This is a genomic window from Micromonospora sp. NPDC048898 (assembly GCF_043198035.1).
GTDB lineage: Bacteria > Actinomycetota > Actinomycetes > Mycobacteriales > Micromonosporaceae > Micromonospora.
Genome location: NZ_JBICUF010000003.1, coordinates 56,046 through 108,896, shown reverse-complemented (window position 1 = coordinate 108,896; position 52,851 = coordinate 56,046). Strand labels below are relative to the sequence as shown.

At 71.7% G+C, this 52,851-nt stretch carries 55 protein-coding genes (1 of these 55 cut by a window edge); 31 read left to right on the top strand and 24 right to left on the bottom strand.

Going from position 1 to position 52,851, the window contains the following annotated elements; all coding sequences use genetic code 11:
* Positions 1-107: 107 nt before the first annotated feature.
* Both ACGFIQ_RS10790 and ACGFIQ_RS10785 read right to left on the bottom strand, forming a co-directional pair.
* A complete protein-coding gene (locus ACGFIQ_RS10790) occupies positions 108-1,046 on the bottom strand; it encodes a hypothetical protein (RefSeq protein ID WP_393242465.1) in 939 nt (312 codons plus the stop codon).
* Between the two features lie 11 nt (positions 1,047-1,057).
* A complete protein-coding gene (locus tag ACGFIQ_RS10785) occupies positions 1,058-1,651 on the bottom strand; it encodes a hypothetical protein (RefSeq protein ID WP_357066973.1) in 594 nt (197 codons plus the stop codon).
* A 370-nt stretch (positions 1,652-2,021) separates the two neighbouring features.
* Here ACGFIQ_RS10785 and ACGFIQ_RS10780 point away from each other — a divergent pair, with 370 nt between their 5' ends.
* From ACGFIQ_RS10780 to ACGFIQ_RS10750, 7 genes are all read left to right on the top strand, one after another.
* On the top strand, positions 2,022-4,367 hold the full coding sequence (locus ACGFIQ_RS10780; protein WP_393242462.1) for a nitrate- and nitrite sensing domain-containing protein: 2,346 nt from the start codon (positions 2,022-2,024) through the stop codon (positions 4,365-4,367).
* Positions 4,367-4,789: a roadblock/LC7 domain-containing protein gene (locus tag ACGFIQ_RS10775; RefSeq protein WP_393242459.1), complete on the top strand. Its 423-nt coding sequence runs from the start codon at positions 4,367-4,369 to the stop codon at positions 4,787-4,789. The genes ACGFIQ_RS10780 and ACGFIQ_RS10775 overlap by 1 nt, the downstream gene beginning before the upstream one ends.
* Positions 4,779-5,168 carry a DUF742 domain-containing protein gene (locus ACGFIQ_RS10770; RefSeq protein WP_393242456.1) on the top strand — a complete coding sequence of 130 codons (390 nt, stop codon included), beginning with the start codon at positions 4,779-4,781 and terminating at the stop codon, positions 5,166-5,168. The genes ACGFIQ_RS10775 and ACGFIQ_RS10770 overlap by 11 nt, the downstream gene beginning before the upstream one ends.
* Positions 5,149-5,751 carry an ATP/GTP-binding protein gene (locus ACGFIQ_RS10765; RefSeq protein ID WP_393242453.1) on the top strand — a complete coding sequence of 201 codons (603 nt, stop codon included), beginning with the start codon at positions 5,149-5,151 and terminating at the stop codon, positions 5,749-5,751. The genes ACGFIQ_RS10770 and ACGFIQ_RS10765 overlap by 20 nt, the downstream gene beginning before the upstream one ends.
* 87 nt (positions 5,752-5,838) lie before the next feature.
* Entirely contained in the window at positions 5,839-6,876 is a 1,038-nt protein-coding gene (locus tag ACGFIQ_RS10760; RefSeq protein WP_393242451.1) for a lactonase family protein, read from the top strand.
* 128 nt (positions 6,877-7,004) lie between these two features.
* Positions 7,005-8,762 (top strand): substrate-binding domain-containing protein, encoded by a 1,758-nt coding sequence (locus ACGFIQ_RS10755; protein ID WP_393242448.1) that lies wholly within the window; start codon positions 7,005-7,007, stop codon positions 8,760-8,762.
* 209 nt (positions 8,763-8,971) lie between these two features.
* Positions 8,972-10,453 carry a sugar transferase gene (locus tag ACGFIQ_RS10750; protein WP_393242446.1) on the top strand — a complete coding sequence of 494 codons (1,482 nt, stop codon included), beginning with the start codon at positions 8,972-8,974 and terminating at the stop codon, positions 10,451-10,453.
* 10 nt (positions 10,454-10,463) lie between these two features.
* Here the strand turns inward: ACGFIQ_RS10750 and ACGFIQ_RS10745 are convergent, their stop codons facing one another.
* Positions 10,464-11,594 (bottom strand): PP2C family protein-serine/threonine phosphatase, encoded by a 1,131-nt coding sequence (locus ACGFIQ_RS10745; RefSeq protein WP_393242443.1) that lies wholly within the window; start codon positions 11,592-11,594, stop codon positions 10,464-10,466.
* 58 nt (positions 11,595-11,652) lie between these two features.
* On the opposite strand from ACGFIQ_RS10745, the gene ACGFIQ_RS10740 reads away from it, so the two are divergent.
* Positions 11,653-12,318, top strand: coding sequence for a MarR family transcriptional regulator (locus tag ACGFIQ_RS10740; RefSeq protein WP_393242440.1), 666 nt, complete (start codon positions 11,653-11,655; stop codon positions 12,316-12,318).
* Between the two features lie 92 nt (positions 12,319-12,410).
* Here the strand turns inward: ACGFIQ_RS10740 and ACGFIQ_RS10735 are convergent, their stop codons facing one another.
* Positions 12,411-14,021: a SpoIIE family protein phosphatase gene (locus ACGFIQ_RS10735; protein WP_393242437.1), complete on the bottom strand. Its 1,611-nt coding sequence runs from the start codon at positions 14,019-14,021 to the stop codon at positions 12,411-12,413.
* A gap of 274 nt (positions 14,022-14,295) precedes the next feature.
* Positions 14,296-15,534 carry an ROK family protein gene (locus ACGFIQ_RS10730; RefSeq protein WP_393242434.1) on the bottom strand — a complete coding sequence of 413 codons (1,239 nt, stop codon included), beginning with the start codon at positions 15,532-15,534 and terminating at the stop codon, positions 14,296-14,298.
* Between the two features lie 78 nt (positions 15,535-15,612).
* Between ACGFIQ_RS10730 and xylA the strand changes: the two genes are divergently transcribed.
* From xylA to ACGFIQ_RS10715, 3 genes are all read left to right on the top strand, one after another.
* The gene (xylA, locus tag ACGFIQ_RS10725) at positions 15,613-16,800 is read left to right on the top strand and encodes a xylose isomerase (RefSeq protein WP_357066997.1); all 1,188 of its coding nucleotides are present in this window, start codon (positions 15,613-15,615) and stop codon (positions 16,798-16,800) included.
* A 9-nt stretch (positions 16,801-16,809) separates the two neighbouring features.
* Positions 16,810-18,237, top strand: coding sequence for a xylulokinase (gene xylB, locus ACGFIQ_RS10720; RefSeq protein WP_393242429.1), 1,428 nt, complete (start codon positions 16,810-16,812; stop codon positions 18,235-18,237).
* Positions 18,238-18,365: 128 nt separating this feature from the next.
* Entirely contained in the window at positions 18,366-19,799 is a 1,434-nt protein-coding gene (locus ACGFIQ_RS10715) for an MFS transporter (RefSeq protein ID WP_393242426.1), read from the top strand.
* A 109-nt stretch (positions 19,800-19,908) separates the two neighbouring features.
* Here ACGFIQ_RS10715 and ACGFIQ_RS10710 read toward each other — a convergent pair whose 3' ends face one another.
* From ACGFIQ_RS10710 to ACGFIQ_RS10690, 5 genes are all read right to left on the bottom strand, one after another.
* Positions 19,909-21,582, bottom strand: coding sequence for a glycoside hydrolase family 13 protein (locus ACGFIQ_RS10710; protein ID WP_393243172.1), 1,674 nt, complete (start codon positions 21,580-21,582; stop codon positions 19,909-19,911).
* Positions 21,583-21,614: 32 nt separating this feature from the next.
* Positions 21,615-22,661: a LacI family DNA-binding transcriptional regulator gene (locus tag ACGFIQ_RS10705; protein WP_393242423.1), complete on the bottom strand. Its 1,047-nt coding sequence runs from the start codon at positions 22,659-22,661 to the stop codon at positions 21,615-21,617.
* 67 nt (positions 22,662-22,728) lie between these two features.
* Complete coding sequence (locus ACGFIQ_RS10700; RefSeq protein ID WP_393242420.1) at positions 22,729-23,697, bottom strand: carbohydrate ABC transporter permease; 969 nt, start codon at positions 23,695-23,697, stop codon at positions 22,729-22,731.
* Between the two features lies 1 nt (position 23,698).
* Positions 23,699-24,745, bottom strand: coding sequence for a carbohydrate ABC transporter permease (locus tag ACGFIQ_RS10695; protein WP_393242418.1), 1,047 nt, complete (start codon positions 24,743-24,745; stop codon positions 23,699-23,701).
* 70 nt (positions 24,746-24,815) lie between these two features.
* Positions 24,816-26,162 carry an ABC transporter substrate-binding protein gene (locus tag ACGFIQ_RS10690; RefSeq protein WP_393242415.1) on the bottom strand — a complete coding sequence of 449 codons (1,347 nt, stop codon included), beginning with the start codon at positions 26,160-26,162 and terminating at the stop codon, positions 24,816-24,818.
* A gap of 247 nt (positions 26,163-26,409) precedes the next feature.
* Here ACGFIQ_RS10690 and ACGFIQ_RS10685 point away from each other — a divergent pair, with 247 nt between their 5' ends.
* Entirely contained in the window at positions 26,410-27,183 is a 774-nt protein-coding gene (locus tag ACGFIQ_RS10685; protein ID WP_393242412.1) for a peptidoglycan DD-metalloendopeptidase family protein, read from the top strand.
* Positions 27,184-27,232: 49 nt separating this feature from the next.
* Here ACGFIQ_RS10685 and ACGFIQ_RS10680 read toward each other — a convergent pair whose 3' ends face one another.
* The 5 genes from ACGFIQ_RS10680 to ACGFIQ_RS10660 all read right to left on the bottom strand — a co-directional run bounded on the left by ACGFIQ_RS10680 (position 27,233) and on the right by ACGFIQ_RS10660 (position 29,642).
* Positions 27,233-27,727 carry a TspO/MBR family protein gene (locus tag ACGFIQ_RS10680; protein WP_393242409.1) on the bottom strand — a complete coding sequence of 165 codons (495 nt, stop codon included), beginning with the start codon at positions 27,725-27,727 and terminating at the stop codon, positions 27,233-27,235.
* Positions 27,728-27,864: 137 nt separating this feature from the next.
* Positions 27,865-28,008, bottom strand: coding sequence for a GPGG-motif small membrane protein (locus ACGFIQ_RS10675; protein ID WP_007464364.1), 144 nt, complete (start codon positions 28,006-28,008; stop codon positions 27,865-27,867).
* Positions 27,999-28,775, bottom strand: a complete 777-nt coding sequence (locus tag ACGFIQ_RS10670; RefSeq protein WP_393242406.1) for a metallophosphoesterase — start codon at positions 28,773-28,775, stop codon at positions 27,999-28,001. Before ACGFIQ_RS10670 ends, ACGFIQ_RS10675 begins: the two co-directional genes overlap by 10 nt.
* 10 nt (positions 28,776-28,785) lie before the next feature.
* Positions 28,786-29,061: a hypothetical protein gene (locus tag ACGFIQ_RS10665; protein WP_393242403.1), complete on the bottom strand. Its 276-nt coding sequence runs from the start codon at positions 29,059-29,061 to the stop codon at positions 28,786-28,788.
* Positions 29,058-29,642 carry a nucleotidyltransferase gene (locus ACGFIQ_RS10660; protein ID WP_357067020.1) on the bottom strand — a complete coding sequence of 195 codons (585 nt, stop codon included), beginning with the start codon at positions 29,640-29,642 and terminating at the stop codon, positions 29,058-29,060. The genes ACGFIQ_RS10665 and ACGFIQ_RS10660 overlap by 4 nt, the downstream gene beginning before the upstream one ends.
* 182 nt (positions 29,643-29,824) lie before the next feature.
* On the opposite strand from ACGFIQ_RS10660, the gene ACGFIQ_RS10655 reads away from it, so the two are divergent.
* Positions 29,825-30,496: a thymidylate kinase gene (locus ACGFIQ_RS10655; RefSeq protein WP_393243170.1), complete on the top strand. Its 672-nt coding sequence runs from the start codon at positions 29,825-29,827 to the stop codon at positions 30,494-30,496.
* On the opposite strand, the gene ACGFIQ_RS10650 is transcribed toward ACGFIQ_RS10655, so the two are convergent.
* On the bottom strand, positions 30,481-31,176 hold the full coding sequence (locus ACGFIQ_RS10650; protein ID WP_393242400.1) for an SDR family NAD(P)-dependent oxidoreductase: 696 nt from the start codon (positions 31,174-31,176) through the stop codon (positions 30,481-30,483). The genes ACGFIQ_RS10655 and ACGFIQ_RS10650 overlap by 16 nt on opposite strands.
* A 174-nt stretch (positions 31,177-31,350) precedes the next feature.
* Between ACGFIQ_RS10650 and ACGFIQ_RS10645 the strand changes: the two genes are divergently transcribed.
* The 4 genes from ACGFIQ_RS10645 to ACGFIQ_RS10630 all read left to right on the top strand — a co-directional run bounded on the left by ACGFIQ_RS10645 (position 31,351) and on the right by ACGFIQ_RS10630 (position 35,662).
* The gene (locus ACGFIQ_RS10645; RefSeq protein WP_393242397.1) at positions 31,351-32,367 is read left to right on the top strand and encodes an NAD-dependent epimerase/dehydratase family protein; all 1,017 of its coding nucleotides are present in this window, start codon (positions 31,351-31,353) and stop codon (positions 32,365-32,367) included.
* A 75-nt stretch (positions 32,368-32,442) separates the two neighbouring features.
* Positions 32,443-33,357: a MurR/RpiR family transcriptional regulator gene (locus ACGFIQ_RS10640; protein WP_357067027.1), complete on the top strand. Its 915-nt coding sequence runs from the start codon at positions 32,443-32,445 to the stop codon at positions 33,355-33,357.
* Positions 33,354-34,295, top strand: coding sequence for an N-acetylmuramic acid 6-phosphate etherase (gene murQ / locus ACGFIQ_RS10635; RefSeq protein ID WP_393242393.1), 942 nt, complete (start codon positions 33,354-33,356; stop codon positions 34,293-34,295). The genes ACGFIQ_RS10640 and murQ overlap by 4 nt, the downstream gene beginning before the upstream one ends.
* Before the next feature lie 377 nt (positions 34,296-34,672).
* Positions 34,673-35,662: a sigma-70 family RNA polymerase sigma factor gene (locus ACGFIQ_RS10630; RefSeq protein WP_357067031.1), complete on the top strand. Its 990-nt coding sequence runs from the start codon at positions 34,673-34,675 to the stop codon at positions 35,660-35,662.
* A gap of 74 nt (positions 35,663-35,736) precedes the next feature.
* Here ACGFIQ_RS10630 and ACGFIQ_RS10625 read toward each other — a convergent pair whose 3' ends face one another.
* Positions 35,737-36,714 carry an NlpC/P60 family protein gene (locus ACGFIQ_RS10625; protein ID WP_393242390.1) on the bottom strand — a complete coding sequence of 326 codons (978 nt, stop codon included), beginning with the start codon at positions 36,712-36,714 and terminating at the stop codon, positions 35,737-35,739.
* A gap of 509 nt (positions 36,715-37,223) precedes the next feature.
* On the opposite strand from ACGFIQ_RS10625, the gene ACGFIQ_RS10620 reads away from it, so the two are divergent.
* On the top strand, positions 37,224-37,724 hold the full coding sequence (locus ACGFIQ_RS10620) for a DUF6232 family protein (protein WP_393242388.1): 501 nt from the start codon (positions 37,224-37,226) through the stop codon (positions 37,722-37,724).
* 49 nt (positions 37,725-37,773) lie between these two features.
* On the opposite strand, the gene ACGFIQ_RS10615 is transcribed toward ACGFIQ_RS10620, so the two are convergent.
* Positions 37,774-38,103, bottom strand: coding sequence for a DUF3817 domain-containing protein (locus ACGFIQ_RS10615; RefSeq protein ID WP_393242385.1), 330 nt, complete (start codon positions 38,101-38,103; stop codon positions 37,774-37,776).
* A 25-nt stretch (positions 38,104-38,128) separates the two neighbouring features.
* Entirely contained in the window at positions 38,129-38,551 is a 423-nt protein-coding gene (locus tag ACGFIQ_RS10610; RefSeq protein ID WP_393242382.1) for a hypothetical protein, read from the bottom strand.
* Positions 38,552-38,682: 131 nt separating this feature from the next.
* On the opposite strand from ACGFIQ_RS10610, the gene ACGFIQ_RS10605 reads away from it, so the two are divergent.
* The 3 genes from ACGFIQ_RS10605 to ACGFIQ_RS10595 are packed head-to-tail and all read left to right on the top strand — an operon-like array spanning position 38,683 to position 39,960.
* Positions 38,683-39,024 (top strand): DUF6158 family protein, encoded by a 342-nt coding sequence (locus ACGFIQ_RS10605; protein WP_393242379.1) that lies wholly within the window; start codon positions 38,683-38,685, stop codon positions 39,022-39,024.
* A complete protein-coding gene (locus ACGFIQ_RS10600) occupies positions 39,024-39,362 on the top strand; it encodes an SRPBCC family protein (RefSeq protein ID WP_393242377.1) in 339 nt (112 codons plus the stop codon). The genes ACGFIQ_RS10605 and ACGFIQ_RS10600 overlap by 1 nt, the downstream gene beginning before the upstream one ends.
* 55 nt (positions 39,363-39,417) lie before the next feature.
* A complete protein-coding gene (locus ACGFIQ_RS10595) occupies positions 39,418-39,960 on the top strand; it encodes a DUF1360 domain-containing protein (protein WP_393242375.1) in 543 nt (180 codons plus the stop codon).
* Between the two features lie 56 nt (positions 39,961-40,016).
* Here ACGFIQ_RS10595 and ACGFIQ_RS10590 read toward each other — a convergent pair whose 3' ends face one another.
* The 3 genes from ACGFIQ_RS10590 to ACGFIQ_RS10580 all read right to left on the bottom strand — a co-directional run bounded on the left by ACGFIQ_RS10590 (position 40,017) and on the right by ACGFIQ_RS10580 (position 42,030).
* A complete protein-coding gene (locus ACGFIQ_RS10590) occupies positions 40,017-40,211 on the bottom strand; it encodes a hypothetical protein (RefSeq protein ID WP_091405645.1) in 195 nt (64 codons plus the stop codon).
* Positions 40,212-40,234: 23 nt separating this feature from the next.
* Positions 40,235-40,459 carry a hypothetical protein gene (locus ACGFIQ_RS10585; RefSeq protein WP_393242372.1) on the bottom strand — a complete coding sequence of 75 codons (225 nt, stop codon included), beginning with the start codon at positions 40,457-40,459 and terminating at the stop codon, positions 40,235-40,237.
* Between the two features lie 476 nt (positions 40,460-40,935).
* On the bottom strand, positions 40,936-42,030 hold the full coding sequence (locus ACGFIQ_RS10580; RefSeq protein WP_393242369.1) for a 3-deoxy-7-phosphoheptulonate synthase: 1,095 nt from the start codon (positions 42,028-42,030) through the stop codon (positions 40,936-40,938).
* A gap of 274 nt (positions 42,031-42,304) precedes the next feature.
* Between ACGFIQ_RS10580 and ACGFIQ_RS10575 the strand changes: the two genes are divergently transcribed.
* Positions 42,305-42,523, top strand: coding sequence for a hypothetical protein (locus tag ACGFIQ_RS10575; protein WP_393242366.1), 219 nt, complete (start codon positions 42,305-42,307; stop codon positions 42,521-42,523).
* Here the strand turns inward: ACGFIQ_RS10575 and ACGFIQ_RS10570 are convergent.
* Entirely contained in the window at positions 42,490-42,741 is a 252-nt protein-coding gene (locus ACGFIQ_RS10570) for a hypothetical protein (protein WP_393242363.1), read from the bottom strand. The two genes, ACGFIQ_RS10575 and ACGFIQ_RS10570, sit on opposite strands and share 34 nt — an antisense overlap.
* Positions 42,742-42,841: 100 nt before the next feature.
* Here ACGFIQ_RS10570 and ACGFIQ_RS10565 point away from each other — a divergent pair, with 100 nt between their 5' ends.
* The 4 genes from ACGFIQ_RS10565 to ACGFIQ_RS10550 all read left to right on the top strand — a co-directional run bounded on the left by ACGFIQ_RS10565 (position 42,842) and on the right by ACGFIQ_RS10550 (position 47,401).
* Complete coding sequence (locus tag ACGFIQ_RS10565; RefSeq protein WP_393242360.1) at positions 42,842-44,131, top strand: M16 family metallopeptidase; 1,290 nt, start codon at positions 42,842-42,844, stop codon at positions 44,129-44,131.
* On the top strand, positions 44,128-45,465 hold the full coding sequence (locus ACGFIQ_RS10560) for a M16 family metallopeptidase (RefSeq protein ID WP_393242357.1): 1,338 nt from the start codon (positions 44,128-44,130) through the stop codon (positions 45,463-45,465). Before ACGFIQ_RS10565 ends, ACGFIQ_RS10560 begins: the two co-directional genes overlap by 4 nt.
* A gap of 213 nt (positions 45,466-45,678) precedes the next feature.
* Positions 45,679-46,704, top strand: a complete 1,026-nt coding sequence (locus ACGFIQ_RS10555; RefSeq protein WP_393242354.1) for an aspartate-semialdehyde dehydrogenase — start codon at positions 45,679-45,681, stop codon at positions 46,702-46,704.
* A gap of 256 nt (positions 46,705-46,960) precedes the next feature.
* Entirely contained in the window at positions 46,961-47,401 is a 441-nt protein-coding gene (locus ACGFIQ_RS10550; RefSeq protein ID WP_393242351.1) for a PPOX class F420-dependent oxidoreductase, read from the top strand.
* Positions 47,402-47,419: 18 nt separating this feature from the next.
* Here ACGFIQ_RS10550 and ACGFIQ_RS10545 read toward each other — a convergent pair whose 3' ends face one another.
* Positions 47,420-48,001 carry a nucleotidyltransferase family protein gene (locus ACGFIQ_RS10545; protein ID WP_393242349.1) on the bottom strand — a complete coding sequence of 194 codons (582 nt, stop codon included), beginning with the start codon at positions 47,999-48,001 and terminating at the stop codon, positions 47,420-47,422.
* A gap of 183 nt (positions 48,002-48,184) precedes the next feature.
* Here ACGFIQ_RS10545 and ACGFIQ_RS10540 point away from each other — a divergent pair, with 183 nt between their 5' ends.
* The 5 genes from ACGFIQ_RS10540 to ACGFIQ_RS10520 all read left to right on the top strand — a co-directional run.
* Positions 48,185-48,919, top strand: coding sequence for a TMEM175 family protein (locus ACGFIQ_RS10540; RefSeq protein WP_393242346.1), 735 nt, complete (start codon positions 48,185-48,187; stop codon positions 48,917-48,919).
* Between the two features lie 73 nt (positions 48,920-48,992).
* Positions 48,993-49,409 (top strand): CBS domain-containing protein, encoded by a 417-nt coding sequence (locus tag ACGFIQ_RS10535; RefSeq protein ID WP_357067067.1) that lies wholly within the window; start codon positions 48,993-48,995, stop codon positions 49,407-49,409.
* A 202-nt stretch (positions 49,410-49,611) separates the two neighbouring features.
* Positions 49,612-49,983: an SCP2 sterol-binding domain-containing protein gene (locus ACGFIQ_RS10530; protein ID WP_393242343.1), complete on the top strand. Its 372-nt coding sequence runs from the start codon at positions 49,612-49,614 to the stop codon at positions 49,981-49,983.
* Positions 49,983-52,043 carry a glycogen debranching N-terminal domain-containing protein gene (locus ACGFIQ_RS10525; RefSeq protein WP_393242340.1) on the top strand — a complete coding sequence of 687 codons (2,061 nt, stop codon included), beginning with the start codon at positions 49,983-49,985 and terminating at the stop codon, positions 52,041-52,043. Before ACGFIQ_RS10530 ends, ACGFIQ_RS10525 begins: the two co-directional genes overlap by 1 nt.
* Before the next feature lie 78 nt (positions 52,044-52,121).
* A protein-coding gene (locus ACGFIQ_RS10520; protein WP_393242338.1) for a lysophospholipid acyltransferase family protein crosses the window boundary here: on the top strand, positions 52,122-52,851 show its 5' portion. It continues 23 nt past the right edge of the window; the window shows 730 of its 753 coding nt (coding positions 1-730); the start codon lies at positions 52,122-52,124; its stop codon lies off the right edge, out of view.

Below are 52,851 nucleotides of genomic sequence, written 5' to 3'. Positions count from 1 at the left end.
GGGTCTCCCGCCGGCGCGTGTGTTGTGTGGGTGGGGGGGGGGGGGGGCGGGGCGGGCGGGGGGGGGGCCCCCCGGCCCGCCGGGGGGGGGGCCCCCCCCCGCGTCGCTCAGCGACCCAGTACGCGGTCCAGGAAGTCCCGGTAGTTGCGCACCGCCATCCGCAGTTGCTCGGTGTCGGCCGAGCCGGCGTCCTGCCACCCGCCCAGCGTGTTCTTCTGCGCGGCCAGCGCCGAGGAGAGGGCCTGGATGGCCTCCTCCACCAGCGACTGCGCCTCGCCGGCCGCCGCGTGCGGATCGTCGACGAAACGCAACTGCACGTCCCGCCAGCGGTCCCGGAAGCCCTGCGCGGTGTCGGTGTCCAGGAGGGTGGCCGGTTCGGCCGCGACTGTCGACCCGGCGGGCCGCGATGTCCCGGCGGCTCCCAGCGTGCCGTCGCCCTCGCTGTCGACCGGCTCGCCGTCCGCGTCCGGGTCGACCATCTCCGGTGTCGCGCTGCCGTAACCGGCCGCGCCGGCGGTCACGGCGTCCGGATCGGTGCCCGGGGCGACATCCCTGCGGTGCAGGTCGGCCGTGGGGTCGGCGCGCAGACCCTCACGCTCGCCGTCCTCGGCACCGTCGCCCGGCTGGGCCGTCCGCTCGGCCCGGGCATCCGGCTGGTCCTGCGGGTGTGGGCTGGCCAACGCCGAGGCCGCCACCGCGTCGGCGACAGTGGTGGCGCCGAACGCCGTCGGCAGTGGCCCCGGCTCGTGGAAACCGCCCTCGTCGGCGGACCGGTCGTCCCGCCGGTGGCGCGGGTCGGCGTCGTCGGCGCGTGCGGTGTCGCCGGCCCGCTCGTCGGGAGCGGTCCACTCGTTCGAGCCGGCCCGCTCGTCGGAGGCGTCCCGCTCGTTCGGGGCGGTCTGGTCGTCGAAGGTGCCCCGGTCGTCCAGGGCGTCCTCACCGACGTCCGCGCGGCCGGCCCGGTCGCCGGTGGGAGGCACCGGGACGGGCGCGGACCGGACGGCCTCGGGGTGGTCGTTGCTCGCCTGCTGTTCTTCCTGGCGCATCGGTGGCCTCCTCAGCGGCTCGTGGAGTCGTGGTCCGGGTGGTGGCGCTGTTCGGGCGTACGGCGGCCAACCGGCTCCTCGCCGAGCAGGTCGGCGAAGAGGGCCCGGTAGTGCACGACCGCCTGCCGCAACTCCTCGGTGCTGGCCTCGCCCCGGGAGTTGCGCAGGTGGATGTCGTGCGCGTCGCGGTAGTTGGTCAGCGTGCGAGCGTGCTCGACGGAGAGATGGGCGATCTGGTCGGAGAAGTCGCCGGTCGGGTAGCCCTGCTCCTCGATGAGCCGGGTGACCAGTTCGTCCGCGTCGCCAACGGTTTCGCCGGGCGAGTCGATGAAGCGCACCTGGAGTTCCTCCCAGGCGGCGCTGTAGCGGGCCCGGGACTCCGGGCTGAGCGGGGTGAGCGTGAGCTCGGCGTGCCGGCGTTCCCGGTCGCGCAGTTCGCGCTCGGCGGCGGACCGGCTGTCCTGCTCCTCCACCACCCGGTCGTACTCCGGCCCGAACCGGTCGCGCAGCGCGCGACGGCGGCTGAGCGACCGGGCGGCCACGGCCAGCACCGCGACGATCACGAGCACGACGAGCACGATGACGATTACCTGCGTGGGCGACATGGCTCCTCCTTCGTCACCTGGTATTCCCTCCGCGCACTGATCGCCAATCCCGATCCGGGGTACTTTCCTGGACGGCTTGCGGACGGGAGCGGGAGAAGAGGGCCGCAGCCCCGCCAACCGGCTCAGACCTGACCCAGTCCAGAAAACGCGTCGGTCCGGGTCGATCATGAGCGGATCCGCCGTCGCCCTGTGAGGCACATCTCGGAGCGTCGATGTCGGCGCGACGGGCGGTAGTGCAACCGCCCCCGATTACGTATCCTGCCCAAGGCGCCCGCGCCGGTGCCCGGAGTTCCGCCGGGCGCGCAGCCGGCCGACGCGTTGCCCGGCGGTGCCGGCACCCCTCCTGCCACCCCTGTACGGGCGAGGTCTGATGAGAACCCGCGACTGGCCGATCCGCTCCAAGCTGACCGCGTTGGTCGTCGCGCCGGTGACCGCGCTCCTGGCGCTGTGGATCTTCGCGACCACGCTGACCTTCGGTCCCGCCCTGGACCTGCTCTCCGCCCGCACCCTGCTGTACGACCTGGGTCGCCCCGGCGAGGTCGTGGTCACCGAGCTGCAACGGGAGCGCCGACTCTCGGTGGTGCAACTCGCGGGCACCACCCGGCTGCCCGTCCTGGCCGAGCAACGGGCCCGCACCGACCGGGCCGTCGCCGAGCTGCGCCGCCGGGTCGACGGCGAAGCCCTGCGCGACGCCGCGGCCGATCCGCTGGAAGCCCGGATCGACCACCTGGTCACCGCCCTGGCGGCGCTGCCGGCCGGCCGGCAGTTCATCGACGACCGCGGTGTGGACCGCAGCGGCGCGATCGGCCTGTACAGCGGCATGGTCACCGCGGCCTTCCAGGCGTTCTCCGCGATGGCGACCCTCAACGACCCGGACCTCAACCGGCAGGCACTGGCGCTCACCGCGTTGGGCCGCTCCCGGGAGCTGCTCGGCCAGAGCGACGCGCTGCTGACCGGCGCGCTGAGCGCCGGACGGTTCGCCGAGGGGGAGCACACCCAACTCGTGCAGGCCATCGGCAACCAACGGTGGCTCATCGAGAGCGCCGTGGCCGACCTGCCCGAGACCGGGCGGGTCGCGTACCAACGGTTGACCGAGAGCGAGGCGTTCACCCGGCTACGCACGATGCAGGACGCGCTGCTCCTGGCCGACCGGTCCGGTCGGCCGCCGATCGACGCAGCGGCCTGGCAGGCCAGCCATGACACGGTGCAGCAGCAGCTGCGCGATTTCGAGCTGGCCGAGGCCGACGGCCTCACCGACCGCTCGGTGCCGATGGCGGTGGGCATCCTGGTGCGGCTCGCCGCCGCCGGGGTGCTCGGGCTCGTCGCCGTGGTGGTCTCGGTGCTGGTGGCGCTGCGGCTCGGCCGCACGCTGGTCCAGCGACTCAGCGGCGTCCGCACCGCCGCGCTCGAGTTGGCCGAGCACCGTCTCCCGGACGTGGTGACCCGGCTGCGTCGAGGCGAGCAGGTGGACGTCGCCCGGGAGGCACCGCCACTGGAGTACGGCCACGACGAGATCGGCGAGGTCGGACGCGCCTTCACCGAGGTGCAGCGCACCGCCGTCCAGGCCGCCGTGGACGAGGTCACCCTGCGTCGTGGGCTCAACGAGGTCTTCCTCAACATCGCCCGACGGAGCCAGAGCCTGGTGCACCGTCAGCTGCACCTGTTGGACCGGATGGAACGCCGCGCCGAGGACCCGGACGAGCTGGCCGAGCTGTTCCAGGTCGACCACCTGGCGACCCGACTGCGCCGGCACGCCGAGGACCTGGTCATCCTTGCCGGCTCCGCGCCCGGCCGCGGTTGGCGAAACCCGGTCGCGATCGTCGACCTGGTCCGCGGCGCGATCTCCGAGGTCGAGGCGTACGACCGGGTGGACATCACCGCCACGCAGCCCGCCGGTGTGCTGGGCCGGGCGGTCGGTGACGTCATCCACCTGCTCGCCGAGCTGGTCGAGAACGCCACCGCCTTCTCCCCGCCGGACACGCGGGTCACCATCACCGGGGAGCAGGTGGCCAACGGGTACGCCCTGGAGGTCACCGACCAGGGGTTGGGCATGTCCGCCGCGGCCCTGGAGGCCGCCAACACCCGGCTGGCCAGCTCACCCGAGTTCGATCCGGCGCAGAGCGCCCGACTCGGCCTGTTCGTCGTGGCCCGGCTGGCGGCCCGGCACGGCGTACGTGTCGAGTTGCGCCCCTCCGAGAAGGGCGGGGTGACCGCTGTGGTGCTGATCCCCGCCGACCTGATCACCGCCGAGCCACCCGCCGGCCCCGACCCCGCCACGCTTGTCACCGCGTCGGCCGACCCGGCCCGGCGGCTGGCCCGGACGGCTCGCCGGGGCACCCTGCCCCGCACCCGCCCAGCCACGGCCTCCCGCGCCGGCACCGCCCCGCCCGCCGGAGCACCCACCCCGGGCGGCGTGGCGGTCGACGCGGGATCGACAGTGGACGACGAACTGGACGGCCTGCCCCGCCGGGTACGACGTCGTACCCCGGTCGCCCAGCCCCGCTCGACAGTCACCGACACCCCGGCGCCCCGGTCTCCCGAGGAGGTGCGCCGGGTGATGGCGGCCCTCCAGGCCGGCACGGCACGTGGGCGCGCCACCGTCACCACCCCGCCCCTTCCGGCGGCGCCCGCGGTGCCGGACGATCGGGCTGCGTCGGCCGCCCCAGCCGGCCCCGCGACTACCGAACCCCCGACCGCGACTGAGAGGGACGCCTAGTGCGGCAATCGACGAAGCAGAGCGCCGGCCTGGACTGGTTGCTCGACGAGCTGGTGCAACGGGTGCCGGCCGCCCGGGAGGCGGTGGTGCTGTCCGCTGACGGTCTGCTGCTCGGCTGTTCGGCCGAGTTGGACCGCTCCGACGCGGAGCACCTCTGTGCGCTCGCCGCCGGCTTCTCCAGCCTGGCGCGGGGTGCCAGCCGGCACGTGGACGGCGGGCCGGTCCGGCAGACCGTGGTGGAGATGGAGTCGGCGTACCTCTTCGTCACCGCGGCCGGGCAGGGTGCCTGCCTGGCGGTGGTGAGCGACGCCGACGCGGACATCGGGTTGGTCGCGTACGAGATGGCGATGCTTGTCATCCGGGTGGGGGAGAGCCTCGCCGCGCCGCCCCGATCGCCGGTGGGAGCCGGTGATGCGGGCTGAGCCGCCCGGGCCGCAGCACGAGTGGCTGGACGGCGAGGCCGGCCCGGTAGTGCGCCCGTACACGCTCACCAAAGGGCGGGTACGCTCCGCCGTCGACGGGTTCGACCTCGTCGCGTTCGTGCTGGCGGGATCGGACGTCGACGCGGCGGAGCATCCGCACCTGCTCCCGGAGCATCGACGGCTGATCGCGTTGGCCCTCCGGCCGGTGTCGGTGGCCGAGTTGGCAGCCGAACTGGACCTCGCGGTCGGTGTGGTCCGGGTGCTCCTCGGTGATCTCCTGGGTGCGGGCCTGGTCGCGGTGCACGAGCCGCCGACCGCCGGAATTCTTCCCGACGACGACATCCTCAAGGCGGTGGTCAGTGGACTCCGTGCGCTATGACCAGGTGGGCACCAGCACCACCATCCCGCTGGCACTGAAGATCCTCATCGCGGGTGGCTTCGGGGCCGGCAAGACGACGCTGGTCAGTGCCCTGAGCGAGGTGCGGCCGTTGCAGACCGAGGAGGTGTTGACCGGCGCCGGGGTCGGCACCGACGACATCTCCGGGGTGGAGGGCAAGTCGACCACCACGGTGGCGATGGACTTCGGCCGGATCACCATCAACGACGACCTGCAGGTCTACCTGTTCGGCACGCCGGGCCAGGATCGGTTCTGGTTCCTCTGGGACGAGTTGGCGTTCGGCGCACTGGGCGCGGTGGTGCTCGCCGACACCCGTCGACTGGCCGACTGTTTCCCGTCCATCGACTACTTCGAGCAGCGTGGCATCCCGTTCGTGGTGGGGGTGAACTGCTTCGACGACTCCCGTCGTTTCAACCTGGAGACCGTACGCCGAGCACTCGACCTGGACCCGGACGTGCCGATGGTGCTCTGCGACGCCCGGGACCGGCAGTCCGGAAAGATGGTGTTGATCGCCCTGGTCGAGCACGTCGCCCGGCAGCGCGGGGAGCCGGTGCCGACGGCCTGAAGTCCGGTCGGCAAAGCCGGTTAACCGGCGGGCAATGCGGGCAGCCTCTGGTTGGATCAACGGAGGACGCCGGCGGAGGAGTGGGACGTGAGTGGTCAGGGTGAGGTCGTCCACATCGGGGGCTACACCGAGCAGAGTGGTGGGCGGGGCAGCGGCATCGTCGCCGCACACCGCGACCCGACGACCGGGGCGCTGACCCCGCTCGGCACGGTGGCGGTCACCCCGTCCCCCTCCTTCCTGACGCGGCACCCCACCCAGCCGGTGCTCTACGCGGTCAACGAGTTGACGGACGGGGAGATCAGCGCCTGGCGGGTCGGGCCGGACGGCGGGCTGGATCCGCTGGGCAGCCGGTCGACAGGTGGGGCCGAGCCGTGCCACCTGGCGGTGTCGCCCGGCGGGGGTCACCTCGTGGCGGCCAACTACGGCAGCGGCAGCATCGCGGTCTTCCCACTCGACCCGCGGGGCGTGCCCGGCGAGCGCAGCGATCTGGTGGTGCACGAGGGGCACGGCCCCGACCCGGAGCGGCAGGACCACGCACACGCCCACATGGTCTCCCCGGTGGCGGGCCGGGGGCCGCTGCTCGCGGTGGACCTCGGCACCGACTCGGTCTACCGGTACGACCTGGACGCCGCGACCGGGCGGCTGGTGCCCCGCGCGCCACGCGTCCGTACGACGCCCGGCACCGGGCCCCGGCACCTGGCCCGGCACCCGGACGGACGGCGCTGTTATCTCGTCGGTGAGCTGGACGCCTCGGTCACCGCGTACGACCTGACCGATGACGGCGCGTTGCACCAGCGGGGTCGGGTCGAGGCGAGCGAGCGGTCCGGTCATGTCCAGCCGTCGGAGGTCGCGGTCAGCCCGGACGGCCGGTTCCTCTACGTCGCCAACCGGGGGGTGGGGACGCTCGCCGCCTTCACTCTGGCCGGGGAGCTGCCCGAGTTGGTGGCCGAGGTGGACACCGGCGGTGAGTGGCCCCGGCACTTCGCGCTGATCGGGGAGCACCTCTACGTCGCCGACGAACGGGCGGACATGGTGCGGATCTTCCGGCGCGACGTCGAGACCGGCGTTCCGGCGGCGGTCGGAGAGCCGGTGCTGGTGCCGAGCCCGACCTGTGTGCTGCCGTGAGGGTTTGGCAACACCTCGGGGCTGGCACGTCACGCTGTGTTGTTAAATAGTGGTCAACTGTTTCTCCTCCGTAACTTTCGTCCGAACGGATGTGGCGGGAACGGCACCTTGTACGCAAGATGGTCACCGTGTCAGCAGGCCGCCATCGCATGCGTTCGAAACTCCACCTAGCAGCCGCCGCTGCGATGGCGACGGTGCTCGTCGTCACCACCGGCGTGTGGTTCGGCTACCGGGAGTTGGTCCAGTCCAACTGCTCGGGGGAGATCCGACTCGCGGTGGCTGTCGCCTCCGAGTTGGCGCCCGCGGTGGACGCCGCCGCGTCCCAGTGGGTCAAGGACGGCGCCGCGGTGGGTCCGACCTGCATCCGGGTCGATGTCTCCGCAGCCGACCCGGTCGACGTGGCGGCCGTGGTGGCGGCCAAGCACGGCGCGGTCCTCGCCGGTGTGGGGCAGGCCAGTGGCACGGCCGTCAGCCCGGACGTGTGGGTACCGGACTCCTCGACCTGGCTGCTGCGGTTGAAGAAGGACGCGACCGCGTTCGCTCCGACCAACGGCGCGTCGATCGCGCGCAGCCCCATCGTCGTCGCGATGCCCGAGCCGATCGCCACCCGACTGGGCTGGCCGGACAAGAAGTTCAACTGGACCGACCTGCTCAAGCAGCTCAACAACACCAACGCGCCGCTGCGCACCGGGATCGTCGAGCCGACCCGCGACGCCGCCGGCCTGTCCGGTCTGCTCTCGCTGACCGCCGCCGCCAACGGCGCGGGCGGCGACGCCCAGCGCAACACCGTCGGTGCGCTCCGCGCACTGGCCACCGGGCGTTCCTCGCTCCGCAACGACCTGTTGGCCCGCTTCCCGACCGCCAACGACGCGACCTCCATCGCCAGCGGTCTCGGCGCGGCGGCACTGTCCGAAGAGGACGTGATCGCCTACAACAGCAAGAAGCCGCCGGTGCCGCTCGCCGCGCTCTACATGGAGCCGGCCCCGATGCCGCTGGACTACCCGTACGCGGTGCTGCCCGGCATCGAGCCGAGTAAGGCGTCGGCGGCCCGGGTGCTGTTCGAGCTGCTCACCAGCCCGAATTTCCGGGACCGGCTCGCGGCGCAGTCGTTGCGCGCGCCGGACGGCAACTGGGGTGCCGGCTTCCAGGCACCGCAGGGTGCCCCGAGCCCGTCCGGCGGCGCGCCGACCGCGCCGGCGAACGGCGGCACCGCCGCGGGTGGGTTGGACCCGGCCGCGATCCAGCGGGTCGTGTCCAGCTGGTCGATCGCCACCCAGTCCGGCCGGATGCTGGCCGTGATCGACGTCTCCGGCTCGATGAAGGACCCGGTGCCGTCGGCCAACAACCGGAGCCGGGAGGAGGTCACCGTGGACGCGGCACGCCGCGGCCTGGGCCTCTTCGACGACTCCTGGTCGATCGGCCTGTGGACCTTCTCCACCAGGTTGGCCGGCAACCGGGACTACCGCCAGTTGGTCCCCATCGGGCCGCTCTCCAGCCAGCGGGCCCAGCTGGAGGGGGCGCTCGCCACCGTGAAGCCGTCCAGCGGCGACACCGGCCTCTACGACACGATGCTGGCCGCGTACCAGGCGGTGCAGGAAAACTGGCAGCCCGGTCGGGTCAACTCGATCGTGCTGTTCACCGACGGCAAGAACGAGGACGACGACGGCCTCAACCAGCAGCAGTTGCTCGCCAAGCTCAAGCAGATCGCCGACCCGGAGCGGCCGATCCAGGTCATCATGATCGGCATCGGCGAGGGCGTCAGCAAGGCCGAGCTTGAGTCGATCACGAAGGTGACCGGGGGCGATGTCTTCGTCACCAAGGACCCGAGCGAGATCGGCAGCATCTTCCTCAGCGCCATCGCGCGGCGCCCACCAGCGCCGCGCTGAGCCGCCGCGAAGGAGTCAGGGGCCTGCCCGCCGGGTGTCCGTTGGGCAGGTCTCTTTTGGCTTCCAGGTTGAGGAAAAGTGACGGCAATACGTCCGAAGCAATCGGCAGTCATAGTTATCGGGGCAGGATGTCGACTGTTCCGGCACGGTCGGTCCGCCTTCGGTCCGACCTGTTGACCGGGGCCACCCTGAGCAGAGTGGGAGGGCCGGTGACCGCGGCGACACTGTTGACCCCCGCCACGTCGGCGGAGCCGAACGGCCCTCGGGCCGGGCTCGTGGCGCGCGCCGACGAGCGGTCCTACGTTCGGGTCATGGTGGTATTGGACACCACCGTTCTCATCATCGCGCTGCTCATCGGATACGTCGCCCGCTTCGGCGACGACCAGCCGACCGGCTCCGAGGTCCCGTACGTGCTCGTCGCGCCCGGGTTGGTGCTGGCGTGGCTGATCTCGCTCAAGGCCCTCGGCTGCTACGACGACCGGGTGATCGGCTACGGGGCGGACGAGTACCGACGGGTCAGCTCCGCGAGCCTGCGCCTGGCCGGCGCGATGGCCATCATCGGCTACATCACCGATCTTGGCGTCTCGCGGGGCTTCCTGGGCATCTCCTTCGCGGTGGGCACCGTCGGGCTGGAGGTGGCGCGGTTCGGCGCCCGCAAGCGCCTGCACCGGGCCCGTTCGATGGGTGTCGGCTGGTCCCGCAGGGTGCTGGTGGTCGGTGACACCGCCCACGTGTTGGAGTTGGTGCACACGCTGCGCCGCGAACCGTACGCCGGCTACCAGGTGGTTGGCGCGTGCATCCCGGACGCGCTGCTCGCACCGGTGGCGCAGCGACTGGGCGACGTGCCGGTGGTGGGGTCGTTCCGTGGTATCCCGGAGGCCGCCACCGCCATCGGCGCGGACACGGTCGCGGTGACCGCCTCCGGCGAGCTGACCGCGACCCGTCTGCGGCGCCTCGGCTGGCAGTTGGAGGGCACCGGCGTCGACCTGGTCGTGGCGCCCGCGCTGACCGACGTCGCCGGCCCACGCATCCACACCCGCCCGGTCGCCGGCCTGCCGCTGATCCACGTCGAGGCACCGGAGTTCCGTGGTGCGCGCAAGCTGGTGAAGGGGCTGGTCGACCGGTCGGCCTCGTCGCTGGCGCTGGCGCTGCTGTTGCCGCTGATCGCGTTCATCGCACTGGCCATCAAACTGGACAGTCGGGGCCCGGTGCTCTTCCGCCAGGTCCGGGTCGGGCGGGGTGGGCAGGAGTTCGGCGTGTTCAAGTTCCGCACCATGGTGGTGAACGCCGACGCGCTGCTCGCCGAGCTGACCGCGCGCAACGAGACCGACGGTCTGATGTTCAAGATGCGCCACGACCCCCGGGTCACCCGCGTCGGCCGGCTGCTGCGCAAGTGGTCGCTTGACGAGCTGCCGCAACTGGTCAACGTGCTGTTGGGTCAGATGAGCATGGTCGGCCCCCGTCCGCCGCTGCCCTCCGAGGTGGCCCGCTACGACGGCGACGTGGCCCGGCGGCTGCTGGTCAAGCCCGGCATGACCGGGTTGTGGCAGGTCAGCGGCCGGTCCGACCTGAGCTGGGAGGACGGCATCCGGCTCGATCTCTACTACGTGGAGAACTGGTCCCTCGCCGCCGACCTCACCATCCTCTGGAAGACCTTCGGTGCGGTCCTGAACGGCCGCGGAGCGTACTGACGAGCGCCGGTCACGCCTGCGGGCCGTGCCAGTCGAGACAGACGACCACCGCGTCGTCGACCAGGTCACCGGCCACGAACGCGCGCAGATCACCGATCAGCGACCGGACGGCGTCCAGTGGCGCCATCGGCCCGGTCCGCCGCAGGAACCGGTCCAGTGCCGTCTCGCCGTAGCGCACGTGCTGCCCGGTGGCCTCCACCACCCCGTCGCTGACGACGAAGACCCGGTCACCGCGTTGCATCGGGAACGTCTGCTCGTGGTAGTCGGTCTCCTCGAACATGCCGAGTGGGAACTGCGCGTCCAGGGGTTGCTCGGTGACCTCCCCGTCGCGCAGCAGGACGAGCCGGGGTGACCCGGCGTCGACAACTGTCATCACCCCGGACCGCAGGTCCAGCTCCATCAGCAACGCGGAGAGGTGCTGCTCACCCCGGTACAGGTCGAAGATGGCCTGGTCGGCGAGGGCGGCCTGGTCGGCCAGGCTCAGGCCGGCCCGACGCGCGTTGCGCAACGCGTGGGTGGCCAACGAGGTGAGCAGGGAGGCGGCGACACCCTCACCGGTGCCGTTGATGGTGGACAACCAGAGCCGCTGCCCGTCGTCGGACCAGTCGAAGCTGTCGCCGCGCACCGCGTACGCCGGCTCCAACTGCCCGGCCAGACTGAACGCGGGACGGATCCGGCTGCGGCCGGGGAGCAGGTCCCACTGCATCTCGGCGGCCAGGGTGAGGCGCTGGGCGCGCCGCGCCGCCCGGTAGACGTCGGTGCCGGCGGAGACCGCCGCCACCTCGTGGGCCAGTGCGGTGGCGATGTCGGCCAGCTCGGCGACGACCTCCCGATCGTCCGGAACGGGTGCCAGACACAGCACCCCTCGACGCTCGCCCCGCATGGTCACCGGGAACCAGGCGGTGCCGTCGGTCAGGAGCGGAGACTGGTGATCGAAAGCACGCCAGGCGGGGTGCCCGGGGCTGGTGATCGAGTCACCCTCGGTGAGCGGCAGGAGTTCGGAGAGCTTGTAGTCGACCTGGTACAGCTCGACGTCGGTAATCCCGTACGACCGGACGAGCACCTCCCCGACACCGCCCACGAGCCGGTCGGCCGGTGCCTGGTTCAGGGCGCGGCGTGCCTGACTGACCGGTTCGCTCATCGTCGCTCCCTCGCTGAAAGCTCGACCACCAGTGGGTTCGGAGTAGTCTCGGGCCACCATGGCCGAACTTCACGGTCCGACGGACCCCGAGACGAGTATGGCTGCCGCGCTGGACGAGGCGGCCGCTGCCCTGCTGGGCATCTGGGAATCCGCCCGGGAGGGCACCGCTCACCGGGTGTCCGGTGCCCAGCTACGAGCGGTGATGGTGGTGGAGCGGCACGACGGGATAAACCTGCGGCGGCTGGCCACTCGGCTCGACATGCTGCTCAGCTCCGCCAGCCGCCTCTGCGACCGGCTGGTGGCCGCCGGCATGCTGGAGCGCGAGCCGGGGCGCTTCGACCGGCGCGAGATCTCGCTGCACCTCACCCCGGAGGGCCGCCGGCTCCTCGCCGAGCTGCGGGCCGACCGTCGGGCGCAGCTGGCTGTCGTGCTGGCCGAGATGAGCCCGGAAGGCCGCGACGCGCTGCTGGGCGGCATGCGGGAGTTCGACGAGGTCGCTCGCCGGCAGCAGGCGCGGAGCACGCCGGCGTCGGACGACCCGACGGGGCCGGAGGGCTGGCCGAACGACCCGGACCGGCCCGGTGGGCGGTCGGGGGACTGGTCGCGCGACAGTCAACGGCAGACCCGCGCGGCCTGGGCGGCCCCGTCGGGCGACCCGGAACGATCCGTCGGCACCACCGGGGAGTGGCCGACCGGCGAACCGCCGGTGGCGCGTACCGCCTGATCCCACCGCCCGGGCGGCACGCAGCCCCCGCCCGTCAGCGGCCTGATCCCACCAGCGGGGGCCGGCGCGCCGTCCTCGGTGCGGGCCGTCGATCACACCGGCGTGGAGGCACCCACGGCCAGCATCGCGATGTCGTCGTGGGCCTCCCCGGCCAGCCACTCGTCGACAGCCCGCAGCACCCGGTCGACGAGCGCCGCCGGCGACCGACCGGCCGCCGAGGCGACCGCGGCGTGCAGCCGGGCCGCACCGAACGTCGCCAGCTCGCGGGGGCCGCAGGCCGCGGTCACCCCATCGGTGTACGCGAGCAGCAGGTCGCCCGGATCGAGGTGCACCCGGGTCTCGGCGAATCGTGCGACGGTCAGCGCGCCGACCGGCATGCCGCCGACCGGGACCGGAGTGACAGTGCCGTCGGCGCTGACCAGCAGTGGTGCCGGGTGACCCCCGCCGGCGAGCCGGACGTCCAGCCCGGCGGGCCCGCAATCGATCGAGCCGAGCAGCAGGGTGGTCAACTGGCTGCGCCGCGCCGCGTCCGGTGCGTCGACCAACGCCCCGTTGAGCAGTTGGATCAGCTCCAGTGGACGACGCTCGACGAGCCGCAGCGTCCGCAGCGACTGGCGGACCCGGCCCGTCAGGACGGCCGCGCCCACTCCCTTGCCGCACACGTCGCCGAGCGCGAACAGGGTCCCGTGGGGGTGTGGGAACACCTCGTAGAAGTCGCCGCCGATGCGCAGGCTGTCCCCGGCGGCCCGGTATCCGCCGGCCATGATCACCCCGGGCACGGTGGGCAGCTCGGGTGGCAGCAGACTGGCCTGGAGCACCTGGGCCAGGTGGGCCTGCTCACCGTGGAGGTCGGCGGTGCCCAGTGCGGCGCCGGCCCGGGCGGCGAACTCACGGGCCAGCTCGATCTCGCGCCTGTCGAAGCCGGCCCGCCCGGCGCGGCGGACGAGCAGCAGGGCACCGGCCGACCCGTCCGCGTTCAGCAGTGGGCTGACCAACACGGTGCCCGGCGGGCCGAAGCCGGGCGGCAGTAGGGGAGCCAGGTCGGCGGGCTCGGCGTCCAGCCAGCGCTCCGGCTCGGCGGGCTCGCCGGCGAGCGCCTCGGCGAGACCGGGCACGCTGCTGGTCAGCGTCGCCCCGGCCAGCCCGGCGACCGGGGCCGGCTCGCCGTCGGCGTACCGGATCCACCGGGTGGGTGGCTCGGCCGTGACGGCCGGTCGGGGCAGTGCCACGGCGACGTCGGCCAGGTAGGGCACCGCGAGGGTGATGGTGGCCAGGAGCACCTGGTCGCGGTGCACGGCGAGCCCGAGCCGGCTGCCGGCGTGGGCGAGGAACGCGGTGCGGGAGCGCTCGGCGCGCAGGGCATCAGCCTGGGCGTGCTCCTCGGTGACGTCACGGACATACCACGCGAACCGGGAGCCGGTGAGCTGTCGCCGGGTGCCGTGCAGTCGCCGGCCGTGGTGTTGGGTGTCGAAGGCCGCGGAGTTGGCGGCAACAGCTCGGGCCAGGGCCGCCACCGGGCAACCGGCCAGGTCGCTGCCGACGGTGATCTCCGGGAGCAGCGCCGCCGCCGTGGCGTTGGCCATGGTGACCCGACCGGTCTCGTCGGTCGTCAGCACGGCCTCGGTGAGCCCGTCGAGCAGTTCGCGGGCCAAACTCGCGTCGGCCGGCTGCGCGGTGCCGCTGGGGTGGCGGGTCGCGGTCACCGTCGGACGCCACCGCACGTCTGACGACCTGTGCGCATGCTGCTTCTCGCCTCCTCGCCGCGGATCGCTGCCTGCGGGGCAAGGCTACCGACCCCCTCGGACACGCGCCCAGAGCGCAGGGCGCCGAGTCGACACGCCCCCAGGGCGCGGAGCCGACGCGCGCCGCTGGCGCAGAGGGCGGAGCCGACGCGCGCCGCTGGCGCAGAGGGCGGAGCCGACGCGCGCCGTGAGCGCAGGGGGCGGCGCTGACGCGTGGTGGCATGCAGGGTGGCGGTCAGCCGGAGCGGGCCAGCCAGCCGGCGGGTTGGGCGACGATCCGGCGGGCCACCGAGCCGGCGGCACCCACCGCGGCGGCCTCCGCGCCGAGCCTCGACGGCCGGACCGTGACTGGCGACCAAGCCGCGGTGAGCACCCGACTGGCGATCTCGGCGAGCACCGGCGGGCACAGCCAGGGTGCCAGCGCCGCGTACCCGCCACCGAGCACCACGGTGTCCAGGTCGAGAAGGTTGACGACACCGGCCACCGCGACACCGAGCGCCGTCCCGGCGTCGTGCAGCGCCCGCAGCGCGTCCGGGTCACCGGCTTCGGCCAACTCGGCCAGCCGCGCCGTCGCGGTGTCCGCGGGGAGTTCCGCCCGGGCCAGCCCGGCGGCGGTCACGATCGCCTCCTGGCCGGCGTACTGCTCCAGGCAGCCCTGCCCGCCACAGCGGCACGGACGGCCTTCGGGGTGCACCGGGAGATGCCCGATCTCGCCGCTCCAACCGCGCACGCCACGGAACAGGGCGCCGTCCAGCACGATGCCGGCGCCGATGCCCACCTCTCCGGAGATGTGCAGGAAGCTGGACGGGCCGGGTGGCCGGGAGTGCAGCTCGCCGAGTGCGGCGAGGTTGGCCTCGTTGTCCACCACCAGCGCCGGGACGCCGGGCACCTGCTCGACAAGCGGAGGGTGCTCGGCGAGCAGCGCGGGCACGGGCACGTCGCGCCAACCGAGGTTCGGCGCGAGCCGGACCAGCCCGGCGTCGTCCACCAGGCCGGGCACCGCGAGTGCGGCCCCGACCAGGGTGAGGCCCTCGCGGGCGGCTTCGTCGCGGGCATCCCCGGCTATCTCGACCAGCTGGGCGAGAGCGTCCGCCGGTGCCACCGGGCGTAGGTCGGCCCGGTGCACGATGCGGTGCCGGACCTGTCCGGCGAGGTCCACCACGCAGACCGCCAGGTAGTCGACGTTGACCTCCAGGCCGAGCCCCGCCGGCCCCTGGTCGGCCAGGACCAGCCCGCGGGCCGGGCGGCCGGCGCCGGAGCGGGGCGCCGGGTCGGACTCGCTGACCAACCGGCCGGCGAGCAGGTCCTCGACCACCGCGGACACGGTTGCTCGGGTCAGGCCGGTCGCGGTCGCCAGATCGGCCCGGGACGGGGGTCGGTCGGCCGCGGCGATCCGGCCCAGGACCAGGGCGAGGTTGAGCTCGCGCAGACTGCCCTGTCGGACTGCGCCGGCCGGGGCGTGGGTGAGGCTCACCCCTTGACAGTGCCATAGGGTGAGCAAATAATTCAATCGCTGAACAAATAGCGGACAACACCACCCCGGAGGTCGCTCATGGCACCCCGTCCCACCCCCGCCGACAAGTTCTCCTTCGGGCTCTGGACCGTGGGCTGGCAAGCCCGCGACCCGTTCGGTGACGCCACCCGTCCCGAGCTCGACGCGGTCGAGGCGGTGCACCGGCTCGCCGAGCTGGGCGCGTACGGCATCACCTTCCACGACGACGACCTGATCCCGTTCGGCGTCGACGCCGCCACCCGGGACCAGCACATCGCCCGGTTCCGCAAGGCTCTCGACGAGACCGGCCTCGTGGTGCCCATGGTCACCACCAACCTCTTCACCCACCCGATCTTCAAGGACGGCGGCTTCACCAGCAACGACCGCGACGTCCGCCGCTTCGCGCTGCGCAAGGTGCTGCGCCAGGTCGACCTGGCCGCCGAGCTGGGCGCCAGCACGTTCGTGATGTGGGGCGGCCGCGAGGGCTCCGAGTACGACCTCGCCAAGGACGTCCGCGCCGCCCTGGACCGCTACCGCGAGGCCGTCGACCTGCTCACCCAGTACTCCATCGACAAGGGCTACAACCTGCGGTTCGCCCTGGAGCCCAAGCCCAACGAGCCGCGCGGCGACATCCTGCTGCCGACCATCGGGCACGCGCTCGGCTTCATCTCCCAGCTTGCCCACCCGGAGCTGGTCGGTCTCAACCCGGAGGTCGGCCACGAGCAGATGGCCGGGCTCAACTACGCCCACGGCATCGCCCAGGCGCTCTGGCAGGGCAAGCTGTTCCACCTGGACCTCAACGGCCAGCGCGGCATCAAGTACGACCAGGACCTGGTCTTCGGCCACGGTGACCTGATGAACGCGTTCGCCCTGGTGGACCTCCTGGAGAACGGCGGCCCGAACGGCGGCCCGGCCTACGACGGCCCCCGACACTTCGACTACAAGCCCTCCCGCACCGAGGACATGGACGGTGTCTGGGCCTCGGCGGCGGCCAACATGAGCACCTACCTGCTGCTCAAGGAGCGGGCCGCGGCGTTCCGCGCCGACCCCGAGGTGGTCGAGGCGCTCGCCGCCAGCAAGGTCGGCGACCTGAACACGCCGACGCTCAACGACGGCGAGGGCTACGAGGAGTTCCTGGCCGACCGGTCCGCGTTCGAGGATGTCGACGTCGACGCGGTGGCCGAGCGGGGCTTCGCCTTCGTCCGGCTCAACCAGCTCGCCGTCGAGCACCTGCTCGGCGCCCGCTGAGGCCCCGCCATGCCGTTGGTCGCAGGCGTCGACTCGTCCACCCAGTCCTGCAAGGTGGTCATCCGGGACGCGGAGACCGGGGCCCTGCTTCGGCAGGGCCGCGCACCGCACCCGGACGGCACCGAGGTCGACCCGGAAGCCTGGTGGCAGGCGCTGCGTAGCGCCGTCGACCAGGCCGGCGGGTTGGCCGACGTGGCGGCGATCTCCGTCGCCGGCCAGCAGCACGGCATGGTGTGTCTCGACGAGGACGGCCGGGTGGTCCGCCCGGCACTGTTGTGGAACGACACCCGATCCGCCGACGCCGCCGCCGACCTCGTCGAGGAGGCCGGCGGCGGCGCGGCCGGGCGCCGGTTCTGGGCCGAGGCCACCGGCAGTGTCCCGGTGGCCAGCTTCACCCTCACCAAGCTGCGCTGGCTGGCCACCCACGAGCCGGAGGCGGCGGCCCGGGTGGCCGCCGTCTGCCTGCCGCACGACTGGCTGACCTGGCGGCTGGCCGGCGCACCGGGGCTGGACGCGCTGCGTACCGACCGGGGTGATGCCAGCGGCACCAGCTACTGGTCGCCAGCCACCGGGCAATACCGGCTGGACCTGCTGGAGCGGGGCTTCGGCCGGCGGTTGGTGCTGCCCGAGGTGCTCGGTCCGGCGGAGTCGGCGGGAAAGCTGTCCGACGTACTGGGTGGGCCGGGCGGCGCGCTGCTCGGTGCGGGCACCGGGGACAACGCCGCCGCCGCGCTCGGTGTCGGTGCCGGGCCCGGTGACGTGGTCGTCTCGATCGGCACCTCCGGCACCGTGTTCAGCGTCGCCGACGTGCCCGCCGCCGACGAGAGCGGTGCCGTCGCCGGCTTCGCCGACGCGTCCGGTCGTTTCCTGCCGCTGGTCGCCACGCTCAACGCGGCCCGGGTGCTGGACGCCGCCGCCGCGATGCTCGGCGTCAGCCTGGACGAGCTGGCCGAGTTGGCGCTCTCCGCGCCAGCCGGCGCGGACGGGCTGGTCATGGTTCCGTACCTGGAGGGCGAGCGGACGCCGAACCGCCCGCTCGCCACCGGCGCGGTGCACGGGCTGACCCTGCGCACGTCGACCCCCGCGCACCTGGCGCGGGCCGCCGTGGAGGGCATGCTCTGCGCGCTCGCCGACGGCCTGGACGCGCTGACCGCGCAGGGGGCCACCGTCCGCCGGGTCATCCTGGTCGGCGGCGGAGCCCGGTCGGCCGCGGTGCGCCAGATCGCCCCGCAGGTCTTCGGCTGCCCGGTCGTCGTGCCGCCGGCCGGGGAGTACGTCGCCGACGGCGCCGCCCGGCAGGCCGCGTGGGTCGCCCTGGGTGGTCCGACACCGCCGGTCTGGGCGGTCGAGGGCACCGAGGAGTACGCGGCCGAGCCCGTCCCCGCCGTCCGCGAGCAGTACGCGGCGGCTCGCGGGTTGGTGCTGGACCGGCGCTGACCGGATAGTTCGGCCAGCGGTCCCGGAGCGCCTGAGCGTCGGGATCGACGCGGGTGGGTGCCGGTGCACGTCGGCAGGCACCCACCCGCGTGACGGCACCCTCGGCGGAGTCTGGTTGGCTGCCGGTCATGACGGTGACCAGTGGCGGGCCCGGCCAGCACCCGCACGGCCGCGGCGGTGGCCCGGCGCACCGGCTGTACAGCGTCGTGGTGTTCGTGCTGCTCGCCTCACTGGACAACGTGGCGATCGGGCTGGTCCCGCCGCTGTACGGCCCGATCTCCGACGCGTTCGACGTGTCCGGTCGGCTGCTCGGTCTCGTCACCGCGGTCAGCTTCCTGGTCAGCGCGGTGGCAGCGGTCGGCTGGGCGTACGTCGGTGACCGGACCAACCGTAAGCCGCTGCTGATGGTGGGCACGCTGCTCTGGGCGGCGGGCACCGGAGGCAGCGCTCTTGCCGGCGGCTACCTGACCTTCCTGCTCGCACAGTTGGTCGCGGCGATCGGTCTCGGCGCGGTCGGCTCGGTGGGCTTCTCCGTGGTCACCGATCTGATCTCACCCACCCGGCGTGGGCTGGTGCTGAGTTTCTGGGGCCTCTCCCAGGGAGTCGGCACCCTGGCGGGCACGCTCGTCGGTGGCCTGCTCGGGTCGACCGACTGGCGGCGCCCCTTCCTGATCCTGACCGGCGTCGGCCTGGTCGCCACCCTGGCCTACCTGTTCACGTACGACGTCCGGCGTGGCCAGAGCGAGCCGGAACTGGCCGACCGGCTGGACGCCGGCGCCGAGTACGACTATCGGATCAGCCGCGCCGACCTGCCGCGCATCCTGGCCCGACGGACCAACCGGTGGCTGATCCTGCAGGGGCTGACCGCACAGGCCGCGTTCGGCTCGCTGGTGTGGCTGCCGGTGCTCTTCGCCGAACGGGCCGAGGCCCAGGGCTACTCGGCGTCGACCGCGGTGGTGGTGGGCAGCGTCTTCGCCACCCTGTTCCAGCTCGGCGGGGTGCTGTCCATCGTGGGCGGCCTGATCGGCGACGCGGTGCAACGGCGTACCCCTCGGGGGCGGGCGTTGGTCGCCGCGGTCGGCATCCTCGCCGCGCTGCCGTTCTACCTGGTGTTGTTCTTCGTCCCGGTGACCATCGACGTGCCGGACGGTGCCAGCGGCGGTGCGGTGGTGGGCGCGGTGCTGGCCAGCGTCTTCACCGAGCCGTCGGTGGGGCTGAGCCTGCTCACCGCGGTCGTGGCGCTCGCGCTGACGTCGGCCAACTCGCCGAACTGGTTCGCCCTGATCGCCGACGTGAACCCGCCGGAGCACCGCGGCACTGTCTACAGCCTGGGCAACCTGGTCAACGGGGTCGGTCGCGCGGCCGGCAACGGGTTGGTGGGGGTGGCGTTCCAGGGGTTGCGGGCGGCATTCCCGCCGCCGCTGAACTTCGCGGTCGGGCTTGCCGCGTTCCAGCTCTTCTTCATCCCCACCGGCGTCATGTACTGGCTGGCCTCCCGCACCGCACCGGAAGACATCGACAACGTCCACAACCTCCTGAACACCCGAGCCACCCGCCTCTAACCCACCCCACCCCGCCCCCGAGCGGGCCGAGCCATCCCCGGTCTCGCGATCTTGCGCTTGCTGCCCCGACCGGCCCGCCCGCCCGCGGAGCGGGCCGGTCGGCGCTGGGTCAGCCGCGCAGCCAGACTGTGACGTCGGTCGGGACCGCGCCGTCGTCGTCCAGGGGTGCGCTGGTGGCGAGCACCTCGGCACCGGTCGGCACCGGCACCGGGGCGGCACCGAAGTTGGTCAGCACGGTCAGCTGACCGTTGCGGAAGCTCAGCGCCTCGTCGCCGGAGGACAACCACTCCAGGGTGCCGCGACCCAGCCCGTGCGCACGGCGCAACCGCAGCGCCGTGCGGTACAGCTCGTACGTCGAGCCGGGCACGTCGCGCTGGCGGTCCAGCGCGTACTCCGCCCAGAGCGGCGGTTGCGGCAGCCAGCTCGCGTCGGTCGGCCCGAAACCGTACGAGGGGGCGTCGGCCTCCCACGGGATCGGCACCCGGCACCCGTCCCGGCCGCGCTGGGTGTGCCCGCTGCGCTCCCAGGTCGGGTCCTGCCGAGCCTCGTCGGCAAGTGTCGTGTGCTCGGGCAGCCCCAACTCCTCGCCCTGGTAGAGGTACGCGGAGCCGGGCAGGGCGAGCATCAGCAGGGTGGCCGCCCGGGCCCGGCGCAGACCGAGCGCGGCGTCCGGCTGCGGGTCGCCGATGCCGATGCCGTTGGGCCGGCCGCCGCCGATCGCCAGGCCGAGCCGGGAGGCGTGTCGCACCACGTCGTGGTTGGACAGCACCCAGGTGGTCGGCGCGCCGACCGAGTCGGTCGCCTGCAGCGAGCGGGTGATCACCGCGTACTGGGCCGGTGCGGTCCACGCCGCGAGCAGGTACTCGAAGTTGAACGCCTGGTGCATCTCGTCCGGGCGGACGTAGCGGGCCAGCCGCTCGGCCGGCTCCACCCAGGCCTCGGCGACCAGCACCCGCTCGCCGGGGTAGCTGTCGAGAACCTGCCGCCACTGCCGGTAGATCTCGTGCACGCCCTCCTGGTCCCACATCGGCGGGCGCGGCTTGTCGATCTCGTTGCCGGAGAGGATCTCCTGCGGTTCCTGCCAGTCGGCCAGGTCGGCCTGCTTGATCAGGCCGTGTGCCACGTCGACCCGGAAGCCGTCCACCCCGCGGTCCAGCCAGAACCGCAGCACGTCCAGGAACTCCGCGTGCACCTCCGGGTTGTCCCAGTTGAGGTCCGGCTGCCCGGTGTCGAACAGGTGCAGATACCACTGCCCGGGTTGCCCGTCGGAGTCCACCGTCCGGGTCCAGGCCGGACCGCCGAAGACGCTCTGCCAGTCGTTCGGCGGCTGGTCGCCGGTGGGCCCGAGGCCGTCCCGGAAGATGTACCGGGACCGTTCCGGGCTGCCGGGCGCGGCGGCCAGCGCGGCCTGGAACCAGCGGTGCGCGGACGAGGTGTGGTTGGGGACCAGGTCGACGATCACCCGCAGGCTGCGGGACCGGGCCTCGGCGATCAGCTTGTCCGCGTCGGCGAGGGTGCCGAACAGCGGGTCGATGTCGCGGTAGTCGGCCACGTCGTAGCCGGCGTCGGCCTGCGGCGACGGGTAGAACGGGGACAGCCACACCGCGTCCACGCCCAGCTCGACCAGGTGGTCGAGGCGGGCGGTGATGCCGGGCAGGTCACCGATCCCGTCGCCGTCCGAGTCGGCGAACGAGCGGGGGTAGATCTGGTAGATGGTCGCCTCGGTCCACCAGCCGGTGGCTGGGTGACCGGAGGGGCTCTGCTGCGTCGGATCGGTGTTCAGGGTCTTCTCCCGTGTCGCGCGGTGGGTGGATTTCAGTGTGCCCGGGGTGGTGCCGTCGAGTCCCGGACGACCAACCGAGTGGGCAGGATCACCGGTGTGTCGCCGCCGGCGTCGCGTTGACCCACGACGGGGCCCGGGGGGCGTGCCCCGAGCGGGTCGAGCAGCATCCGGGCGGCGAGCCGGCCCTGCTCGGCGGCGGGCTGGGCGATGGTGCTGAGCCCCAGCATGCCGGCCAGGTCGTGATTGTCGATGCCGATCACGCTGACGTCGTGTGGTACCCGCAGCCCGGCGTCGCGTACCGCGGTCATCGCCCCCATCGCCATCTCGTCGCAGGCGGCGACGATCGCGGTCGGCGGGTCGCCACGGACCAGCAACTCGGCGGCGGCCCGGATGCCGCCGTCGATGGTGAACGTGGACTCGACATCCAGGCTCGGGTCGGGCCGCAGGCCGGCGGAGCGCAGCTCCGCCTGGTAGCCGCGGCGGCGGTCCAGGTGGGTGGTGAAGGCCAACTCGTCGTCCGGGTCGCCGGAGATGTGCGCGATCCGGTGATGGCCGAGGTCGATCAGGTGCCGGGTGGCGGTCCGCGCGGCAGCGACGTCGTCGATGCGTACGCAGGGCCAGTTGGGCACCCTGCTGCCCGAGCTGATCGTCACTCCGGGCAGGTCCAGTGTGGCTAGCGCGGTCAGGTCGGCCGGCCGCAGTGGCGTGGCGACCAGCATGATGGCGTCCACCCGCTTGTGCAGGTTGGCCGTGCGCAGGACCCGCTGGCGGATCTGCTCCCGGCCGCCCAGGTTGTAGAGCAGCAGGTCGTAGCCGGACTGGTGCAGGTGCTCCTCGACCGCCTCGACGACGGTGCTGAAGAACCAGCGGGTGATCCGGGGGACCACCACCGCGACCGTGCCGGTTCGGCCTCCGGCGAGCCGGGACGCACTCGGCGAGACCGCGTAGTCGAGTTGTTCGGCGGCGGCGAGCACCCGGCCCCGGGTGGCTGCGGAAACCGTCGGGAGCCCGCGCAGGGCCCGCGAGACGGTGGCCGTGGACACACCGGCCAGCCGGGCGACATCATCGATCTTCGTCACGGTTCCCCCGCTCGGTGCCAGAACGCCCGCCGCCGCCCGAGGGGCCGGGCGACGGCGGGCAAGCGGGTCAGCCCTTGACGCTCCCGGCGAGCAGACCTCGCACGAAGAAGCGTTGCAGGGACAGGAAGACAATCAGCGGTACGACGATGGAGACGAACGCTCCGGCGGTGAGCCGCTGCCACTCGTTGCCCCGGGTGCCGGCCATCTCGGCGAGTCGGACGGTGAGCGGGGCGGTCTCGTTGCCGCCGCCGGCGAAGATCAGCGCGACCAGCAGGTCGTTCCAGACCCAGAGGAACTGGAAGATGCCGAACGCCGCGAGCGCCGGGGTGATCAGCGGCAGCACGATGGTGCGGAAGATCTTCGGGTGGGTGGCCCCGTCGACCCGGGCCGCCTCCATCAGGTCTCCGGGTAGCTGCGAGATGAAGTTGTGCAGCAGGAAGACGGCGAACGGAAGCGCGAAGCAGGTGTGGGCGAACCACACCTGGGCGAACTTCTGCTCGTCGACGAGGTCCCAGGCGGGCATCAGCGTGACGCCGCCGAGGGTGACGCCGGTGGAGAAGAACTTCAGCAGCGGCACCAGGGCCATCTGCAACGGCACGATCTGCAACGCGAAGATCGCGATGTAGACCCAGTCCCGGCCACGGAAGTTGATCCAGGCCAGCGCGTACGCGGCCAGGCACGCGAAGGCGAGCGGGAACAGCACCGACGGGATGGTGATCGCCAGGGAGTTGATGAAGGAACCGGCGAGTTGCCCGGAGGAGGCCGACCGCCCGAACAGGACCTGCTGGTAGTTCTCCAAGGTGAACTGCGGGTTGGTGAACGCGGTCCACCAGCCGGTGGTCTTGATCTCGTCCTCCGGTCGGAGGGAGGAGACGAGCAGGCCGAAGGTCGGGATGGTCCAGACCACCGCGATGACGATCGAGACGAGCGTCGCGGTGCGGCTGTTCAACCGCTTGCGGACCCGGCCGGCCGTGGTGGTCGGGGTGCCGTCGGTCTGCTGGGCGCCGACGGCGACGGTGGGCGTTGCGGTGGTCATCTCAGCCCTCCCGCTGCTGACGGAGGTTGCGGATCTGGTAGATCACGACCGGGATGACCAGGATGAAGAGGAAGACGGCGAGTGCCGAGCCCTGCCCGTTCTGGCCGTACCGGAACGCCTGGTTGTACATCTCGCTGGCGATCACGCTGGTGTCGTAGTTGCCGTTCGTCGAGGTCCGGACGATGTCGAAGACCTTGAGCGTGGCGATCGTGAGCGTCACCGCCACGACGATCAGCGCCGGCCGGATGCTCGGCATGGTGATCTGCCAGAACATCTGCCACGGGCTCACGCCGTCCAGCCGGGCGGCCTCCACGATGTCGTCGGGGATGGCCTTGATCGCGGCGGAGAGCACCACCATGGCGAAACCGGCCTGGATCCAGACCATGATGACGATGAGCAGCACCGTGTTCAGCGGGGATTCGAGGAGCCACTGCTTCGGCTCACCGCCGAGGCTGACCACGATCTGGTTGAGCAGACCGATCTGGTCGCCCTCACCCCGGTAGGCGTAGACGAACTTCCAGATGATGCTGGCGCCGACGAAGGAGATGGCCATCGGCAGGAAGATCAGTGACTTGGCCACCGCCTCGAACCGGGCCTTGTCCACGAGTACGGCGTAGAGCAGGCCGAACCCGGTCGCCACCAACGGGACGAGGAGCACCCAGACCAGGGTGTTGATCAGGACCCGGACGATCGAGTCGTCGGAGAACATCCAGCCGTAGTTGCGCAGACCCACCCAGTTGGTGCTGCTTCCGTCCATCAGGGAGAGCAGCGTGGTGCGGATGGCCGGCACGACCAGGCCGATGACGAGCAGCAGCAACGTCGGCAGCAGGAAGAAGAACGCGAAGAGCCCCTCCCGCTGCTTGCGTCGGCGGGGCAGCGGGCCCCCGCCCACGGAGGCGGCGACGAGCTGAGCCTCCCGCCGACGGGCGAACCAGGCCGGCACCACGTCGAGCAACAGGAGCAGACCACCAACGACCACCACGAAGGCGACCAGCCCGTACATCAGCATGAGGAACTTCGGCTGCTGATCGGCGAAGTCGAACTTCATCAACCCTCCCTTCCGGGTCCATCTCGTCCGGTGGCCCGGCCCGCGAGCGCGGACCGGGCCACCGCCGGGATCACTTAGGCCAGCTGCTCTCGATGCCCTGGAGCACCGGAGCGGTCGGCTTGCCGTTCAGCCACTCGACCATGCCCTTCCAGAACGTTCCCGCGCCGACGGCGGCCGGCATCAGGTCGGATCCGTCGAAGCGGAAGGTGCCCGACTTGTCCTGCAGGAGCTGGACGGAGAGCTTGTCGATCGGGCTGGCCACGTTGGCGATGTCCAGCTTGTTGTTCGCCGTGACCCAGTTGCCGAGCTTCGCGCGGCTGTTCACGTACTCGGCGGAGACCAGGTAGGTCTGCACCGCCTGGACCTCGGGACGGTCGGCGTAGCCGACGACGAACTCGCCCGCGCCCAGCACCGGCTTGCCCTTGGCCGGGTCGATGGCCGGGAGGTAGAAGGCGAACGCGTCGCCGTCCTCGGCCACCTTGGTGCCCTCGGGGAACTGGTTGGCGTAGAACGACGCCTGGCGGTGCATCGCGCACTTGCCGGTGGTCACCGGCAGGCCCGCCTCCTGGAAGGCGGTGGTGGTGATGCTCTTGACGCCGCCGAAGCCGCCGTTCATGTACTTGTCGTTCTTGAGGATGCTGCCGGCGCGGTCGACCGCGTCGACGACCTTCGGGTCGTTGAACGGGATGGCGTGGGTGGTCCACTGGTCGTAGGCCTCGGGGCCCGCCGTCCGCAGGAGGACGTCCTCGATCCAGTCGGTGGCCGGCCAGCCGGTGGCGTCACCGGACTCGACGCCCGCGCACCACGGCTTCATGCCGCTGGCGGCGATCTTGTCGCTCAGGGTGATGAGCTGGTCCCAGGTGGTCGGGACCTCCCAGCCCTTCTCCTTGAACGTCTTCGGCGAGTACCAGACGAAGGACTTCACGTTGGCGCCGAGCGGCACGCCGTAGAGCGTCCCGTTCACGGTGCCGTACTTCAGCCAGTCGGCCGGCATGTTCTGCTCGGCGAGGGCCTTGGTGTCGGCGCTCAGGTTCTTCAGCTTGCCGGCGTCCGCGAAGCGCTTCACGAGGCCCGGCTGGGGCACGAAGGCGATGTCGGGGGCGTTGCCGCCGTCGACCCGGACGGGGAGCTGCGCCTCGAACTCGCCGCTGCCCTCGTAGTCGATCTCGATGCCGGTGCACTCGGTGAACTGCGACCAGGAGCGCTCCAGCAGGTCGGCCTCGGCGTCACGGATGGACGCGTAGATCGAGACCTTCTTGCCGTCGTGGCCCTCGTACTTGTCGTATGCGGCGCACTCGGCGGAGCCCGCGTTGTTGCTCTTCTTGTCGTCGCCGGTACCGCAGGCGGTGGCGCTGAGCGCCAGCCCGAGTACGCCGGCGATCACGAAGGCCTGGCGTGGTCTGGTAAAGACCGCCATGCCGTCCTCCTTCCTAGCCGGCGCGGTGCTGGTCACCCGTCGCCGGTCCGATTGGGCGTGCTCACATGTAAGCGCTTGCATCCGGCCCGGTCCACCCCCAGTCAGACACGAGCGAGTAACAATCCGGAAACCTGTGGGCTGCCTGGTGGGCGCGTTGCCGTCCCGAATCCTGGACTCTTTCGAAGATTGACGATATCTGTCAGGCTGAGCACTTCAGATCGAAGGTTTTCGACATAGGAGGAGCTGCATGCGCAAGCGGTGGATGAGCCTGCTGGCGACGGGTCTGCTCGTCGGGGGAGCACTGGTGCCGGCGAGCCCGGCGCTGGCCGCGCCGACCTTCAAGGTGCCCTTCCCGTGCGGCCAGTCCTGGTCCGGGCAGACCAGGTCGGACCACAGCCCGGCGTACGCCGTCGACTTCAACCGCACCGACGACAACGGCGACCCGGTGGTGGCCAGCGCCCCCGGCACCGTCGACCGGGTGACCGACCTCGGCGGCACCAGCTATGGCAAATACGTTCGAATCAACCACGGGGGCGGTTACAGCACCTATTACGCCCACCTCAGCGGCTTCAACGTCTCGGTCGGGCAGACCGTCGCCTACGGCAAGGTGCTCGGCTGGGTCGGCAGCACCGGTGGCTCGACCGGCCCGCACCTGCACTACGAGCAGCGCCTCAACGGCGCCGACATCCAGGTCCGCTTCAACGGCGCCCTCGGCCTCTACTGGGGCAGCAAGACCTACACCAGCGACAACGGGTGCTCCTCGGGCGGCGGCAACGGCACTGTCGACACCAGCGGCACCGCGTTGACCGTCCGCTCCGGCCCCGGCACCGGGTACGCCTCGGTCGGCACCGTCGCCGACGGCACCCGCGTGACCATCGCCTGCCAGACCAGTGGCACCACGGTCACCGGCACGTACGGCACCAGCTCGATCTGGGACCGGATCGGCTCCGGTCGGTACATCGCCGACGCGTACGTGTACACCGGTTCTGACGGGTACATCCCGGGCGTGCCCCGCTGCTGACCCGGAAACGGCCACGGTCCCCGGCGGGAGCCGCCGGGGACCTGTGGGGTCAGTTGTTCAGCTGCCAGATCGACAGGTTCAACGCGGCGGCGAAGGTGACCCAGGCCCAGTAGGGCAGCAGCAGCGCGGCCGCCACCCGGGACACCCGGGCGAAGAGCACCACGGTGAGCCCGATCGCCAGCCACATCAGCACGATCTCGGCGAACGCCAGCCCGTACTGCCCCGCGCCGAAGAACAGCGGGGTCCAGATCGCGTTGAGCACCAGTTGGGCGGTCCACGCCCAGAGGGCGGGAGCGAAGCCGACCCGGCGCCACACCAGCCAGCCGGCCACGGCGATCAGGGCGTAGAGCAGCGACCAGACCGGGCCGAACAGCCACGACGGCGGGGCCCAGCCGGGTTGCCGCAGGCTCGCGTACTCCGCGGTGGTGCCGTGCACTCCCAGCCCGCCGATCGCGGCCGCGACGAAGACCGCCGCCGCGAAACCGGCGAGGGCCCACCACGCTCGCCGCCCGGAGGCCGCCGGCGCGTCCCGAGATATCTCCATGGTCAAGATATTTCCGGCCCGGTGCGGCTCAAACCCACAAGAAAGCGCCGGGATCACCACGGCCGATGCTTCTGTCGGGAGGACGAAGCTCCGGCCACGGCGACCCCGGCGGGTCCCGGTTTTATGACATACGAGCGCTAATTGAAGATGCTGACACCACCCGGGCCAACCAACAGCCCGACAACGATGAGGACGATGCCCCACAGGATCTGCCGGCGGAACAACGCGAGGATGCCGGCGACCACGAGTACGACTGCGAGAATCCAAAGAATCAGCTCCATGACCTCTGAATACCCGACGGTCCGAGCGGGGAAACCTGATCGGTATCAAGTTGATCGCCAACGTGGAAGACGCTGTACGCCTGCTTGATCACCGGGTGCGCGACGTTGCGGACGCGTACCCCGCCGGGGGTCGTGCCGCGCTCGCTGCCGGCGTGCGCGTGCCCGTGCAGGGCCAGCGCCGTGGGTGCCGAGTCGATCGCCTGCCCCAACTGGTACGACCCGAGGAACGGGTAGATCTCCAGCGGTTCGCCGACGAGCGTGTCCGGCACCGGCGCGTAGTGGGTGAGGGCGACGAGCATGTCGCAGTCCAGCGAGCGCAGGGCGGCACCGAGTCGGTCGGCGCTGTCGGTGGTGGTCCGCACGAAAGCCTTCATCTCCGGCTCGCCGAAGTCACTCGCACAGCGCCCGGCGAACCCGCCGCCGAAGCCCTTGACGCCGGCGATGCCGAGCCGGCCGCCCGCACAGTCCAGCACCACGCCGTTGCCCTCCAGCACGGTGATGCCCGCGTCCTCCAGCACCTTGACCACCTGGGGCACCTGATCACACTGGTGGTCGTGGTTGCCCAGCACGGTCACGACCGGCACGGCCAAACCGCCGAACTCCTCCGCCACGCAGCGCGCCTCGGCCTCGGTGCCGTGCCGGGTCAGGTCCCCGGCCAGCAGCAGCACGTCGGCGCACTCCGGCAGCTCTTCCAACGCCGGTCGGAACCGTCCGACCACGTCCTCGTCCAGATGCACGTCACCCACCGCGGCGATCCGGATCACCATGGAACCTCCCTCAGGGCAGTTGCTCGATCTCCGTGGGCGCCTGGGCGCGGATCACCCCGATGTCGCTGGTGATCGGTACGTCGGGAAAGCGCTCGGACACCAGGCGCAGGATCTCCGCACGCCGGTGCGGGCTCTCCACCTCGCCGTGCAGCACGAGGGCGCGTTCCCGTCGGACCACGGTGATCCCCTGCTCGGCGACGGCGGGGTCCTCGGCGAGCAGCCGCTGGATCTCCGCGTCGACGTACTCGTCCGGTGGCCCGGTGCCGATGTCGCGATGATGGGTCACGATGTCCCCTCTCCTGGCTGGGTGCCGACGGCCGGCACCACCTCCAGCCGGTCCAGCAGCACCAGGAACGCCTCGGCGTACGGCGAGTGCTGCGTCTCCTTGCGTACCCTCTCCCAGTCGATCTGCTCCCGCAGCGAGCGGGCCAGCGGCAGACCGCGGGCGAAGTCGCAGTAGTGCTGGGAGAAGCTCAGCAGCTTGTGCACCATCAGCTGGGTGGCGGACAGGACCGGCATGTGGATCGCGTCCACCGGCCGGATGACCGTGTCGGCGAACGTCTCCTCGGTCACCGGTGTCTCGATCGGCCGATGGATGAGGTCCACCATCCGGCCGTCGTCGAAGACCTTGACCAGCCAGTCCTCCGGGGGTCGCTGGGCGACGAAGCCGGCGGCCACCAGGGCCTCCAGTGCCTGTTCCACGTCGGCCTCCCGGATCAGGAAGTCGACGTCGTGCTCACTGGAGTGGCCCCCGTGCGCGTAGACGGCGAAGCTGCCGCCCAGGGCGAACGGGATCTCGGACTGCTTGAGCACGGCGGCGACCTTCTTGAGGGTGTGCACCAGACTCTCGTCCCCGCGCTCAGCCATCTGCTTCTCCCGTCGTCAGGTGGTGGACCGGCGGTTGGGTTTCAAAGGTCCGGTACCCGGCATTCCGGTCGGCCACACCTCCTTGCGTCGCGGTGAGGTGCCAACAGGAACGAAACAGTACAAAGCTCACGGAGTAGGTGCGTGGGTCGGATAACCTGTGGAGGGTGGCCAGATCATCGGGGATGCGACGCGGCAGGGCCCGGTTACGCACCGTCGCCCTGATCGGCATCGACGGTTCCGGCAAGACCACCCAGGCACACCGACTGGCCGACGCGCTGAACGCCGCCGGCCGCCCCGCGAAGTACCGCCGCAACGCCAGCGGCCGTCGTTGGCTGGGCCGCCTCGCCCACCGCCTCGGGCGACCGGACGCGCAGCGGCTCGTCGGGCGCGACGGTGTGCTGGCGGTGGAGTCCGTGCTGCGCTGGCTCGCCATCGCCATGGCCCTGGTCAGCTGCCTGCTCACCGGCCGGACGGCGGTGATGGACCGCTACTCCGCCTGCCAGTACGCGAGCATCCGCGCGCATGGGGGGCACCGCTGGGAGCGACTGGCCCGGGCCGGCTACCGCCTGTTCCCGACCCCGCAGGTGACCTTCCTGCTGGCCGTCGACCCGGCGGAGGCGTACCGGCGCATCGAGGAGCGCGGCACCGACCACGAGACGATGGGCTGGCTCACCGCGGCGGACACCGCCTACCGGGCGCTACCCGAATATCCGAGCTTCGTGTTGGTGGACGCGGGTCGCCCGGCCGAGGAGGTGACCGAGCAGATCCAGGCGCACCTGGGGACCTGGCTGCCGGCGTCCCCGGGGGCGGCGCGGGGTGACGAGGGCCCGTTGGTGGCTCAGGCCCGCCCGTAGACCGGCACGGTGGCGCCGCTGGTCGGCGCGGACTCCGCCGACGCGAGGAACCGGATCACCGACGCGATCTCGGCCGGGGCCACCCAGCGGGAGTGGTCGGCGTCGGGCTGGGCGGCCCGGTTCGCCGGGGTGTCGATGACGCTGGGCAGCACGGTGTTGCAGCGCACGTTGCGAGATCTGTACTCCACCGCGACCGCGTTGGCGAGGGCCAGCACCGCCGCCTTGGCGGTCACGTAGCCGGCCGCGCCGGGAAACGGGGCGAGCGCCGCGCGGGCCGCGACGCAGACCACCGCGCCGCCGCCGGCCGCCAGCAGGTGTGGCAACGCGGCCTGGGTGACCAGGTAGGTGGGCCGCAGGTTGACGGTGAGCATCCGCTCGAAGTCCTCGACCGGCGTCTCGTGCACCAGGCCGCCGCTGGCGTACCCGCCGACCAGGTTGACCACCGCGCGCAGCGGCGCCGCCGACTCACCGGCGGCGACCTCGACCGCCCGCGCGGCACCCGCCGGCTCGGTCAGGTCCGCGACCAGCCGGACCAGCCCCTCCGCCGCCGGCTCCGCTTCGGGCCGGGCGCTCCGCTCCGGTACGACCACCCGCCAACCCGCCTCGACAAAGGCGCCCACCACCGCCCCACCCAGCCCACCAGAACCCCCGGTAACCAAGACACTGCCCAGAACCCCCATGCGCCAACGCTAACCCCCACCCCCCACCGCACCCCCACCCCACCCATCCCTCCTCGGTTGATCATGGGGTTACTGCTGCGACACGCCGAGGTGAGTGGCAACAACATCATGATCGCGGTCTGCCGTGGGCAGAGTTGGTCGTTGAGACGGGCCTTGGTGGCGCAGGATCGGTCGATGCGAATTCTCATTTTGGGTGGCACTCGATTCCTTGGCCGGGCGACGGCCCAGCTCGCCGTCGAGCAGGGTCACGAGGTGACCTGCGCGGCCCGGGGCGTGTCCGGGGTCGCGCCGGCCGGAGTCCGGTTCGTGCCGGTGGACCGGGACGATCCCCAGGCTCTGGCGCAGCTCGCCGGCGAGGGTTTCGACGCCGTGATCGATGTGACCCGCCAGATCAGTCACGCCCGGTACGCGCTCGACGCACTCGCCGAGCGGGTCGACCACTGGTCCTTCGTGTCCACGATCTCGGTGTACGCGGACCACACCACCCCCGGTCAGACCGCCGCGGGCGCACCGGTGCTGCCGCCGGCCCCACCGGAGGTGGACGGTCCGGTCGGCCCGGACCACCGCTGGTACGGCGAGTGCAAGGTGAGCATCGAGCGGCTGGTCCGGGAGCGGATGGGCGTGGACCGTTCGTTCCTCTGCCGGGCGGGACTGATCGTCGGTGCGGAGGACCCGAGCGATCGTTTCCCGTACTGGGTGCGGCGGCTGTCGGTGGGTGGGGAGGTGCTCGCACCCGGCCGCCCGACCGACCGGGTGCAGTTCGTGGACGTGGCCGACCTGGCGGGCTGGCTGCTGCACGCCGCCGGCACCGGCCTCGCCGGCACGTACGACGGCACCGGACCGGCGATGTCCCGGGCCGACCTGCTGCACGGGGTGGCCGCCGGGTTGGGCGTCACCGATCCGGTCCTCACCTGGGTCGACCAGGAGTTCCTGCTGGCCCATGACGTCCGCGAGTGGTCGGGGGAGCGGGCCCTGCCACTCTGGGTGCGACTGCCGGAGACCGGTGGTCTGATGGACCGGGACGCCGCACCGGCTCTGGGTGCCGGGCTGACGATCCGTCCACTGTCGGACACTGTTCGGGCGACCGCGGCCTGGATGGCAGCGGACCCGGCCGCCGTACGGCAGGGCGGACTCGACCCGGCGGATGAGGCGGCGGTACTGCGGGAGTGGCAGGCTGTGCGGGATCGGTGAACGGGCCGTCGGCCGTTTCCCTCGTCCCGGCCAGTCATGGTTGACGCTCACGCTTGGTGAAAGTAAGTTTCACCCGTGGCGAAGAGTCCGAAGATTTCTGCGAGTCAGGAGCCCGGTGGGCTGATCGTCCACATCAGCGGGTTGTTGCCGTCGCTGTCTCCCGCCGAGCAGCGGGTTGCCCGGCTGGTCGTGTCCGACCCGGCCGCCGCCTCCCGGCGGACCATCACCGACCTCGCCACCGCGGCGGAGACGTCGGAGGCGACAGTCATCCGGTTCTGCCGCTCGGTCGGCATGGACGGCTATCCCCAACTCCGCATCCGGCTCGCCGCCGAGGCCGCCCGCCGGATCGAGCCACCCGACGCCCGGGTGGTCGGCGGCGACATCCCGCCCGGCGCCGACCTCGCCCAGATCATCGCCACCATCGCGTTCAACGACGCCCGCGCGGTCGAGGAGACTGCCGAGCAGCTCGACCCCGCCGTCTGCGAGCAGGTGGTCGAAGCGATCAACAGCGCCGGTCGGATCGACATCTACGGCGCCGGTGCCAGCGGGTTCGTCGCGTCGGACTTCCAGCAGAAGCTGCACCGCATCGGCCGGATCGCCTTCTACTTCCCGGACGTGCACACGGCGCTGACCTCGGCCGCCCTCCTCGGCAGGGGCGACGTGGCGATCGGCATCTCGCACAGCGGCACGACCTCCGACGTGATCGAGGTGCTGGAGCAGGCCCGCACGCGGGGTGCCGGCACCGTGGCGTTGACCAACTTCCCCCGCTCGCCGATCACCGAGGTGGCCGACTTCGTGCTGACCACGGCGGCCCGGGAGACCACCTACCGCTCCGGCGCGACGGCCAGCCGGCTGGCCCAGCTCACCGTGGTCGACTGTCTCTTCGTCGGGGTGGCCGCCCGCAACCGGGCGCGGGCCCGCAAGGCCCTGGAGGCGACCGCCGAGGCGGTCCAGTCGCACCGGGTGGGTGCCAACCGGAGGCGGGCATGACGGCCGGTGCGGACCTGCCCGCAACGCCCGTTCGCCCGACGGTCCGGGTGGGCGCACCCACCGAACGGCGCAACCCGCTCAGCGTCGACCTCGACCTGATGTCGACGCGGGACGTCCTCACCGTGATCAACGAAGCCGACCGGCGGGTGCCGGCGGCGGTCGCCGCGGTCCTCGACGAGATCGCCACCACCGTCGACCTGGCGGTCGAGGCCCTGCGCGGCGGCCACCGGGTGCACTACTTCGGGGCCGGCACCTCCGGTCGGCTCGGTGTGCTCGATGCCGCCGAGTTGGCCCCCACCTTCAACTCGCCCCGACACTGGTTCTGCGCCCACCTCGCCGGTGGCCCGGACGCCATGTGGCAGGCCGTGGAGGACGCCGAGGACGACGACCGGGGCGGCGCGGTCGAGGCGGCCAGTTGTGTACGCGGCGGTGACCTGGTGGTCGGTCTGGCGGCCAGCGGACGCACCCCGTACGTCCTCGGGGCGCTCGCCGCGGCCAGCGCCAAGGGGGCTTCGACGGTGCTGCTGTGCGCCAATCCGGAGGCGGAGGCCGCCCGGACGGTGGACGTGTTCATCGGGGTGGACACCGGACCCGAGGTGGTCGCCGGGTCGACCCGGATGAAGGCGGGCACGGCGCAGAAGTTGGTGCTCAACACGTTCTCGACAGCCGTCATGGTGCGCCTGGGGCGGGTCTACTCGAACCTCATGATCGATATGGTGGCCACCAACGCGAAACTCCGCGGCCGAATGATCTCGATTCTGGTCGAGGCCACCGGTTGCGCGGAGGAGGTTTCCCGGCAGGCGCTCGTGGAGGCCGACGGTGACCTGAAGACGGCGCTTGTCTCCCTGGTCTCCGGTGCCGAGGTGGACGCCGCCCGGGCCGCGCTGGCCCGCTCCGCCGACCAGGTACGAGGGGCGCTCGCCCTGCTCGCGTCCTAGCCGCACGCGCCCCCGGGAAGCGAACGAAGCCTCGGATTGTTCATCTGGCCGAGGGGTAATAACACCCTCGAGGATGAACCGAGCGGTCCTTCGGTGCGTATCTGGCAGTGACCAGGATCGCAGCGTGGTGGTGACCCGGGTCGCTGTGCCCCCACGGCGGGTGGTGTTGCCATAGAACGTAACCCGTGCGTGGTGCCCAGCGGCGAGCCATCCGACGGGACGCTGACAGCAAACATGGACCGGGCTCTCAGCTATTACTCAGGCATTCGTGACACTTTCGACTCACGACATGGAATCCCCGACACGTCTCATCTGTTGTGTAGGTGTCAGCACCCGTGGGCACAGCAGAAGTTACCAGGGGTTGACGGACGTGGGGAATGGCAAGGAACCGGGCAACCGGCGCGAGCGAGGGGACCGTGGGCAACGTGGACAAGAACATCGGCATGCGAACCGATCAGGTGGCCGAGGAGCGCGACCTGGTCGGCGTCTACCTGCACGAGATCTCCCGGACGCCACTGCTGGACGCCGCTCGGGAGGTCGAACTCTCCAAGGCGATCGAGGCCGGCCTCTACGCCGAGCACCTGCTCGGTGAGGAAGCCGTCCGCGCCGGTGTGGACCGGGCCGACCTGGAGTGGCTGGTCGTCGAGGGCGAGCGCGCGAAGGACCTCTTCATCCGCGCCAACCTCCGACTTGTCGTGTCGATCGCCCGCCGCTACGTGCGCTCGGGCATGCCCATGCTGGACCTGATCCAGGAGGGCAACACCGGCCTGGTCCGGGCGGTCGAGAAGTTCGACTACGAGCGTGGCTACAAGTTCTCCACCTACGCCACCTGGTGGATCCGCCAGGCGATCAGCCGGGCGATCGCCCAGCAGGAGCGCACCGTGCGCCTGCCGGTGCACCTGGTGGAGGACGTCAACCGGATGCGCAACGTGGCCCGGCAGCTGACCCGGGAGCTGGGCTCCGACCCGGAGCCGGAGCAGATCGCGGCCTCCCTCGGCGTGACCGTCGAGCGGGTCAACGAGCTGCGTCGCTGGTCGCAGGACACCGTCTCGCTGGACACCCCGGTCGGCGACGACGGCGACACCAGCCTCGGCGACCTGGTCGCCGACAGTGACGCGCCGTCACCGGAGGACATCGTCCTCAGCGGTCTGGAGCGGCAGCGTATCGAGGGTCTGCTCAACCACCTCGACGACCGGTCCGCCGGCATCATGCGGGCCCGCTACGGGCTGGAGGACGGCCGGGAGCACTCGCTCACCGAGGTCGCCTCCCGGTTCTCGCTGTCCCGCGAGCGGATCCGACAGTTGGAGATCCAGGCTCTCGGCCGACTGCGCGAGCTGGCCCGGGCGGAGGGGCTGCAGGCAGCCTGACCTGGTAGTAATAACGGCGAACGGCCGGCGTCCGATAGGGGGACGCCGGCCGTTCGCCGTTGCCGGTCGGGTGCCTAGCGAACCCGGCCGTAGCCCTGGATCGGCATCATGTTCATGCCTCGCCTGAGCACGTTACGGCCGGCGCTTGGCGCGTCGATCACCTGGCCGTCGCCCACGTAGAGGGCGACGTGCCCGAGCCCGCTGTAGAAGACCAGGTCACCGGGGCGGAGGTCGCCCCGACCGATGTGCGCGACGGCACCCCACTGCATTCGGGTGTTGTGCGGCAGGGACTTCCCGGCCGCCCGCCAGGCCGCCGAGGTCAGCCCGGAACAGTCGTAGCCGTTCGGCCCGTCGGCTGCCCAGACGTACGGCTTGCCCACGGCTCCGAACGCGTAGCGCACGGCGGTGCCGGCAGCACCTGCCACCGCGGGCACGTTCTTGGCCTCGGCCACCGCGGCCTTCGGCTCGGGACGCTCGGTCGCCGCCCCGTACGCCTGCCGACGCAGCTCGTACAGCTTGGCCAGGTCCTGTTCGATCTGCTTCTTGCCCGCCGCGAGCTGACGGGCCCGCGCGGCCTGTCGTTTCAGTGTGGCGTCCAGGCCGGCCTTCTCGTCCAGCAGTCGCCGCTGGTCCGCCGTGAAGCCGGAGATGCGCTCCTGCCGCTGGCGGGTCAGCTGGTCGAGCGTGCTCAGCCGGTCCAGCAGCGCGGCGGAGCCGCCGGGACGCAGCAGGGCGTCCGCGGTCCGCAGGCCGCCGTTCTTGTACGCGGTGGTGGCCAACTCAGTCACGTCGGCCCGGCTCTGCTCGGCCTGTTGCTCCAACGGGCCGATGCGGGCCTGTAATCGGGCCGCCGACGCCTCGTTGGTCTTGATCTCCTCACGCAACTTGTTGTACGACTCCACGACCCGTTCCAACTCGGCCGAGGACGTCTCGATCCGGCGGGTCAGGTCGGCGGGGGACGGCTCGGCGTGAGCCACCGCCGCCGGAGCGATCAGCGCGGCCGACATGCCGGCCAGCGCCACGGTACGCAGCAGGTTTCTCAGGGATGACAAGAGCGGAAGGCCCCTCTCCCACGGCCGCTGGGGCTGCTGACGCCCTCGGCGACACCGGCCGGGGCCACCCGGGCGGACGGCACTGGGCCGGACCGGCTCACACAACCTAACCCGGGACGGATGTCGCTCGCAGTTGAAGCAGGGGCGAATGTGGGAAGAGTGGCGGCTCGTGCCGCTGCGGTGGGTGGCGCTGCTGACACCTGCTGGGACGCGGGTAAAGGCCCGTTTCGCGGCTGGTGACGGATATATGACTTTCGTCGTTCCGGGCGCATACCGTCGGATCCCCGACCGCCATAACCGATAAAGGCGAAATGGATGCGGTTACCTGCCGATATCCCTCGTCGGGGTGAGCGCTGGAAGCCGGCAAATGCCCAGGTCGGCTGGCCGAGCCCCAACACAATGAGGGCTGAAGCCGGGAATCCCGTCGGCAGATATCGATCTCTGCCACCGCCGGGTCCCTCGGCCAACCGTCCCCCGCGGGAGGAACCGTGAATCGTGAAGGCGCAAACGTGCGACCGCCGCGAACGGTGCCGGGCGCCCGGTCGACCCTGCTGTACGCGCGGCCCGGCATCATCGTGACCGTCGACCGGTTCACCGTCGGCCGAACCAGTTACCGGGTCGCCGACCTCACCCATCTGCGTACCACCCGGGGCCCGCACGACCGGGTCGCCGTCCGGGCCGTCGCCATCACCGCCGGCATGGTCGGCGGCGTCGGGCTGCTGCTCGGCTTCACCGGTGGGCTGCAACACCTGACCGCCGGGGCGTACCTCATCCTCGGCGCGGTCTTCCTGCTGCCCGGGGTGCTCGCCCTGGCTGGCGATCGCTGGCGACCGCCGCCCCACGAACTGTGGGGGTGGTACGGGGGAGCGGAGACGCTGCTCTTCAGCGCCGACGACGAGCGGCAGTTCGGTCAGGTCACCCGGGCGTTGCTGCGGGCCCGGGAGATGAACCGGTACGGCGACTGGGTCGACCCGCTCGCCTCGACCGAACCGTGGCGGCCCAGCCGCTGACGCGACGACGGTGGGCCCACGCCGGGCGGGGCGTCGGCCCACCCGTCGCTCAGTGGGCGACCGGCTCCGGAGCCCGCTGCTCCTGCGGCGCGGCCACCCAGGCGCTGACCCGGCGCTCGGCATAGAACGAGACGAACGGCACCGTGCCGGCCAGCATCACCAGCAGCATCCGCTTCAGCGGCCAGTCGGCTCGGCGGCTCAGGTCGAACGCGGCCACCAGGTAGATCATGTAGAGGAAGCCGTGCGCCGGCCCGACCGTCTCCACGACGACCGGGTTGTCGAACGCGTACTTCAGCGGCATGCCGATCACGACCAGCAGGATCAGCACCACGCCCACGATCCAGGCGATCACGCGGTACCGGGTAAGGGCAGCGCCCACCTTCGTCCGTCCTTCCGAGCCCGGCTCAGCCGGGATAGTCACCGGGCCGGGCGCCCGGATTGGCGTTCAACCATGACAGGTAGTGGTTGTAGGCGGCCAGATCGCTGTCCTCGACGGCGTCGCCACCGGACGGCACCCGGGACACCCGCACCGGGCGGCGTACCCCCGGTCGGGACCCGGTGGTGACCGCCGGCGCCGGCTCGACGGCCGGATCCGCAGGTGGCGCGTCAGCCTCCGCCGCCTTGCGGCGGGCCAGCTTCACCTCACGCCACCAGACGTAGACCACGAAGCCGGCGAAGATCGGCCACTCGACCGCGTACCCCCAGCTCAGGCTGTTGCCTGCGGTGGCCCGGCTGATCTGCCACCAGCCCAGCCCGAGGAAGCCCACGACCAGCACGACCATGGCCACGTGACGTGCGATCCACGCCGGGGTCCAGAGCCGCCTCATGGCATCGAGGGTACCGGGGGCGCCGCCGGTCTCCGACACCGTGTCGTAGTTGTCGCGCGACCGGGATGGTTTGGCGTCACCACGCCTGGGCAATCGTCTAGACGCCAGCCCAAACGAGATCAAGGGGGGCGATGATGACCGGATCGGTACGTGAGGACGGCTTTGCGTCCAGCGGCAGCACGGACATGAGCCCGGAGCAGCGGGTGCCCGAGTGGGGCGGAGATCAGCTCGCCGACCCGGCGGGCGCCACGGAGTTCGACGGCGACGTGCTCGGCGTCGACCCGACGGAGTTGACCGACGATGATCTGATCCGCGAGATGCACAGCCTGCACCGCACCCGCCTGGACACCCTGCGGCACGCGGCGGACTCGGCGCTCGCCAACCACCTGCGGCGCACCGCGGAGCTCGAGACCGAATACCTGGCGCGTCACCCGGGCCGGGAGGTCGACCCCAACCGTCTGCGGGACTCCTGATGCCGGCGCGTGCGGTGCGCGGGATGTCGGCGCCACCCGAGGTGGTGTTCAACACCGCCACCGACCCCGACCGTGCCTCCGCCTGGCTGCCGGAGCCGCTGCGCGGTGACGGCAGCCCCGCCGCGGAGATCAGCGATGCCGAGTTGCGGGCCCGGTGGGGGGATGGCGACGCCGACGACTGGTCCGCCGAGATCCGGGTGGAGCCGGCCGACTCCGGCGGCGCCCGGATCCAGCTCGACCTTGCCGACGGATCGGGCGGGCCGGCCCCGGACCAGTTGGCCGACGAGGCGCTCACCAACCTGGCACGCGAGGTGGCCGACAACCTCCAGGCCGGCTGAGGCGGCCACGCGGGACGCCGCTCCCGCACCACACCACAAGAGGTAAGGAGACCGGGTGAGCGACACTGGCCTGCGACAGAAGGCGACGCGGCTGCGCCTGGCGTACGCGCCGCACGAACACCGGCCGCTCGGCGGCTACCTGGTGGCGATGGGCGCCTACGCCGGGGTGACCGGTGCACTCGCCGGTCTGGTCAAGGCGACCGGTCGACCGGTGCCGGAGCGTCCCACCCCGTCCGACGTGGTGTTGCTCTCCATCGCCACGCACAAGCTGAGCCGGCTGCTGTCCAAGGACGCGGTGACCAGCCCGCTGCGGGCACCGTTCACCCGTTACGACCGCCCGATCGGCAGCGGTGAGGTGATGGAACAGGTCCGCGACTCGGGCAGCCCCACCCGGCACGCCATCGGCGAGTTGCTGAGCTGCCCGTTCTGCCTGGCGGTCTGGGTGGCCACCGGGCTGACCGGTGGCCTGGTGCTCGCACCCCGGCTGACCCGGCTGGTGGCCACCGCGTTGACGGCGGTCGCCGCGTCCGACTTCCTCCAGATGGCGTACGCGATGGCGCAGCAGGCCGCCGAGGGTGGGCACCACGACGACGACTGATCGAGTAGACGCGCGAGGGGGGCCGGCAGACGCCGGCCCCCCTCGTCGTACGGACCTCAGCGTTGCATGCCGGACCAGCCGTGCGGTGACTCCGGCTCCCGTTCGTCCTCGTCCGCCCCGGTGATGATGTCCCGGTCCACCGCGGTGCGGTCGTGTTCGTTGGCGAAGTCCGGCTCGGGCGTGGTGTCCCTGCCCTTCGGCGGTTGACCCAGCGCCGGCACCTTCTCGTCGTGGTCCTCGTGGTGCGTCATGTCGGTGTCCCTTCTGCGGTCGCTCAGCCGATCGAACCGCCCAGCAGGTCGCTGGCCTCGTCCACCGCGTACTCGCCCTCGGGCAGCGCGTCGATGCGGGCGAGCAGGTCCGGCGGAAGTTCGGCGGCCACCGCGTGGCGGTAGATCTCCGCCTGTTCGACCCGCTCCTGCCCCCGGTAGATGTCGTCGAGCAGGTCGTCGAGGGCTCGGGTGTCCGGCTCGCCTGCCTGGGATGCGTCGTCGGTCACGCCGATCAGCTACCCGGGGCGGAATCGGTCAAACCTACCCCGGTGGCTCGTCTCCGCCGCCGGGCGATGACCCTGCGAGGCTCCCTTTGCCCGGTACCCCTGCGGTCCCTTTGCTCTGCACCCGCGGATGCGCCAGTCAGGCACCGTAGGTGGTGCGTGGGCGGGTGCAGAGCAAAGGGAGCGGCTGATGCCCGTCCGGTCTTCTCGGCCCGTCCGGTCTGGCCGGAGTTCGGGCAGACCGTCGGGCCAGCCGTCGGGCCGACCGACAGAGAGACAGCGCCGCCCCCGGCCTCGTGAGCCGGGGGCGGCGCTGGTGTCGGTGTGCAGGTCGCCTCTCGGCGAGTGGCACTACGCGGCTCCAGCCGGACGGTATTCCGCGAAGGCTATTTAGGTGAGGCCCGGGGACACTGGACACACCGACACCCCTGTCAACGAGCCGACCCCCGCTCGTGTTCCGTGCGGCGAAGTGTCGACGGTCACACTGTCGTCGGCAGGGTGGCCCGCCGGGCCCGCACGGCCGTGGCCAGGTGGTCGAGCACCTCGGCGGTGTCGTCCCAACCGAGGCAGGCGTCGGTGACCGACCGGCCGTACTCCAGCTCCCGGGTCGGGTCGAGCTCCTGACGACCGGGCAGCAGGAACGACTCCAACATCACGCCGGTGATCCCGCGCTGGCCGGCGGCCAACTGGGCGGCCACGTCGGCGGCGACCTTGGGCTGGTTGCGGTGGTCCTTGCCGCTGTTGGCGTGACTGGCGTCGATCACCAGGCGTTCCGGCAGGTCGGCCGCGCGAAGCAGGTCGAGCGCTCCGGCCACCGAATCCGCGTCGTAGTTGGGTCGGCCGCCCCCACCGCGCAGCACCAGGTGACCGTCAGTGTTGCCCCGGGTGTGCATGATCGCCGGGGTGCCGGAGAAGTCGATGCCGGGGAAGACGTGCGGCACCCCGGCGGCGCGGATCGCGTCCACCGCCGTGCCGATGCTGCCGTCCGGGCGGTTCTTCATGCCGATCGGCATGGACAGACCGGAGGAGAGCTGGCGGTGCACCTGGCTCTCCACGGTGCGGGCGCCGATCGCACCCCAGGCCACCGTGTCCGCGATGTACTGCGGAGTGATCGGGTCGAGGAACTCGCAGCCCACCGGCAGGCCGACGCGCAGCACGTCGAGCAGCAGCGCCCGGGCCAGCCGCAGGCCGGTGTTGACGTCCCCGCTGCCGTCCAGGCCCGGGTCGTTGATCAGGCCCTTCCAGCCGACCGTGGAGCGTGGCTTCTCGAAGTAGACCCGCATGACGATCAGCAGGTCGTCGGCCAGCCGGTCGGCCGCCGTACGAAGACGCTGCGCGTAGTCGAGTGCTGCTGCCGGGTCGTGCACCGAGCAGGGGCCGACCACCACCAGCAGCCGGTCGTCCTCGCGGTCCAGCACGCGACTCACCGCGCGACGGCCGGTCAACACGGCCGACGCGAGCGAGGCGTCCAGGGGTAACTCGTGATGCAGCAGGGCGGGCGTGGTCAGCGGCACGACACGGTGGATCCGCTGATCGCTGACCCGATCGGTCTCCGGGGTCGTCACGGTGGGCATCCTTCCGCCGACCGTGCCCGGGGCCGGTGCCCGGGACGAGCCGGCTGCTCGTACGCAAAAGGGCAGGAACGACAGCTCCTGCCCAGCCGGCTCGGTCCGCGGTGACGTCAGTTCATGGTGAAGTCACCGGCGTGCGAGCCGGCTGCCTAAACCATCGATAGGAACGCGTCACGGGGGCCAGCGTACCCGACCCGGCGCGATCGACCGGTCCGTCGTCCCAAGATGCGGAGCGAACACCGCGTGCCCGAGGTGCGGGCGGGGTAACAGGGGTGCCATGACTGACGAGCAGAGCGATCAGGAGCGGGTGGAGTCCCGCGCCCACCACCTCCTGCCCGAGGAGGCCGCCGTGGGCAGCGACGACCCGGAGGCCCAGGCCGCGGCCATCCTCGCCGAGTCGGACATCCGGGAGGCAGACCAGAACGCGGCGCCGGACACCGTGCTGGAACGTCGTACCTCGGATCAGACCGTTGTCGCGGTCGAGCCGCCGGACTGAGCAGTGGCCCCGCGTGCCCGGCGGGACCCCCGGTAGGTCTGCTCGCGCAGCCAGGCGAGCGGGCCTGCCGCCCGCAGTTCGGGCGGCAGGTTGCCCACCGGGTCGAACGCGAGCGCGGCGTCCTCCTCGGCGCTGAGCCGGGTACCGATGCTGATCTGCCCCACCGGCCGCCACGGCCCGACGGCGGCGGCGCGGGACGGGGGTGCGGTGACGGTCATGGCCCTCCGGTACCCCGAGCGGCGGCCTCGATGCCCGGGGTCGGCTCGCGGGCCGACCACACGTCACCTTTCCGCCCGCGAGATCGGATAGCGTCGGGGTATGCCCGACAGCGGTTACCCCTGGCCCATCGAGACGTCCCGACTGGACAACGGCCTACGCGTGGTGGTGAGTGAGGACCGCACCGCCCCGGCCGTCGCCGTCAACCTCTGGTACGACGTCGGCTCCCGGCACGAGCCGGCCGGGCAGACCGGCTTCGCCCACCTCTTCGAGCACCTGATGTTCGAGGGTTCGGTGAACGTGGCGAAGACCGAGCACATGAAGCTGATCCAGGGCTCCGGCGGCTCGCTCAACGCCACCACCAATCCGGATCGCACCAACTACTTCGAGACGGTCCCGGCCGAGCACCTGGAGTTGGCGCTCTGGTTGGAGGCCGACCGGATGGGCGGGCTGGTCCCCGCGCTCACCCAGGAGACGCTGGACAACCAACGCGACGTGGTCAAGAACGAGCGCCGGCAGCGGTACGAGAACGTCCCGTACGGGGACGCCTGGCTGCGCCTGCTGCCGCTGCTCTACCCGCCGGGGCACCCCTACCATCACGCGACGATCGGCTCGATGGCCGACCTGAACGCCGCCGATCTCGCCACCTTCCAGGCGTTCCACCAGACCTACTACGCGCCCAACAACGCCGTGCTCACCGTCGTCGGCGACGCCACCGCGTCCGACGTGTTCGCGCTCGCCGACAAGTATTTCGGCGCGCTGCCGGCACGCGTCGACATCCCGGCCGCCCCGGACGGGCGCAGCGTCCCGGCGACCGGGCAGACGGCCATCGAGTCGGTAAGCGCCGACGTGCCGGCGCCGCGGGTCTACCTCGCCCACCGCACCTACCCGTTCGGCACCCCCGGGTACGACGTGGTCACCGTGCTCGCCAGCATCCTCGGCAGCGGCCGGGGCAGCCGGCTCTACCAGCGGCTCGCCGACGGTGAACGGATCGCCCAGCCGGACCTGGTCGGGGCGTACGGGGTGGACCTCGCGCACGCCCCGGCACCACTGATCGCCACCGCCACCGCCCGCACCGGAGTGAGCGCCGAGCGCCTCGCCGAGGGGCTGGCCGAGGTCGTCGACGAGTTGGCCACCGTGCCGGTCACCGCCGCCGAGCTGGATCGGGCCAAGGCGTTGCTGAGCACCGGTTGGTGGCGACAGTTGTCCACGGTGGATGGTCGTGCGGACCTGCTCGGCCGGTACGCCACGCAGTTCGGTGACCCGGCCCGCATCGCGGACCAGTTGCCGGGCCTGCTCGCGGTCACCGCCGAGCAGATCGCCGAGGCCGCCGCCGAGGTGCTCGCCACCGACCGGGTGCTGCTGACCTACCTGCCCGAGGAGACCTCATGACGCTGATCGCCGACCGTCCCGGCCCGGGCGCCGCCCGCCCGTACCGGTTCCCACCGGTGGTTCGCCGTGCCGTGGCCGGCGGCCAGGTCGTCGCCGCGCACCTGCCGGGGCAGAACCTCGCCGTGGCCCTGCTGCTGCTCGACGTGGGCGCGAGCCAGGAGCCGGTCGGCAAGGAGGGCCTGTCCGGGGTGCTGGCCAAGGCGTTGGAGGAGGGCACCGCACAGCGGGACGCCGCCGCGTACGCGCTCGCCGTCGAAGGGCTCGGCACCGCGCTGACGACCGGACTGGACTGGGACTCGTTCCAGTCCAGCGTGGTGGTTCCGGTGGACCGGCTCAGCGCCGCCGTGGAGCTGCTCGCCGAGGCGGTCCGGACGCCCAGGCTGGATCCCGCCGACGTACGCCGGGTCCGCGACGACGAGGCGACCGCGCTGCGGATGGACTGGGCCAACCCGGGCCCCCGGGCCGACGCCGCGCTGCGCGCGGACCTGTTCGGTGCCCAGAACCGTTGGGGCCGGCCGATGTACGGCGACCCGGAGTCGGTCGCCGCACTGGACGTGGAGGACGTGACGGTCTTCCACTCCGAGTGGTTCCTGCGCCCCGGCACCCTGATCGTCGCCGGTGACCTGGACCGGATCGACCTGGACGCGCTGGCCGCCGCGGCGTTCGCCGGCACCGGTGGCGGCCCGGCCGAGCGGGGTGGCCCGATCGAGGTGCCGCTGCGGGCCGGACGGCGGATCATCCTGGTGGACCGGCCCGGTTCGGTGCAGTCCACGCTGCGGCTGGGCCACCCGTCGCCGCACCGGGCGCACCCCGACCACGTGGCGATGACCCTCGCCGGCACGGTGCTCGGCGGTGCGTTCACCTCCCGGCTCAACCACCTGCTGCGCGAGGTGCACGGCTACACCTACGGCGTTCGGGGCGACTTCGCCTCGTCCCGGCGCTTCGGCCGGTTCGGGGTCAGCTCCGGCGTACAGACCGCGGTCACCGTGCCGGCCCTGGTCGAGGCGGTGGGTGAGATCAGCCGTACCCAGGCCGCTGGGGTGACCGAGGACGAGCTGGAGGTGGCCCGGTCCTGGCGGGCCGGGCAGCTCTCGGTCGAGTTGCAGAGCCCCCGGGCGATCGCGTCCGCGCTGACCACGCTCGTGGTGCACGACCTGCCGGACGACTACCACGCCCGGCTGCGGGAGTCGCTGCTCGCCGCCGACGTGGACCAGGTCTCCGCGGCGGCGGCCACCCACCTGCACCCGGACGCGCTGACCCTGGTCATCGAGGGCGACGCGGCAGTGATCCGCGACGACCTAACGGCAGCAGCCCTGGGCACCCTCCTCCCCTAACAGTCCACCCACCCCTGCCCGCCCCCCGCCCGGTTGATCATGGAGTTATTGCCGAGGGCCCGGCTTGTCGCGGCAATAACTCCATGATCAACGGAGGCGTGGGGGTTGGGCGGGGGGTCGGGGGAAGGGGCGGGGTGGGAGTGGGTGTGATGCGGGACCCGGGGGTGGGAAAGGGGTGCCGGGTTTGGGGGTGGGGTGGGTAGCCTCCGGGGTATGAAGATCGGCATTGTGGGAGCCACCGGCCAGGTCGGTGGCGTGATGCGGCAGGTGCTGGCGGAGCGGGAGTTCCCGGCGGAGCAGGTGCGGTTGTTCGCCTCGGCGCGGTCCGCCGGGCGTGCGCTGCCGTGGCGCGACGGCGAGGTGACAGTCGAGGACGCCGCGACCGCGGACTATTCCGGGCTGGACATCGTGCTCTTCTCGGCAGGTAAGGGCACCGCCCGGGAGTTGGCGCCCCGGGTCGCCGAGACGGGGGCCGTGGTGATCGACAATTCCTCGGCGTTCCGGATGGACCCGCAGGTGCCGCTGGTCGTCGCCGAGGTCAACCCGCACGCGGCCCTCGACCGGCCGAAGGGCATCATCGCCAACCCCAACTGCACCACGATGGCCGCGATGCCGGTGCTCCGCCCGCTGCACGCCGAGGCGGGGCTGATCGGTCTGGTCGTCTCCACGTACCAGGCGGTCTCCGGTGCCGGGCTGGCCGGCGTCGCCGAGTTGGACGAGCAGGTCCGCAAGGTTGCCGAGCACGCCGCCGGGCTGGCCTTCGACGGGTCGGCCGTGGAGTTTCCCGCGCCGCGCTCGTTCGCCCAGCCGATCGCCTTCAACGTCCTCCCGCTCGCGGGTTCGATCGTCGACGACGGCTCGTTCGAGACCGACGAGGAGCAGAAGCTCCGCAACGAGAGCCGCAAGATCCTGGAGATCCCCGACCTCAAGGTCTCCGGCACCTGCGTCCGGGTGCCGGTCTTCACCGGCCACTCGCTCCAGATCAACGCCCGGTTCGCCCGGCCGCTCACGCCGCAGCGTGCCCACGAGTTGCTGGCCGACGCGCCCGGGGTGGCGCTGACCGACGTGCCGACGCCGTTGCAGGCCGCCGGGCAGGACCCGACCTACGTCGGCCGGATCCGCGCCGACGAAACCGTGGAGTACGGGCTGGCTCTGTTCTGCTCCAACGACAACCTGCGTAAGGGCGCCGCACTCAACGCGGTACAGCTCGCCGAGTTGGTCGCCGCCGAACGCCGCTGACCGGCACGGTCACCTCCGAGCCCTCGCCGACGACCGGCGGGGGCTCGGTCGTGTCCGTGCCACGTGACACCCGGCGAGGGATCGACCGTGTCCAGGCGAGGCGGTCGGCGGGTCGGCCGCGTGTGGGCGAGCCGGCGGTCGGCGGGACTCGGTCGCTTGGGGGGCAAGGCGGTCGGCGGGGCTGGGTCGCGTGCGGGCGAGGCGGTGGCCGGCCGGGCGTGCTTGGATGGGATGAAGCCGACCCCTGGAGGAAACCGTGCCGGACGACCGCACCCAGCAGGCGCTGACCGACCTCATCTCCGGCCGTCCGATGGGCGTGCTGGCGACGATCAGGCGGGACGGGCGGCCACAACTGTCCACGGTGGTCCACTCCTTCGACCGGGACGCGGGCCTGATCCGGGTCTCGATCACCGAAGGGCGGGCCAAGACCGCCAACCTTCGCCGGGACCCCCGGGCCACCTTCCACGTCAGCAGCGAGGACGGCTGGGCGTACGCGGTGGTCGATGGGCGCGCCGAACTGAGCGCAACCGCCGTCGACCCCGGAGACGCGACGGTCGAGGAGTTGGTGGCGCTCTACCGGGGGCTACGCGGCGAACACCCGAACTGGGACGAGTACCGCCAGACCATGGTCGACGACGGGCGGCTGGTGTTGCGCCTGCACGTGGAGCGGATCTACGGAATGCCGCCCGAGGGCTGACGCGCCCGACTCTGCTGGTCAGCCTGGTTCGATCACGGTCACCCCGGGCCAGCGCCGGGCCGGGCGCTGTCGGGCCAACCGCTGTCGAGACCCGGCCACGTCCACCCGGGCCGGGTTGTGCCGCCAGATCCCACCCAGCAGATCAGTCAGACCGTACGGGGCGCACACCTCCAGCCGACCGGCCGAGTCCAGGCGGACGGCCACCGCGGTCGCGTACTCCGGCCAGGTGGCAATCGCCTCGGCCACGCTGCGGTACGGGCTGATCGGGTCACCGCCGAACTTCGCCGCGTACCAGGTGTGCACCGCCGCCTGGTTGCGTGCCTCCCACGGCGGTTGCGGCCACGCCCGCGCGAGGAGGGCGGTGGCCTCCTGGTCGTCGTCGCGGGTCAGCCTCGTCGGATCGAAGAAGACCACGTCCACGTCCCGGACCGTCGTCGGGTCGAACCCGTCGCCGTAGCGCTCGCCCCAGACCAGGTCGCGCAGTGCGCCCGCGCCGATCCAGGCGTCCGGCAGCCCGGAGTCACGCACCACGCCCAGCGCCCGGGTCAGCCAACGGCTGCCGTCGACCAGGTCCCGCAACTCCTCCTCGCCCGGCATCATCCGCCCACGGTAGGCAGCGGAGCCGAGGTCTGTCGCCCACGGGTGGGTGTGCCGCCCGACGACGGGTATAACGCGCTGCCGCGCCGACTCACCAACACGGCGGCCAGGAGACGCGGCGGCCAGGACCGCAGGAAGGCAGCACCGCAGGAAGGCGGGAACGCGGGGAACGCGGGGAGGAGCGGGATGGGTGCCGACACGACAAGCGACGAGTCCCGCCCCGGCGGCCCGCCCCTGCGCCGGGAGACGTCCCGTCTGCTGTCGTTCAGCGACGGCGTCTTCGCCATCATCATCACGCTGCTGGTGCTCGACCTCCAGCCGCCTCGGGTGGGACGCGGTCAGCTGCTGGCCGCGTTGGTCGAGCAGTGGCCGGCGTACCTCGCCTACGTGACGTCGTACGTGTTCGTGGCGGTCAGTTGGATCAACCACCGGGCCACCTTCAACCGCGTGACCAGCAGCGGTAAGGGCCTTCAGTGGTACAACCTCGGGGTGCTGTTCAGCACCGCGCTGCTGCCGTTCGCCACCTCGGTGCTCTCGCAGGCGCTGCGGGAGGGGGACCGGGCGGACCAGCGGGCCGGCGTGGTCCTCTACGGCCTGGCCGGCGCGTTTCTCTCGCTGACCTGGCTGGGCCTGTACCACTACCTGGCCCGACATCGTGATCTGTTGGACGACGCCGTGGCGGATTCGTTCTTTCCCAGCGAACGGGCGCGGGCCGCGGCCGGTGTCCTGGGGTACGGGCTGGCAGTTCTCGTCGGATACCTGGTCAACCCGCTGCTCGCACTGGTGATCTTCCTGCTGTTGCCGATCTTCTTCTCGCTGACCAGCAGCGGCCTGTACGAGTTGCGGCGCCTGCGGCACCCGCGGCACCCGCAGCGCCGACGGCACCCGCGGCACCCGCGGCACCCGCACTCGCGCGGATAGCCACCGGCGGTCGGCGTTACCCCCTCCCGGGCGGCGGGTAGACGGGGCGTGCCGACACCGAGAGGGGAGCACCATGACAACGGTCGGAGAGTTCATGACGACCCGGTTGGTGACGATGGACGGCAACGAGACGCTCATCGCAGCCGCGCAGGAGATGCGTGACAGTGCGATTGGTGACGTGGTGGTGACCGACGGCGACAACGTGGTCGGCATCGTGACGGACCGGGACATCACGGTCCGGGGTGTCGCGGAGAACATGGAGCCGGGGTCGACCCGGCTGGGCCAGATCACCACCCGCGACGTGATCACCGTGAGTCAGTACGACGACGTGGTGGCCGCCGCGGACCTGATGCGCACGTACGCCGTACGCCGGCTTCCGGTGATCGACGACGGGCGCCTTGTCGGTCTGATCTCGATGGGTGACCTCGCGGTCGAGCGTGAACCGCAGTCGGTGCTCGCGGACATCAGCGCCGACGACCCGAACAACTAGTTCCGCGCCACCGGTGCGCCGGCTCTCCCCTCCGGGGAGGGCCGGCGCTGCCGTGCCGGGACGACGACGTCGCTCACCCGATCCGGGCGAGGTTGACCGGGGGGCCGGCGGGGACCCGTGCGGGGACGTGCCACGCCGGCCGTCCGCGCGACGTGAGCGCGGTGCGGAATCCCGGGCCTGGCAACTGGGAGGAGTGGACCCGATGGTGGACGCGACCACGAGGTTCTTCGAGGATCTGGACCGGCGGGGGTACGAACCCCTGCTGGCGAAGTCCTCCGGGACGCTGCGGATAGACCTGCACGAGGGGGCGCAGACCCGGCACTGGCTGCTGAGGATCGACCACGGTCGGCTGAACGTGAGCCAGGAGGACCGGGAGGCCGACACCGTCATCAATGCCAGCCCGATGCTCTTCGACGACATCGCCGCGGGTCGGGAGCACGGCCTGGCCGCGCTGTTGCGTGGCGACATGACGGTGACCGGTGACGCCCGGCTGGTGGTGCAGGTGGAGCGGATCTTTCCGAGTTCGCCGGACGCCCGCGGGCCCCGTCGACGCTTCGTGGGGGAGGGGTACTGATGGGGCAGAGCAACACGGTCCGGATCCTGGACGGCAACACGTTCGTCGTCTGCGAGGACACCGGCGACATCGAGGCGACTCCGAGCGAACCGACCGGGCTGTTCTCCCTGGACACCCGATTTCTGTCCACCTGGGTGCTGACCGTCAACGGCGAGCGGCTCAACTCGCTCTCCTACGACGACCTGCAGTACTTCGAGTCCCGGTTCTTCCTCGTCCCGGGGGTGGCCACCCACTACGTGGACGCGAAGCTGTCGATCATTCGGGAGCGCACGGTGGGCGGCAGCTTCCGGGAGCAGCTCACCATCCTCAACCACGACGAGAAGCCTGTCGATCTGGAAATCCGGATGGAAGCGGCGTCGGACTTCGCCGACCTGTTCCAGGTCAAGGACGAGGTGCTCAACAAGAAGGGCGAGATCTACACCGAGGCCGAGTCGGACCGGCTCCGACTGGGTTATCGGCGCGGCAACTTCCGGCGCGAGACGACCATCTCCTCGTCGATGTCGGCCCGGTACGACAACCGGGGTTTCGCATACACCGTCCACCTGGAACCCAACGAGCAGTGGGAAACCGCGATCGACGTCGAGACGCACGCGGTCGGGCCGGGAGGTCGCGATCTGCGGTTCGGGCTGCGGATGCACGGCACCGAGCGACTCGCCCTCCAACATGACCTGGAGCGTTGGATCGCGGACGCGCCGAAGGTCAACAGCCAGCACGGTCGGGTGGCCAGCACCTACCGGCGCTCGCTGATCGACCTGGCCGCGCTGCGCTTCTCGCCGCTGTCGCTGGGCGGCGCCACCCTGCCGGCCGCCGGCCTGCCCTGGTTCATGACCATGTTCGGTCGTGACAGCATCCTCACCTGCCTGCAGACGCTGCCGTTCACCCCGCAGTTGTCGAAGACGACGCTGCGCATCCTCGCCTCGCTCCAGGGCAGCCGGTTCGACGACTTCCGGGACGAGGACCCGGGGCGCATCCTGCACGAGATGCGGTACGGCGAGACCGCGGCCTTCGAGGAACAGCCGCACTCGCCGTACTACGGCTCGGTGGACGCGACGCCGCTGTTCGTCGTGCTGCTCGACGAGTACGAGCGGTGGACCGGGGACGTCGCGCTGGTCAAGGAGTTGGAGCAGGAGGCCCGCGCGGCGCTGCGGTGGATCGACAACTACGCCGACCTGGTCGGCAACGGCTACATCTGGTACGAGCGGCGCAACACCGACACCGGCCTGGAGAACCAGTGCTGGAAGGACTCCTGGGACTCGATCTCCTACTCCGACGGCACGCTGCCGCCGTTCCCGCGGGCCACCTGCGAGGTGCAGGGGTACGCGTACGACGCGAAGGTCCGCGCCGCCCGGATGGCCCGCCAGTTCTGGGGTGACCCGGAGTTCGCCGACCAGTTGGAGCGGGAGGCGGCGGAGCTGAAGGAGCGGTTCAACCGGGACTGGTGGGTGGCCGACGGCGGGTTCTACGCCCTGGCCCTGGACCCGGACGGCCGGCAGTGCGACATCCTCAGCTCCAACATCGGCCACCTGCTGTGGAGCGGAATCGTCGAACCGGAGCGGGCGGAAAAGGTCGCCCAGCACCTGGTGGGGCCGAGGCTCTTCTCCGGCTGGGGGGTGCGGACGCTGGCCGAGGGGGAGGCCCGGTACAACCCGATCGGCTACCACAACGGCACGATCTGGCCGTTCGACAACTCGTTCATCGCCTGGGGTCTGCGCCGGTACGGTTTCGCCGAGGAGGCCGCGACCATCGCCAGCGGAATCCTGGACGCGGCCACCTACTTCGACGGCCGGTTGCCGGAGGCGTTCGGCGGCTACCCGCGGGAGCTGACCAAGTTCCCGGTGGAGTACCCGACGGCGTGCAGCCCGCAGGCCTGGTCGACAGGCACGCCGCTGCTGCTGCTGCGTACCATGCTCGGCCTGGAGCCGCACGACGGCCACCTGGCGGTCGAGCCACGGCTGCCGGTGGGGATGGGCCGCATCGAGGTGCTGGACATCCCGGGTCGCTGGGGCCGGGTGGACGCGTTCGCCCGGGGCCGTCTGGACCTGGACAAGTCGGCGGACTGACCGGCTCGACTTCGGCGGCGGCGCGCGAGCCGCGCCGCCGCCGGCCCGTCACGCAGCCTGGCAGGGTAGATTCTGCGGATGCCGGAGCTCGTGTACCCGCCAGTTGTCGCCGCCGCCAAGGCGATGTTTCGCGTCCTCGATCTGAAGATCACCATCGAGGGTGCTCATCACGTCCCTCGCACCGGCGGGGCGGTGTTGGCCGGCAACCACATCAGCTACCTCGACTTCATCTTCGCCGGCCTGGGCGCGAACGCGTCGGGTCGGCTGGTGCGGTTCATGGCCAAGCAGTCGGTCTTCACGCACCGGATCTCCGGCCCGCTGATGCGCGGGATGCGGCACATCTCGGTGGACCGGGACGCCGGCGCGGCCTCGTTCCGCACCGCCGTCGCCGCCCTCAAGCGCGGCGAGATCGTCGGCGTCTTTCCCGAGGCGACGATCAGCCGGTCGTTCACCGTCAAGGAGCTGAAGAGCGGCACCGTCCGGATGGCCCGCTCGGCGAAGGTCCCGGTGTTGCCCGTGGCGCTCTGGGGGACCCAGCGGCTCTGGACCAAGGGCCGCCCGCGCACGCTCACCCGCCGGCACACGCCGATCACGATCCTGATCGGTGAGCCGATCGACCCGGCGGACTTCCCGGACCCGAACATGCTGGCCACCGAGCTGACCACCAGGCTCAGCGCGCTCGTCGAGCGGGCCCAACGGGAATATCCGGACGCGCCGGCCGGCCCGGACGACACCTGGTGGCTGCCGGCGCACCTGGGCGGCAGCGCCCCCACGCCGGAGGAGGCCGCCGCCCTGGACGCCTCCGACG

Coding starts and splice junctions, on each gene's coding strand:
- ACGFIQ_RS10560 (WP_393242357.1), top strand. CDS start 44,128: ATGACGCTGATCGCCGACCGTCCCGGCCCGGGCGCCGCCCGCCCGTAC.
- xylB (WP_393242429.1), top strand. CDS start 16,810: ATGCCGTTGGTCGCAGGCGTCGACTCGTCCACCCAGTCCTGCAAGGTG.
- ACGFIQ_RS10545 (WP_393242349.1), bottom strand. CDS start 48,001: ATGATGCCGGGCGAGGAGGAGTTGCGGGACCTGGTCGACGGCAGCCGT.
- ACGFIQ_RS10610 (WP_393242382.1), bottom strand. CDS start 38,551: ATGAGGCGGCTCTGGACCCCGGCGTGGATCGCACGTCACGTGGCCATG.
- xylA (WP_357066997.1), top strand. CDS start 15,613: ATGGCACCCCGTCCCACCCCCGCCGACAAGTTCTCCTTCGGGCTCTGG.
- ACGFIQ_RS10670 (WP_393242406.1), bottom strand. CDS start 28,775: ATGGTGATCCGGATCGCCGCGGTGGGTGACGTGCATCTGGACGAGGAC.
- ACGFIQ_RS10740 (WP_393242440.1), top strand. CDS start 11,653: ATGGCCGAACTTCACGGTCCGACGGACCCCGAGACGAGTATGGCTGCC.
- ACGFIQ_RS10530 (WP_393242343.1), top strand. CDS start 49,612: ATGGTGGACGCGACCACGAGGTTCTTCGAGGATCTGGACCGGCGGGGG.
- ACGFIQ_RS10535 (WP_357067067.1), top strand. CDS start 48,993: ATGACAACGGTCGGAGAGTTCATGACGACCCGGTTGGTGACGATGGAC.
- ACGFIQ_RS10690 (WP_393242415.1), bottom strand. CDS start 26,162: ATGGCGGTCTTTACCAGACCACGCCAGGCCTTCGTGATCGCCGGCGTA.
- ACGFIQ_RS10680 (WP_393242409.1), bottom strand. CDS start 27,727: ATGGAGATATCTCGGGACGCGCCGGCGGCCTCCGGGCGGCGAGCGTGG.
- ACGFIQ_RS10785 (WP_357066973.1), bottom strand. CDS start 1,651: ATGTCGCCCACGCAGGTAATCGTCATCGTGCTCGTCGTGCTCGTGATC.
- ACGFIQ_RS10590 (WP_091405645.1), bottom strand. CDS start 40,211: ATGACGCACCACGAGGACCACGACGAGAAGGTGCCGGCGCTGGGTCAA.
- ACGFIQ_RS10650 (WP_393242400.1), bottom strand. CDS start 31,176: ATGGGGGTTCTGGGCAGTGTCTTGGTTACCGGGGGTTCTGGTGGGCTG.
- ACGFIQ_RS10555 (WP_393242354.1), top strand. CDS start 45,679: ATGAAGATCGGCATTGTGGGAGCCACCGGCCAGGTCGGTGGCGTGATG.
- ACGFIQ_RS10645 (WP_393242397.1), top strand. CDS start 31,351: ATGCGAATTCTCATTTTGGGTGGCACTCGATTCCTTGGCCGGGCGACG.
- ACGFIQ_RS10695 (WP_393242418.1), bottom strand. CDS start 24,745: ATGAAGTTCGACTTCGCCGATCAGCAGCCGAAGTTCCTCATGCTGATG.
- ACGFIQ_RS10700 (WP_393242420.1), bottom strand. CDS start 23,697: ATGACCACCGCAACGCCCACCGTCGCCGTCGGCGCCCAGCAGACCGAC.
- ACGFIQ_RS10655 (WP_393243170.1), top strand. CDS start 29,825: ATGCGACGCGGCAGGGCCCGGTTACGCACCGTCGCCCTGATCGGCATC.
- ACGFIQ_RS10630 (WP_357067031.1), top strand. CDS start 34,673: ATGGCAAGGAACCGGGCAACCGGCGCGAGCGAGGGGACCGTGGGCAAC.
- ACGFIQ_RS10715 (WP_393242426.1), top strand. CDS start 18,366: ATGACGGTGACCAGTGGCGGGCCCGGCCAGCACCCGCACGGCCGCGGC.
- ACGFIQ_RS10565 (WP_393242360.1), top strand. CDS start 42,842: ATGCCCGACAGCGGTTACCCCTGGCCCATCGAGACGTCCCGACTGGAC.
- ACGFIQ_RS10600 (WP_393242377.1), top strand. CDS start 39,024: ATGCCGGCGCGTGCGGTGCGCGGGATGTCGGCGCCACCCGAGGTGGTG.
- ACGFIQ_RS10745 (WP_393242443.1), bottom strand. CDS start 11,594: ATGAGCGAACCGGTCAGTCAGGCACGCCGCGCCCTGAACCAGGCACCG.
- ACGFIQ_RS10540 (WP_393242346.1), top strand. CDS start 48,185: ATGGGTGCCGACACGACAAGCGACGAGTCCCGCCCCGGCGGCCCGCCC.
- ACGFIQ_RS10660 (WP_357067020.1), bottom strand. CDS start 29,642: ATGGCTGAGCGCGGGGACGAGAGTCTGGTGCACACCCTCAAGAAGGTC.
- ACGFIQ_RS10790 (WP_393242465.1), bottom strand. CDS start 1,046: ATGCGCCAGGAAGAACAGCAGGCGAGCAACGACCACCCCGAGGCCGTC.
- murQ (WP_393242393.1), top strand. CDS start 33,354: ATGACGGCCGGTGCGGACCTGCCCGCAACGCCCGTTCGCCCGACGGTC.
- ACGFIQ_RS10685 (WP_393242412.1), top strand. CDS start 26,410: ATGCGCAAGCGGTGGATGAGCCTGCTGGCGACGGGTCTGCTCGTCGGG.
- ACGFIQ_RS10605 (WP_393242379.1), top strand. CDS start 38,683: ATGATGACCGGATCGGTACGTGAGGACGGCTTTGCGTCCAGCGGCAGC.
- ACGFIQ_RS10770 (WP_393242456.1), top strand. CDS start 4,779: ATGCGGGCTGAGCCGCCCGGGCCGCAGCACGAGTGGCTGGACGGCGAG.
- ACGFIQ_RS10780 (WP_393242462.1), top strand. CDS start 2,022: ATGAGAACCCGCGACTGGCCGATCCGCTCCAAGCTGACCGCGTTGGTC.
- ACGFIQ_RS10675 (WP_007464364.1), bottom strand. CDS start 28,008: ATGGAGCTGATTCTTTGGATTCTCGCAGTCGTACTCGTGGTCGCCGGC.
- ACGFIQ_RS10575 (WP_393242366.1), top strand. CDS start 42,305: ATGACTGACGAGCAGAGCGATCAGGAGCGGGTGGAGTCCCGCGCCCAC.
- ACGFIQ_RS10570 (WP_393242363.1), bottom strand. CDS start 42,741: ATGACCGTCACCGCACCCCCGTCCCGCGCCGCCGCCGTCGGGCCGTGG.
- ACGFIQ_RS10580 (WP_393242369.1), bottom strand. CDS start 42,030: ATGCCCACCGTGACGACCCCGGAGACCGATCGGGTCAGCGATCAGCGG.
- ACGFIQ_RS10525 (WP_393242340.1), top strand. CDS start 49,983: ATGGGGCAGAGCAACACGGTCCGGATCCTGGACGGCAACACGTTCGTC.